This window comes from Microbulbifer maximicatervae (SeqCode) (assembly GCF_052467305.1).
The window spans coordinates 4,862,118-4,919,788 of record NZ_CP174306.1 but is presented as its reverse complement, the minus strand read 5'-3'; the positions used below and the strand labels follow the sequence as shown (position 1 = coordinate 4,919,788).

Here is a 57,671-nt window from a genome sequence, read left to right as displayed (position 1 = left end):
GTGGCCTGCGGCTGTAACGGCGGGCCAGTGCCAGGTTATCTGCCACTGACTGGCCGGCAAACAGGCGGCTGTCCTGAAAGCCCAAAGAAAGCGTCCTTTTGTGGGTAGCCAGGGCGCGGCGTCCGCGCTGCCAAACCGTATTGGCAAAAGTGATATTGCCACGGCAGTGGCGCTGGCCAGCCAAAGCAGCCAGTAATGTGCTCTTGCCGCTGCCGGAGGGACCGGTAAGGCCAAAAACTCCAGAGGCAGGCAGCTCTAATTGCCAGGGAGTCGCAGTGTTAAGCGGAGTCACCAACCCTGTAACACTCAATCCGCTGGAATCAGAAGTGGTAGACGCAGTACCGAAAAGGGGTAAGGCGATTTCCATTAGCCCAGCACCCCCATTACCGGTTTAACGCGCTCGCTGTTTGATCCGCGCGGGGCCAAACTATGTCCCAGCCAACGGGCAGCGAGTAGCAGTACCGTAGTAATTCCCATCAACATCAAAGCCAGCCGGTGCGCCGCACCGTATTCCATCGCCTCCACATGTTGATAAAGAGCGATAGAAACCACCTGGGTCTCACCGGGAATAGAGCCACCTATCATCAGCACTACCCCGAACTCACCCAGGGTATGGGCAAACGTTAAAGCACAGGCACTCACAATAGCGGCGCGACTCGCCGGTAAAAGAACTTTTAATAATGCCGCCCAGGGCGGTATACCCAGTGCTGCGGCAGCCTGGGTCAGGCGCTGACCATTGGCATTAAACGCGGCCAACAGCGGCTGGACCATAAAAGGTAGAGAATAAATCACTGACGCAAACACCAGGCCAGTGAAGGAAAACACCAAGGGGCCATCAAAAAGTTGTGACAGCCACTGCCCGGGGGCGTAGTTAGGGGAAAATAAAAGCAGTAAATAAAAACCCAACACCGTGGGTGGCAGTACCAGCGGCAGGGTAATTAATACCTCGATACCGTGGCGCCAGCGGCTCTGCCATTGACTCAATTTCCAGGCCAGGGGCACCCCGATAATAAACAGGAGCAAGGTAGTTAAGCCGGCCAATTTTAAAGTTAGCCACAGGGCCTGCCAGTCGGCAGCGGCGATACTCATAAGCCACTCCCTCCATCTCTACTTTGATATTGAGTCGGTAAAACACCGTAACCCAAGTGGTATAACTGCGCCTGCACTTCCCCTGAACGCAAATAGTTAGCGAGGGACTGCGCCTCTTTAGGCCGACGGCTCTGGGTGGGAATCAGCAGCTGCTGTTCAATGGGTTTGTACAAACGCTGCGGCAGCAACCAGTAGTTATCGCGGCCGGCTGCTTGCATCTGGCTGGCGGCGACAAAGCCCAGCTGCGCATTGCCGGAATCCAGCATTAAATAGGCTTGGCCAGCATTGTGGGCCCGGGCTAATTGAGTTTGTTTTTTCCTCCACAAGTCCAGGCTTTGCAGCGCCTGCCGGGCGGCACTGCCAAAGGGCGCTACTTTGGGATCGGCTAGTACAATTTTATCGGGCCAGGTTTGCAGTAACTGCTCGATATTCGATTCCGATTTTGGGTGCCATAGAGCCAATAAACCCAGGGCGTAAGTCTTACGACTGTTGCCCAGTGCCCCACCCTGCTTTTCCAACAGTTCGGGGCGCTCGCGATCAGCAGACAGGAATAAATCGAAGGGCGCGCGGTGCGCTATTTGCTGGTAGAGCACCCCGGAGCTGCCGCTACTGATTTGCACCACACAGGCATGGCGACGCTCAAATTCCGGCAGTACCTCTTCCAGTGCCGGGCGGAAGCTGGCCGCTACCGCCACCCGCAAGGTGCAGTTATCCGCATTAACCGGTAGCGCGATGGCCACCAGTAAAGCGGATAGCAGCAGGCTCAGCCGGCGGACCACTTTTCCATCTCCGCAGCATCACTGGCCCGAGCTTCGACCCAGCGCTCTGAAGACTTACCCGACTCATCCGCTACCGCTTCGCGCTTCCAGAAAGGCGCCTCAGTTTTGAGGCGATCCATAATGTATTGGCAGGCGGCAAAGGCAGCCTGGCGGTGGGGGCTGGTAACACCGACAAAAACAATTTCATCGTTGATCTGCATGGGGCCAATCCGGTGGACGATAGTCACACGCCCCAGGGACCAGCGATCGCGGGCATTATTGATAATCCGTTGCAGGCTTTTTTCTGTCATGCCCGGATAGTGTTCCAGGGCCAGGCCGCAGACATCACTGCCCGCATTGAAGTCCCGCACCGAACCCACAAACAAGGCGCAGGCACCATCACCACTGTTGCCTTGCAGCGCAGTATATTCAGCCGCTACGTCAAGGGGCGTTTCACAGACTTCAATACGATCAACGGCTTTCATATTGGCACCACTAACCGCCGGTAACCGGCGGGAAAAATGCAACTTCATCCCCGGCCTTCACCTGGGCTCCGGTTTCTGCCAGCTCCTGGTTCAGGGCCATACGGATATCGTCTCTTTGCAGGTGCGGGCTCCAATCCGGGTGCTGTTCACATAGGGTTTTGCGCAACTCGCTAAGACTGCCAGAAAAGTCCTCCAGGGTAATCTCGCCCATGCCCAATTGCTGGCGCAGACGCGCGAAAAACAGAACCTTTACCATCGCTTTACACCTCTGAAATTTTTACGCCTTGTCCGCAGCATCGCCGCGCCAGTGGCCGCGCTTACCGCCGGTTTTTTGCAGCAGGCGGGTCGGGCCGATTTCCATCGCCGGGTCCACGGCTTTGCACATATCGTAAATGGTCAGCGCCGCTACCGAAGCTGCGGTTAACGCTTCCATCTCTACTCCGGTGCGCCCGGCCAAGCGACAGAAAGCGGTGATATGCACACTGTGCTTTTCCGGCTGTAATTCGAAATCCACCGCTACCTTGGTCAACGCCAGTGGATGGCACAGGGGAATTAAATCCGAGGTTTTCTTGGCGGCCTGGATGCCGGCGATACGAGCTACAGAGAGCACATCACCTTTTTTGTGCGCCCCTTGGCTCAGCAGTGCAAAAGCCTCTGCACTCATACAGATGCTGCTCTCGGCCAGGGCACTGCGGTCAGTGATGTCCTTCTCGGTAACATCCACCATGCTGGCTTCGCCGCGCTGGTTTAAATGGGTTAATTGGCTCACAAATTACCCCCGGCTCTCGCAGGGCGCGCTGGCAAAGCGCACATGAGGGATAAAGTTACAGGGCTTATGGCGGGCATCCAGCTGCTCCAGCAATATGCCTTCCCAAGCCGTGCGGCAGGCTCCGGTGGAACCGGGCATACAACATATCAGTGTGCGATTAGCCAGGCCGGCGAGCGCGCGGGATTGCACGGTGGAGCTGCCGATATCCCCCAGGGAAATATGGCGGAACAGCTCGCCGAAGCCGTCGACGGTTTTATCGAACAGCGGGCTCAGGGCCTCCGGCGTGGAGTCGCGATCGGTAAAACCGGTACCACCGGTCACCAATACCACCTGCACTTTGGGATCGGCAATCCAGGCGGAGACCACCGCGCGCATCTGGTAAACATCGTCCGGGGTAATGCGCTTATCTGCGAGCTGATGGCCGGCAGTTTTGAGGGCTTCCACCAGGTACTGGCCAGAGGTATCAGTCTGCTCGTTGCGGGTATCGGATACGGTAAGTACCGCGATATTGAGCGGTACAAATTCTTTGCTAGCGTGTGCGGACATAATCAGTGGTCTCTCAAAAAACTGTTTTCTGGAGTTTTATCCGGCGTACTCAAGCCGAGATAATCTGCCGGCGTATTGATATTGCGATGCCAATCGCCGGCACTTTTTATGGGTATGGATTTGGCCCCCAGGTGACGCAGCAGCGCGCCGACAGAATTGCGCGCACTGCCTTCGACGGCACGGCGCAAATAATCCAGGCAGTCGCCATTTAAAGGCAGCCACAGGGGAAAAAAGAAGTTTTCAAAATAACAGGGCCGGCCACTTGCCTGCCCCTCTGCCAATAACTCTGCGAGGTGCTTCTGCCCGAGCAGGGGCATATCTACCGGGATCACCAGGGCCGCATCAGCACCGGTTGCCAGGGCTACCGAATAAAGGCCGCCCAGAGGGCCCCGCTCTGGCACCAGGTCTTCAATCGCTCCGGGACGGGCGCCGCTGGTGACGACTTTTTCCAGCGGAAGCTCACTCAGCAATGCCTCAGCATGCTGCAAGAAATTGCCCTGTTGGGGGTGGGCCAGCAGGGCCTTGTCTCGGCCCATCCGGCTGGAGCGGCCGCCGGCCAGCACCACGCCAATTGTCGATTTACTAACAAGAGCCCTGGCCATAACCCTAGCCCCCCAGCATCGCCAGGTTGCGGGTAGCGCCAGTGAAACCTTCGTGCAGCTGGTGGCCTGCAGTCTTATCCACAATCAACTCGCGGATATGAGCTGCCAGTGCCTCACTATCGCCATCGGCGATGATTTCGCGCATATCAAAGCCCTGGTCGGCGAACAGGCACAGATGCAGCTTGCCCTGGGCCGATACCCGCAGGCGGTTGCAGCTTGCACAGAAGTCCTTGCCGTAAGGGGTAATCAGGCCGATACGGCCAGCGTAATCCGGGTGGAAATACTCCCGCGCCGGACCGGCATCGCGGGTGCGGATAACTTGTTCCCAGCCTTCCCGCAGCAGCAGGGTTTCTATATCGCCACCGGAGACATGGTTGCTGGCGAAGAACTCGCAGTTATCGCCGGTGCGCATCAATTCAATAAAACGCAGGGTCACCGGAGTCTCGCGAATCCAGGCGAGGAAGTTATCCAGCTCGGCCAGGTTGTACTGACGCATCAGCACTGCATTGACCTTGGTATCGATACCCAAGGCCAGGGCGCGATCCAGGCCTGCTAAGGCTTTATCCAGGCGGTTGTGGCCGGTGATATGGTGGAATTGAGCCGGGTCGAGGCTGTCGATACTGACATTCACCTGATCCAAGCCCGCGCGGTGCCAGTCGTCTATCTGACTGGGCAGGCGGTAACCGTTGGTGGTGATGGCTAAGCGGCGAATCTTATCGCTAGCGCGCACGGCTTCGAGCAGCGGCACCAGGTCTTTGCGCAGGGAGGGCTCTCCGCCAGTGAGGCGTACCTTTTCCGTACCCAGTGAAGCGAAAGCGCGCACTAATGTGCCCACCTCAGCGACTGAGAGAGGATTTTCCCCTTCCAGGGAACGTCCGCAACCGATGCCCTCGGGCAGGCAGTAGTTGCAGCGGTAATTGCAGATGTCCGTCACGGACAGGCGCAGGTAGTAAAACCTACGGCCAAAATTGTCTTGTAACATTAAACGCCTTTCCAATGTCGGGAGGCCGCGCAGTTTCCCGCTAGACCCTGGTGGCCGGTACGGCCACGGTCCCGGCACCTTGCAACGTCAATAAAAAACGACGCGGTTTAGGTAGCGGGACTCGGTGTTTAAACTGATGTCAGTGTATCAAGCTGGTTAATTTATGCTTGGGGCAAAGGTGGTACTCCCTTGGTGCTCGAACTGATGCTCCTCTGGGAGACATCAAAACGTGGAGCTTCAGTCGATTAAAATTTATAAATTATAAAAACAGGTTCAAGGTGCGGGGAAAACCCCGGCCGAAGCCGGGGGCCTCGCTAAGGAGTTCTTTCAGCCGCTTAGAAATTAGCGGTTACCATGATCCAAAGCTTGTCGGTGTCAGTGCTGTACTCATCAGCACGATAAGTTGCGTACTTAACGAGTGCAGAAATGTCGTCGGTGATTTTGTGCCCGTAGCTCAGGTTCCACTCATCACCGTAACTAACGGAGCCCTCGGCCGCTTCAAAGTTGTGATAAGTCAAGCCCAGCTTGCCACCGGCCACTTTCATAGAACCGCCAACATACAGATCTTCGACACCGTCAGCGGGGGTTCCCAGGAATTTATCAGTGAAACCCTGGAACTTGTGCAAGGTTGCCAGCGGGGTTTTAAAACCAACGTCATTGTCGGAACCCAAAACTTCATAACCGAGTTTTGCCGCAACAGGACCCAGATCAGCGCCAAGTTCTGCCAGGTAATAATTAGCACTATAGTCATACTGGTTGTCACCAATATCTGACTGGTGCGCATAACTCAGGTTGGCTTTTACCGGACCAAATTTACCTTTGTAATCTACCCCATAAGTGCGACTTGCATTATCGGTGAAATCTTCCAGATCCAGATTGTAAACAAAAGCGCTGATTTTATGGTTTTCAGCTACTGGATAAATTGCGTGTAGCAGTTGGATATCGCCGCCCATATCGGAACCAGCACTGTCTTCACCGAAAATACGGTTAACGTTGTAGACGTAGCTATAATCCAACTGGAAGCTATCGGCACTGCCGTACTGATAACGAACACCATCGTAGGTCTGCTCGTTTTGTCTCCAGCCAACACCGCCGACAAATCGCTGCCCGTCCAGGTTAATGCGCTGGCGACCGGCGGTAATTATGGAATTTCCACCGCTGTAGCGAATGTAGGCCTGGTTAATTTCAGTTCCTTCCGGATCAGCCACTACCGGGTATTCGCCTTCACCATTAACGGTGGAGTTGTAGCTGTCATTGCCAACTGCCGTAACATCATCCATTTCCAGGAAGCTGGTAAAGCCACGGTAGCTGCCACTGCGCCAGTTGAGGCGAGTTCTTAAAGTGGATGCAACTGCTTCATCATCAATATCATCCTGATCAACAGTCTCTACGCGGTAACGCAAATTCAATCCGACTTCACCGGATTTCAACGCATCCACCAGAGTGGCATTTTCACTTTCCTGCGCAGCGGCCTGCAATGCAACAGTGCTGCATGCCCCCAACAGTAAGGCACCGAGAATTTTTGGGAATTTGGAAACGGTCATGACGCTTTTCCTTTGCAACAACGGAGTGAACAGTGACAAATTACAATTTTTCAGACTCGACTGAAACCATAGATTTTTTCCTGCTTAATTAATCTTTACTCCCTAGCCTTTACTCAGGCGTAATCCCTTATTGGTAGTGGGCACTACCTATCCGGCAAAGCCTCGGTTTCGCTGGTTTCCTCAAGCAGGAAATTATTTTGCTGTGCGTACTGTAAACGCTGCATATAATTTTCTCTTTGAATCGCCAAATACATAACCAACATACAAATAGCGAGCACACCGTAGAGCAGCATAAAGGCCGCACTGTGGATACCTACTAAGTCCTGAGCGATACCAAAAAGAACAGGCAGGGTAAAACCACCGAGGGCACCAATAGTGGCTACGGTACCGCCAACACTCCCCATATGCGCGGGGAAATTATCGTGCAGCGCTTTGTAAACAGACGCGCGGCCAAATCCCTGGGCGATACCGATAACCAGTAGCAGTAAAGTGAACAGCTCAATACCCACTTCAATATTTAAATGCACATCCCGTTCCACCCCGTGAATAGTCATACTGGTGGGCGGGTAACTGAGGAAGAAAAGACAGACCAGGCAAGTCCAGAAAACACTCCAATTGACGGTGCGCGCACCGTAGCGATCGGCAAACCAGCCCCCCAAAGCGCGCAGTGAACTGGAAAGGGCCACAAACAACAGGGTGAGTGCCATTGCAACCGGTGTACTGACTTGGTACACCGACAGATAGTAATTCGGCAACCACAATAAAAGCGCGAGAAAACTGCCAAAAACAAAGTAATAGTAGAGCCCATAACGCCAAACCCGGATTTGCGTTAGCGGCTTTAAATGGCTGCGCAGATCCGGTTTTCCCCGGCTGCGCATATAGCGGGTTTCCTCTGGTGCAAGAAATTCGAATAAAACCATCATCAGGATAATCCCGGCTCCATAAGCCGGCCCTATCCACTCGCGGCCAAACCAATTTTGAATGGCTGGAGCCAGTGCCAAGGTAATCGCAGCTCCGGCATTTCCTGCACCAAAAATGCCCATCGCAGTACCCTGTCGCCCTCTTTCGAACCACGGGCTGATATAGCGAATCCCCAAAACAAAAGACACCCCGGAAATACCCAGCCACAACCCCGCCAGCAAGTGAGCCCCGTAGCTATCGATAAAGGGCAACAAAAAGAGCACAGGCAGCAACAACAGCATCTGCAATAAAATCAGCTTTTTCGCAGAAAAATATTCCACCAGTAATCCCACCGGAAAACGCAACAGCGCCCCACTCAAAATCGGCGCAGCCAGTAGAACCCCGTATTCAGTTGCAGACAGATCCAGTTGCCCGCGAATCTCTACCCCCAATACCGCATAAAGCGTCCAAACAGAGAAGTTAGCGGCGAACATGGCCGAGGCAAATATCAGCGCGCGCCCGGCGAGTTGCTGTGTATATTGCACGGCAGGCATCTCCAAAATATTGGCTGTCGAAAATTAATTGCCACCCCGGTTATTCACCGCATTGAGCCCCCGCCCCAGAAAAGTGATCACAGAATTACAGCGGGGGCGAGAAATCTACAGAGGCAAGCTATTGGCAAGATGCACAAAAAATCGGCTAGCGACAATTACTCCCAAAAACCCTTTTTAATCATTATCAATTTCCACCAACTACCCCCACAGGGGTAGAAACGCACTAAAAACCGCCCCTACCCACTCCGAGCTACTAACCCCAAGGGGTTACTCCCTTCCATATACAAATCGATTTCCCTTCCACTTACCCCTTTTGCGCGCTTTCCCTCTGGCGCTGCTCAAATACTATCGGTCATGACCCTATCCACCTCTAAAAATTTCTGAGAAGCCGGAGAAAATAGTCATGAGTCAATCCAGCGGCCTCAATTTATTTAATTGGGGCGATCCCAAAATAAAGACGCTGCACGTTACTTGGTTTGCGTTTTTCCTGACTTTCGTGGTGTGGTTCTCCCACGCTCCGCTGATGGTCTTTATCAAGGAAGCGTTCGACCTCACCAGCCAGCAAGTAAAAGCCCTGTTAATCCTCAACGTGGCACTCACCATCCCCGCCCGTATCATTATCGGTATGCTGGTGGATAAATTGGGGCCGCGCCTGGTGTACAGCGGGCTGCTGATGACCTCATCTTTAATCTGTTTGGGCTTCGCCACCGCAGACAGTTATGAATCCCTGGCCCTGTTCCGCTTCCTGCTGGGATTTGTGGGTGCCGGCTTTGTAATTGGTATCCGCATGGTGGGTGAATGGTTCCCAGCCAAACAAGTCGGCCTGGCAGAAGGTGTTTACGGCGGCTGGGGGAATTTCGGTTCTGCTGCCGGTGCCATGACCCTACCCACCATCGCCCTGCTGTTCGGCGGTGAAGACGGCTGGCGCTATGCCCTGGGCCTCACCGGCATCATCGCCGGCCTGTACGGCATCATCTACTATCGCGTTGCCCGCAACACTCCTAAAGGTTCCACTTACTTCAAACCGAAAAAGAGCGGCGGCCTGGAAGTGACCAGTAAGAGGGATTTCTACTTCTACCTGCTGATGAATGTGCCTATGTACCTGGCACTGGCAGCGCTGGCTTACAAACTGTCTCCCAGCGGCGTAGCCCTGCTGAGCCAGAATGCCACCTACGTGATGTGGGGACTGCTGGTAGCACTGTTCGCCTTCCAGACCCGCATGATCTGGAATGTAAACAAAGACCACCTGCGCGAAGGTGTGCCCGAGCTGGAAAAATACAACTTCAAGCAGGTAGCCATCCTCGACCTGGCCTACTTCGTCACCTTCGGCTCAGAGCTGGCCGTGGTTTCTATGCTGCCCCTGTTCTTCCTGGAAACCTTTGAAGGATTGAGCCCGGTGAAGGCCGGCCTGCTCGCCTCTGGCTTCGCCTTTATGAACCTGGTGGCCCGCCCAACCGGTGGATACTTCTCTGACAAACTGGGACGCCGCCGCAGCCTGATGTTCCTGATCGGCGGCCTGGCAGTGGGTTACTTTGTACTGAGCCAGATCAACGGCGGCTGGTGGATTCCCGCTGCGGTAGTGGCCACCATGTGCTGCTCTTTCTTCGTGCAGGCCGGTGAGGGTGCCGTATTCGCCGTCGTACCCCTGGTGAAGCGTCGCATGACCGGGCAGATCGCCGGTATGGCAGGAGCCTACGGCAACGTGGGTGCGGTTACTTTCCTTACCGCCCTGTCTTATGTCAGCTACAGCCAGTTCTTCCTGATTATCTGCGGCGCAGCAGCGGTGATCTTCTTCGCCTGCCTGTTCCTGGAGGAGCCCAAAGGCAATATCGCCGAAGTGCTACCGGATGGCACAGTGCAGCTGATCAGCGTGGAGTGATTGGAAAGCAGTTATCCAGCAACAAACGCAAAGGAGGGCCAATGGCCCTTCTTTGTTTTTCGCCGTTGGTCTGAGGGGACGAAAAGAGATAGGAGAAAGCTGTGAGCGAAACCAATTCCGGGGTGCAAACAGAAACCAAGGCAAACCCCGAAGCCCAGACACCGCGATTGAGCCACGGCCTCTGCACCAGTGCCGGCATCAAACCGCAGAACGAAGACGCGACAATCTATCACTGGCCGGACAACCCGCACTTGCAGGAATACCTGGGCGCAGTCGCCGCACTGGCCGATGGAGTCAGCTCTGCCGAAGCCGGTGCCCAAGCCAGCCAAACCGCCACTGAGCAGTTTGTGCGGGACTATTACAAGGTGCCGGATACCTGGTCTGTGGCCCACGCCGGACAGAAAATTCTCGCCTCCATTAACAGCAAGCTATACCGCAAGAGCCACGACTTTCCCCAACAGGAAAAGGGCTTCCTCTGCACCTTCTCTGCCCTGATTTTTAAATCCCGCACTGCCCATTATTTCCATATCGGTGACAGCCGTATCTATCACCTACGCGGTGACAACCTTAAATGCCTCACCCGGGACCACAACATCACCCTGGCCCACCGCCAACAGATGCTATCCCGCGCGCTGGGAATGGATACCGGCCTGCAAGTGGATTACGGCCAGCTAAGCCTCGCTAAGGACGATGTGCTGCTGATTACCAGCGACGGTGTGCACGACTTTATCAAACAGGATTTGCTGCGCGAGCTGCTGGCAGATACCCAACTGAGCGAACAGGAAACAGCGGAAACCCTGGTGCGTCTCGCCGAGGAAAACGGCAGTGACGATAACCTTTCCGCACTAGTGGTAAAGGTAAAAGCATTGCCACAAACCACCCTGGACGATTACAGCCGCCAGCTTACCCGCCTGCCCTTCCCGCCGGAATTGGAACCGGGCATGGTACTAGACGGTTACCAGGTGGAACGGGAGCTATTCTCCTCCCAGCGCAGCCAGCTGTACCTGGTGCGCGACAGTGCCACCGGGGAAATCCTGGTAATGAAAACTCCCTCGATAAATTACGAGGACGATATCCACTATATCGACCGCTTTATTCAGGAAGAGTGGATAGGCCTGCGTATTCGCAGCCCCCAGGTAGTGCGCCTGCACCGGCAGACCCGCCCGCGCACCGCGCTCTATTACCTGATGGAGTATGTGCAGGGCAGCACCCTGGAGCAGTGGATCACCCACAACCGCTTTCCCAAACCGGCGGAAGCGTTTCGTATTCTTAAGGAGATTGCCACCGGACTACAGGCCTTCCACGATCAGGAAACCATTCACCAGGATTTGCGCCCAGCCAATATCATGATCGACAGCGACAAGCGGGTAAAAATTATCGATTTCGGCTCAGTTTATGTAGCCGGCAGTGCCGAGATTTTCCGTCCCCTGGAGCACCCGGAAGCGCTGGGCACCGCCAGCTACTCCGACCCTCACTATATCCTCGGGCACAACAGCGGTATTCGCGGCGATATCTATGCCCTCGCCACTATTGCCTACGAAATGTTTACCGGCGAACTGCCCTACGGCGAGGAAATTGAAAACTGCCGCTCCCACGCCGACTTCGAACGCCTGCGCTACCGCACCGCCAACCAGTTTAATCCCGTAGTCCCCATCTGGTTCGACCGCGCCCTGGAGCGCGGATGCAGTATCGACCTGGAACAGCGCTATTCCACGCTTACAGAGTTTATGCGCGACCTGGCCAATCCCAACCCGGATTACCTAAGGGAAGATCCTACTGAGAAAGGGGATGCCTCTTTGTTTTGGAAGATTCTTTGTGGGATTTGGGTGGCTACTTTGTTGGCGGTGGCAGCGTTGTTTTCGTCTAGTGGTTAATATCAATAGCATTTGGCACCCATGTACCAATTGAAATTATCTTAATCCGAAGCTATACAAAATTACTCTGCCTAATAAGTAGCTTGGACTAAGCTCGCCCATCATGCATTCTTTATTGTTATTTTGGTTACAATCAAAATTTCACTATTTCTTACGCAGCCATCATTGATGGTTCAAGGAACCCTTCGCATACCAACTAGAGTAATTTCTTATTAGTTCTGACTAGGATGCTGCATTGTATTTTTTTCTGGTTAGAATAGCTTCCCGTTCTTGAGGTAGGTAAAAGGTGATATGATGCGATTTTTTTGAACATGCTGTCGAGGCCAATGTAGCCAAAGCTATTTCGAGAATATCAATAAGATCCATTTTTTGAGCGCAACATGTTTAGGCTCATAAATTGGCTGGCAAATGGAGTACTATTTCCTTTAACGCCGATGCTTGCGGTCTGGTTTTTTAAAGGTTTAGAAACCGGAAGCTATAAGTTTTCAAATTTATCTGCAACTGACTTGGCTTTTGCAACTGCAATGATTTGTGTAGTGAGCATTGTCAGAATCAAAAACCTAGGTAATGATCCATATTTGCAAGAAAGTATGTCTAATATATTTTCTGTAGGCCTTGTGGGATGCTTGATTCTTTTTACTGCTGCTTTGTTATACCAAGTTCAGGCAGAAACGCTACTTGAACAATACTACAATTTGGCATCAGAGAGCATTAAGAATGGGAATGACGTAAAAGCGGCCGTAAATGGCATTGTGCCTACTGAACATGATAAGAAAATTGATACTTTTAGAGTAGTTAATGCAGTCTTTGCCTGCATTACGGTTATTGCTGCTCTCTTTTGCAACTTTAAATATGACTTGGATCGGCCATAACCATGAAGAGAAATAGATTTGAGATTATAGCAATGGCCGGCATGATTGCTGGCGCAGCGAGTATGGTTTACTTACTTGTTGAAAGACTTGACTCCTTTAATGGACATTACTCTATCCTGATCACTGCGACTATAAGCTCTTTAGTTGCTTTCTATGTTTCATTTATAATGAGGTCTTTAAGCAAAAACCCCACTCCCCTAAGGGCTTTTTTAATTGGCCAACCACGAGCAGGAAAAACTGTTTATTTATCAGTTCTCTTTGACGAACTTCAGAGACATTCATCCTCTAGTATAGATTTCCAACAATATGGTACTGAGACTGTAGAAAGGGTTAACTCTAACTTACAAACCTTGAATAAAGGTAGCTGGGTTCCACAAACTAGCTTAAATACAGCATTTTATTATAGAGCAAGGGCAAGTGTAGGTTCAGGGATATTTAGAAGTAAATATACTCTAGAAGTTGGCGACTATGCCGGTGAACATATAGAGGAATTTGATTCATCTTCAGAAATGTGGCTCCATAAAACGGACTACTTTAAATATGCGATTGCAAGTGATTCATTGTTATTTTGCATAGATGGCGAAGATTTGGTCGAAAAAAATATAGAAAAAATTGAAGACTCTCAGACTATGTTATTGGCAGCATTTCAAATGCTTTTGTCTGAAAAAACTTCCCATGCAGGAAAAAAATTAAATATACCGATTTGTTTAATTGTATTAAAAAGCGACCTATTTGAAAGTGATGAACAAATAGATTCACTGCTAGAAGAATATTATTATCGACTAAGAGAGCTAATGAAAAGTAAGGCGCAAGAATTTAAAGAGTTCTACGTATCTTCTGTCGGTAAGACAATTGATGGGAAACCACCATCAAAGATTAAGCCAAAACACGTTGTGGATCCATTTATTTGGTTATTAAAACATTCAAGACTCTAACCTAAGCACGTAAGAATAAAGGTCTGTCGAGTGTGACAGTGAATTTCTTCGCAGACATAAGACAGCAGCCATACCAGACATATTACGTTTTGAGAAGGATTTATAAATGAGAGTCAATCTAGATTATATGGCCGAACTTTTAGTAGTTTTCTTGGAAGCAGACAGTGCACACGTGGATCTCAATAACTTTAAAAAATCAGATGTAGCAATTGAAAGTGGGAGCGGCTTTTCAGAGAATTTCATTTTCCACATACAGATTGCTTTAGATAATCAATTAATTGGAACTCGAAAAGGAGTAGCCAACACCTTGAAAGATATCGGTATATCATTTTCTACTAATGGTACAGCTATATCTTGGATAGTTCCTTTACGATTAACCCAGACTGGACATGATTTTGCAGCTACATTAGCAAATAAAGAAGTACTAGAAAGACTAAAAACAGAATTCAAAGATGCACCATTTAAATCATTATTTGATGGCGGCCAAAAGCTCCTTCAGCATATTCTGAAGAAAAAGCTCGATACAATTATTGGGGAACAAAAATAGATATAAGAATAAAAAATGTAAAATCCCATAATTCCTAAATGAGAGTTATATTGCCATGAAAATCGAAGAAAAAATTGTCTATAGATATTTTAAGTCACAAGGCTTCTTGCATATAGACTATGAACCTGATGGCAATATACCTCCTGATTTTTTATTAAATAACACGATAGCAGTTGAAGTAAGGAGGTTAAATCAACATTATGATAATGGAAAGTCTATCAAACCCTTAGAAGATATAGAATACAAACTAGTACCTCAGCTCAACACTCTACTTAAAACATTCAAGGGCGCTGAACATAAATCTTCAGCATTTATATCTATCTCATACTCGAGGCCCGTCGGAAATATAAAGGATAAAATAAAAGAAATAGAGAGAGTACTGATTTCACATCTGAGAATAATTGATCAAACAAAGGTGTATAAAATATCTGATCAAGTTAGGATACGAATATCCCCTACACCAACTATATTTGATAGTCCATATAACTTAGGGTCAATAAATGACATGGATCAAGGGGGCTTTGTCTTATCTGAAATCAAAAAAACATTCAGTATATATACCAAGAAAAATCGAAAAAAATCGCTCCGTATAAAGATAAATATGATGAATGGTGGCTTGTTTTAGTTGACTACATTAGCTATGGATTGAGTGCCGACGAAGCAAAGCACCTAAACCAGATTGAATCAAATTGGGATAAAGTTATATTAGTATCTCCAGTTATGCATGAGTGTGGAATAGAAATCTAAACAAGAGCAGCGCCACCCTGACAGCTAAGCGCGCTAATGCATAGCTCGAGTTTAGATCTTCAATAGGTCACAACTAGATTCTCAACAGTTCCCATTCCCCAGCACCCGCCCCTTTTGGTCTCGTATATATATTTCCTCACGGTGAACAGGTAGCGATTTCGGAGCACGTATTCCTATCTTTACCTGATTACCCTTAACTTCCAAGACAGTAACTGAAACATTGGCTCCAATTCTTAAGTTTTCACCTGTCCGGCGTTTTAAGATCAACATAATTATTTCCTACTGATACTCAAATCATGGGTAAACCTTCTCTAATGGAAGGCTGAGAAAGTAACGTTGTGAGGAAATACGAGGTGGTGCGCGGGAACGATAGGCATAGAAGAAGAAAAGGCAGGCAATACGCTCCCAGAGCTTGGGGAATCGCTCCAAGCCGCTGAATGTACTCCACTTTATTGAAGACGAGCGGGTTTCTAGCGTATGATCCATATAGCCATTTTGATACTTAGGTTATCAATTTGGTCAGCTGGCCCCTGGTGTTGCTGCACCTTGGGTCAGCGCCTTTTACTGTCTCTTACGTCACGCTACCGTTCTCCTTTGAGAAGATGGTTCTTTAGAAAACTCTTAGATGTCTTGATTCTCTCAAATCCCTTTGGTCTTTGGCCATCTGCCTACAAAAGGCCAACCAATTCCGGCCAAAATACCAATAAATATCTGTCGATTTTACGCAGATTTGACACTGAAACAAACTGAATAAAATCCAATAAGATCATTTTTGTGCCTATATTTTTGTACTTTTACACAAGGAAATGTTAGTGCTCCACAAGAATGACAGATTGAATTATTACCTCTTACTGATTCTCAAATTAGAATTTGATCACAATAGAATATCTGTATGGCTACTAGAAGCGTAGGTATTACCTTCGATTAGCTCTAAAAACCTTAACTTGGTTCGATAGTACGAACTTAGGTATGTAGCCATGGAAAAATTTACATAAACTTATCCATTCCTATCTGATATACGGAAAATTTCCTGGAAATAGAGATAGCTCTGCTCCTTCAGGTAGACTATCTAGACATGGCGTAAATTTTGATTTCATGGCAAGACTTATTGCTTTAACGCTTTTAAATAGATGAGTTAATAGAAGTATTAAGCAAAAAATAGATAAATCAAAAAAAAATGAAAAAATGATATTCAATAGTAGAGTAAAAGCAGGATAAATGTTTTCCATTACGAAAACCATTGCTTACAAAACTGATAAACTAGCTCTAACAAGTGCTTCTAGTTCGGTTCAGGGCTGAAGCAGGCGATAGCACCAAAAGGAGTTATAGGGTGAATATTCACTATGGACTAAGAGAAGCACATGAAAGGTATGAGCAATTACGCTCCATTGCCAGAGAAGTAACTCAAGAGAGCTTACCTGATTTATATCAAGATCATGCAAATATAAGGCTATTAGGAATTGATTCTGAAGCCATTACTGCTTCAGAAGCCTGGTGCGATATGGCATGCTCTAGGCCAAGGGCAGAATGGAGTTGGCAAGAGGCCTCTGCCGAATATCGTAAGCGCTACCCCAAAAGGTTTGAGCTTTCAATATGGTATCAAGGAAATCTCTGCGGCCTATCTTATGGGCGACCTTCCTTCGGAAAGAGCAGAATGCGTATTGAGCTTATTGAAGGTGCACCAAGATCTGGAAACCCATTAGGTCCAAGGCGCGTTGTTCCAATAACGATTATGAATGCTACTGCTTATGCAGGAATTTTAGGCGCTAAAGAGCTACGTATCATGAGGCCAGCTCAACCATTAATTGGCTACTACGAAAGTCTTGATTTTACTTATGTTCCATCCACAGGAGCACAGCATTTTCCTGATTACTTATATAAAGTTATTAGGTAGAAAAATGGATAAAAAAGGAGATAAAAAAATGACCGAAGAAGAAAAGATTATTCGAGAAAAGGCTCGCCAAGCTCTAAAGAAGAATAAAACACCTTCGTATAGCTCTGAAGATGAAGGTGGGATTATGGCAGGACCTGAATCAAATAAAGATTTTAAGAAGGATATTGAAAACGATGAGTAACATTGAAAAAGAAGCAAAAGAGAAGGCAAAAAAAGCCTTAGTTCTAAATAAAGTAAAGGCGAATGCAATTGCTTTGCCTAAAAGCGCTAACAAAGCCACTAAATCAACTCAAAAACTGCATGTGTAATTAATGATATTTAATGAATAATGAGAGGAATTATGCACACAATAATTTATGTGATGCGTCACATTGATATTGGTGGTCATATAGAAATTCCATATAAAAAGGTTGGAATTACTGGCGATGGAAATGCCACATTAAATTCTAGAATTCAGCAAATCAGTAGCACTAAATCTCCGATAAAAGCTCAGTGCGTAGCTGCATGGAAACATCAGGATGCAAAAGCAGTTGAAACAGCATTACACAATTTATTAGAGGATAGTCATATTGAAGGTGAGTGGTTTCTAGACAAAGATGATACTCTCGTTGAAAGGATGCAGCCTCTTATGAAACTCATTGGTGCTAATGAGTTATCTATAGAGGAAAGTAATGACGAGTACACACGTGGTATCCTCAGAAGAGAATGTGAGGAAAGAGAAAAAACAGATCATATTCTTTTAGGGGAAATAGCTAATCTTCTCCGACAGCCACTTAGATCGAGCTCAAGGAAAGCTGGTCCCACTTTCTTTAGCGATATCAAACAATTAACATATTATGTTAATGCTAGAAAATCCGGAAAACATCACCTTTCAATAGGAAGAAGCAGAGATATCTTTGAAGAGATACGGGGTTTCCTTGAGTCAAGAGGTTACGATGTTGAACAAAATAATAAGGGCAATGCGAAGCTGTCAGGTGTATCTAAAAATGTTATTGCGGAGATAATTAATAATATCGAAGCGGAATTTGAACTTGAACCAGCCTAGCCGCGTCTTAGAGAGCGTGGCAGGCTAGCTCAGTATTTTTATACATCCATATACTTTTCTCCCCAATGTGATTCTAGACATCCATGAGATATGGACTGGGAGCCAGAATTGAATACATATCAAATCAAATGGGATGTCAGTTTGATTTGTGGATTAAGTTTGTGGGCTTTATTTTAGATTTATATCAAAACATGGCACAAAGAACCCGTAAGACCAAACTCTTTAAGAGAAGGTGTAATAGTTTATTATGAAAGCCAAGGATTTTCAGCACCTGAGATCTATCACGGGAAAAGAGTTGGAATGAAAAAATTATGAGCGACTACAAGTTTTCACAAAAAGAGAAAGACAGAATCAATGAGATTCGTTCAAAAATGAAGAAACATGCTGAAGAAGTAAAAAAGAAATCAAAAGGCACAACAATAGAAGAACTATCAGGAAAACAAACAAACCCAACTGAAATCGACCGCATGAGAGACCGGAAAAATGACGACTAAAGATAAACAACTAAGCAAAGTAGATATTAGAAATTTTGTTGAAAAAAACAAATCTAAAATACTGAAGGAAGCTAAAGAGATTGAAACGGCTATAAAGTCAAATAAATTGAAGGATCAGCAGAAACTATAACTTTTATATATAGTAGCCCTGAATAACACAAGGTAGTAATCTTGGATATACATAGATTTAGAGCTCAAAAAAACCTATTGTTAATTTATACATAACTACCTAGCAAGTACATAAATCAAAAGATATTAAATGCCATTTAGCTATAAAGATCTTACCTATATTAGAGCTTCTATTCAGGCCTATGAAGGCATTCTAAACCAAACAACTGAAGGAGAGTGTGAAGAAGAGTTCTCAGAAATACAAGATGATATTATATATTTGGGACGCTTGTTGGCTCTAGTAAATCGAGAAATTGAAGAGGCTGAGTCTTCGGGACCATCTCTAAACAAAGTAAGCTCAACGGATTGAGGAAGCTGAAGTTTGGCACGAAAAAAAATGAGCTCCATTTCAGAAAATGCTTGAATTCTTCACTATGAATACAAACTGTAAAACGAAGTCGATAAACAATAGGCACAACCAATAAGGGGAGATCACATACAACCCCGACTTGTACAGATATTAAATACCCATAGATCCTCAAGCCAATAGGATTTATTGGTAATGATGAACCTCAGGTCAATAAAAATTCTACTACTATAATTGCTGATGCCATGAAGAAGATAGTGATCTTATTTTTAATGATGTTAAGTTTGTATACGTTAGGCTTCTTTACTCAAGCCTTAGCTTACTCTCAACTGGGTATTAATCTTAACAAGTATCTATATGCTCCATGGATCAAACATTTAGAAATGGACAACCCTATAAAAGTAACTTATAACAAAAGCGTAGAGTTCTGGTGTTCTCGTGTAGAAGGGTGCAGTTATCAGAACCCTAATCTTTGATTGGCCACAGCAATCGAATCAATTTATTAATTAGATGTTATTAGTAAGTAGGAATATCCCCCAATGAAATGGAGCAAGCTTAAATCTCTAGTTGAAGAAAAATTTTCTCCATCCCTGGATGGCCGTATCTCTATCAATAGTACCAGTTATGGAAACTGTTCGTGTGGACATGCCTGGTTGACTCTTGATAAAGAAGTCATAGCAAATTTCTGTACAAGGGCTTTTTGGAATAGAGCGAGTGGTGATTACTATCGAAAGGATAATCGCTGGGTTACTGATTCCGAAGTGCCTGAGCATGTAAGTGAAAAGCAGAAAATATCCTATGGTGAGATGGAATATGGAGAGTTATCTCGGCAAGATGCCTATCAAGCCTGCTGGGAATTCGTTCATACCCTCAAAATTGATGAAGCTCTAAACTCCGAGAACCCATTGATTCAGTCCCTAGCCACACTGGATAAGCGTTTAGGTAAGCGCAGACTCAAGGAGATTGATACAGCAAGTTTACATCCATTAGCAAAGAAATTATTGAGCATAAGATTGGAGTCTGAAGGTATTAAAGCCCCAGCAATCACAAAACAAACCTCTTCAACGCAACACCCGTAGATTATTTAATTATCTAAGCATCCAGCAAGCCATCAAGATAATATTACAAGGTTTAGATAGCAGGGATGTTTTCTCCAACACTTAACACCAGGCATATCCGGTACGATAGTCCGCCTTACAGAAAGGTAGCTCCAAATATAGATAACGCGCTCTGATTTAACGTAAAAATTTGGGCGAAGATTATCTATCACACCCCATTTTTTATTTCTTATACTCGGTGTAATGCTTTGTTATTTCTTGCTTTAGCAGCATCAAGGTTCAATGGCTAACAAGTGTATACCTACTATTCACCGTACTAACTTTCTGATTCTTAATGATTTATGCCGGTGATTGATAAATATCAAAAATAGAATATGTGAAGTAGCTCCGTTTTTAGAGCGATATTATCAGCCTAAAATACACTATAACAAACTCAGCAGTACAGGATCTCTGTTTTCACTTCCTTGACCCTAATTGGCTATTGTCATCTAATCAAATCGTTCTCGATAAGGGAATTCCACAATAATAACAACTGGGAAGTTAGGTATGACAAAGACATTTTCACAGCACGCTGTAGACAAGATTAATTCTATTATGAATGATCACAGCAATCATGTTGGTAGCCAGCTTAAAATAGGTAACCCCACAAAATATAAAAATCATATTTCTAGCGATTGTATAACATTGGCAATTTGGGTTCTTAAATATAGTTTTGAGAAGCTTGGAAAGCTTAATTCCAGCAAGCGAGTGGGTGGACTTGGAGAAAAAGGTACCGAGTTAGCAAAATACTTGATTAATACTCATAACTGGAAAGGAGTATATTATAATCCTGATATTAACCACCCAAGCGATGGTCTGGGTGAACATATTGCAAGCTACTACAATCAGGTAAAGAAAAACTGTACCTATAGTGTCGGTCGTGTGCCGATCAGCAATACTGTTATAAACTATAAGCCGAGCAAAAATAAAGTGACTACCTATTTGGATTTAACCAAGAAACAAGACGCAGATTACAACACGTTTGCAAATATTCCATTTGGACTGGGAATGTCAAGTGGCGGTAGGCATGTATGGCTTTATTCAAAAGAGTTTGTGTACGAATCACACTGGGAAAAAGAAGCTGGCGATGGATTATATACTAAAACACAATTAAAAATGTTTCCCTGGCTCTCAGGAATTATTGTTGTACCGCCAGACACGCACAACCTTTTAACTATTACTTCTACCAACTGTAAGTAATTATATTTATGCTAAAACCTATAAAAATCCTACTACTATTTTTAATGACATTGTCATCCTTCACCTGTGCTAGCACGGAAACGGATGATGTTAAACTGGACAAGGCTCAAGTTGATGTTGTTTTACGAGAGTGGAACAAAAAAGGATTCGGCGATAAGATTGAAACAACTACATTAACGATAATAACAGCTCCAGATTACAAGGGTGATATCGTTATTTTACGTGAAAATGAGCCAAAACGTGGTTTCACTGCGGAAGTTTACAAACCAAAGCCAAATGCACTGAACCCTGAGCTATGGGAATTTGTATCTGGTGATATTGAAAAATCCATAGTGAAACAACCTAATGGCAAATTCCATTTATCCGAGATGGTTGATAAAGGGGTAAGAATAGAAGTTATCGACCTAAGTGATGAAAATAAATAGCTATGTAATTTAGAGTAGCAACCCAGAGCCACATAGATTTGTCATTTGCATTACTACTTCTATAGAATCTGGATAGCTACTCTATTCATCAGAGCAAGACTATATTTATCCAGCTTAAAATAAGCTCTATTAAAAACCCCAGCATGCTTCTACGGATATAGTGTTAATAATTCCTATAAATATATCAGCCAATCAGCCAATCAGCCAATCAGCCAATCAGCCAATCAGCCAATCAGCCAATCAGCCAATCAGCCAATCAGCCAATCAGCACCTTATTGGCAGGACTATATTGTTACTTCAAAAAATCAGAAATGAACCGCATTAATAAGTAGAGACCATTTCCTATATTCATAGCTTTTCGCTTACCTGTTAGCCGTTTAGATTAACAACACAACTCTTATTATATTTTATAGAATCTATGTATTAACAGTACCAGAACTTAATTCTGAGACTGAATTAAATGGAACTTTGTATAAATATACCTATAGATATTCCGGTAATATCTTAATCGTTATTCATTTATTATACGGCCCTTTTTCCAGTGCATTCTTCTTTTTTGCCTTGTTATGAGTTTCACCTTTAGTCATTTTCTATAACTAATTATGTAGATGCTGACTAACCATTCAGGCACGGTTTTCAACGCTCAGGCTTCAATTGTGCCCAATTCTTGTGCGTTACTTAGAAAAAGTAAAATTTTTAAACTTTTAACCTCTTTTTTATCCCCCCTAATATCATTTTTTTACGTCTTCAATCTAGTTGGGCCCCAAGGAAGGCAGTTTTGGCCTTGAAAAAAAATAATAGTGAGCATAAGAGAGAGAAACTCAGTATGATGATGCGCCTTCGTAAACAAAAAAATTTGATTGCTCAAGCAATCCCCGCCGCAAACCCAAACGACTATTCAACCCCCTGGTACAGTGTGGCAATTGCCTGTTTGGTAATAAATACTGCATCTGTGGCAGCATTTGCCCAGGAGGGGCAAGGGGACAAGCCCAGTAACTATTCTGGTTCGGCTATTGAGGAAGTTACGGTTACAGCACAGAAAATTGAGGAAAGCATTCAGGATGTGCCTATTGCAGTCTCCGCGCTATCTGGGGATAACATGGATGCTTTAAAGATCGAAGGGGGCAATGAACTGTTGCGAGCCGTTCCCAATGTTAACTTCTCCAAAACAAACTTTAGCTCATACAATTTCTCTATTCGAGGAGTGGGAACTCAGTCAATTTCTGCCAGTAGTGATCCTGCCGTTGCGGTAAGCTTTAATAATGCTTCTTTAATCAGGAATCGTCTGTTTGAGCAGGAATTTTTTGATGTACAGCGGGTAGAAGTTCTGCGTGGCCCTCAGGGCACATTATATGGCCGTAACGCCACCGCTGGTGTGGTTAATATGTTACCAATCATGCCGGAAGATGAATTCGCCTCAGAGATTGAGGTTGAAGTGGGCAATTATAATAGTAAGCGTACCAAGGGTATGTTGAATATACCGCTGGGTGAAACCATGGCTTTCCGCTTTTCTGGAGCCATGACTAAGCGGGATGGCTTTGATTACAATACTTATACCAAGAATGATGTTAACGACCGGGATCTCTACTCCACGCGTGCCATTTTTGAATGGACTCCCAGTGATAAGTTTAATGCTAATTTGATTTGGCAACACTTTGATGAAGATGACAAGCGATCCCGCACTGGTAAGCAACTTTGTACTACTGACCCCGGTGATGACATGGTCGGGAACACAGAGACAACAAGTCTATCAAAAGGTATGACAAGTCAGGGCTGTTTGCCTGGTTCACTATACAGCGCAGATGCTTTTGATGCACCCAACGGAACGGGGCTCGCCTATATACTTTCAGCAGCGGGGCTGATTGACCCATACCTTTTTGGAGGTAGTTATACAGACTGGAAAGATCCCTACAGCGGTGTAGAGCAGTCGCGAGATTTACGTGAAATATCTACTAGTTTTGACCCAGTATTTCGTGCAGAAAATGACTTGGTACAGCTGAATTTTGAATGGGCTTTATCTGATACCCTCACCTTTTACTCCCAGTCTACCTATGCTAAGGATGATTACTATTCTTCACAGGATTATAATCGGTTTACCACTGGCGCGGTCTTTAATGACCTAGCAGAAGTGAGTGATCAGTGGTCATTGGGCCCTACCCCTGGCGGCATTTATACTGACCCACAACTTGGTCCTTCTGATGGTATTTTGGGAGTTGATATCAGCCGTTCCGATAATGAACAGTGGAGCCAGGAGTTCCGCTTACAAACGGCTTTTGATGGGCCCTGGAATTTTTCCTTCGGTGCAAATTATCTGAATTTTGAAACCAAGGATGATTATTTTGTCTTTAATAATATGTTCACAATGATTACTGAATATATATATAGTCGGGGAACAGATGAGGATGGCAATAATATTCCGATCAATTGCATTGACCCCACCACAGATTTAGTTGGGTCAGACTGCATATATATCGACCCTAATTCCCTAGAAAATATTGATGAAATGGGACACAACTACTTCCTCAGCCGTAACTTAGTAGATACCCGTTCCTGGGCTGTATTTGGGGAGGCATATTGGCAAATCACGGACGATGTAAAACTCACCACAGGCCTGCGGTATACTGATGACGAAAAAACTACTACCCCTGTATCCAGCCAGTTATTACTTGGTACGTATCATGAAGACGGTATTACTGTTCCAGGCAATAGCTCAGGTGGCTATACGCATATGGGATATCCTGAAGGGGAGAAGTTTTCTCAAAGCTGGAAGGAATATACCGGACGTGCGGTGCTGGACTGGCGAACAGATACCCCCTTTACCGATGATACAATGTTCTATGTTTCTTTTGCTCACGGTTATAAAGGAGGCGGCTCCAACCCACCACGGGCGGAGATTGACCCTGCGCGGGTTCAATATCAGCCATTAGACAACACTTTTGAGCCGGAATTTGTAAATTCCTTAGAATTCGGCACCAAGAATGTTTTGCTGGATGGCCGCCTAAACTTAAACGCAACTGCCTTCTATTACGACTATACCGACTATCAGGTTTCCCAGATTGTTGACCGTATCGCATTAAACGAAAACTTTGATGCAGAAAGTATGGGATTGGAATTGGAACTCGCCTGGCAGATGACGGATAATACCAGGGTCAATATGAATGTGGGTTACCTGAGGACCCGCGTTGCGGAAGGGGAGGAATCCATAGATGTCATGGATCGTACCCAGGGGAATGAAGATTGGACCGTTCTGCGGCCCTCCTTGCAGGTACCTTCCAACTGTATTGCCCCAGTCGAGTATGTTGAAGCTGCTATTGCTTTGGAGCCTATGTTTTTCATGACACCCTTATGGGCATTATGTGCAGGCTCAAAGCAGTGGGGCTCATACTCTGATGCGATTGAAGCTCCCCTAAGATACGATCAAATTTTAGCTCTTTTCGGTTACGATCTGCCCCAATATAACCCCCTAACAGATGCCCCAAATGGCGGGCGTGGTTTTTCTGCTGATCTAAGTGGCAATGAACTACCGAACTCCCCTAATTTAACGTTTAATTTGGCAGTGGAGCACGTTATTCCCCTAGCAGATTGGGAATTAGCTTTACGCGCCGATTACTATCGACAGTCTGAAAGTTATGCACGGATTTATAATACCGAGTATGACCGCTTAAAAGCCTGGGATAACTTCAATGCGTCAGCGACCCTAACCCATCCTACTTCACAATTGCAAATGCAGTTGTATGTGAAGAATATCTTTGATGATGCGCCAATCACAGGCGCCTTTACCAATAGTGATGATTCCGGCCTTACTACCAATGTATTTACCCTGGATCCGCGTATTATAGGCTTTAGTCTAAATAAGCGTTTCTGATTTTTATATTTCCAGTAAGACACTAATAGTTCTATAGTGTCTTACTGGTGTTTCAGACTGGCTATGTTTAAAAATACCTCCACTTCTAATCTTCTTTTCACTCATATAAATCATCGATCAATCGTATAGGGGCGGTTGATGATTGTTTGCTAGGGCTAGCCACACACCTCCCAATTGTACTTTATTTTGGGAATGCCCTAGTTTCCCTATATTGTCTTCTTATTAAGACCTAAAGTAACTTTGAGCCGAAATGCAAGTTTATACAATCTATAGACAAATAGTTTGGTAAAAACTATATATCTGTACATTTGGTAAATTATTAACGTGCCGAGTTAATGAAGCGAACGGGTCAACTAATGGCAGGCATATTAAAAAAAGAGGATGAGAATTTTTTTTGCAGATAATGATTGATATTTAGAAACAGACATCTTGGTTTTTTTATGAATATACAGATGTGGCAAAGTAGAGTAGCCAGTACTTTCTGACTACTCTACTTTAGCTATCAGACTTTTAAAGGCTACTTATGGCACGAAAGATACCTGGGGATTTGTGGAGATAGTTCCGGTTATTTTGCAATCGCGAACAAAACCAACATTTGGGACAACTGCGGCATTAAAAGTAATTTCTCCTGTAGATTGGTTAAAATCACCGGTTAGATCACCAATACAGTGGCCGTCTCCCAACACATAAAAATCTGTATCTTTTAGGGTAACAGTATTATCTGCATTACCTACTATTGTGTAGGGCAAATTATTAAACATAACTAATCCACAAACGGCACTGCCACGAGGTGTAATTGATAAACTTCCCAAGGAAGCATCACCTGTTGCATCAATAATAATGCTACCGGACAGGTTACAAGATAAGGGCAAACTTGCAGTTACGTTAAAAGACCCAATGTTCGCCAGGCCACTTGTGCCCTGAGGTGACCAGATATCAGCACCGGCGCCAGTGCTGGCAACAATCAGAGTGAGTGCAATGATTATTCTTTTCATGTTCATAACTTCCTATTCATTTTTGTTAATTTGAATAAAGGGATAAATACATAAAATGTCTATCGTATACTGACGAAATAATACAACTACATTAATTTTTACTGAGCGAGTAAAGAATTAATGGCCGTAAAGCGATATATCGGTATCATAAAAATGATACCCTCCCCCCAATTGAATGAAATACCGCCCACTAATCAAAAAGGGAGTATATATCTCCATATGTGGCATTTAGTGCCATTTTTATTGGTGGACTTAAACATCGAAGGAGAAAATATTTTATGGAGAGAAGTATTGTTTCAAAGTGTGCTACCTTAAATATTGCCTTTAGCATTGGCTGGGCCCTCTTTAATTAAATACACTAGCTGTGCCAATTGAACATGAGGGGATTAGGCCTTGGCTAATCTGTACTATTTAATAACATTTATCTTGTTATTTTTTCCTGCGTGGAAATGTCTCGCGTAGAGCAGCCGTTCACTTCTGGCTGCTCTACGTAAGATATCAGGCTTTTTAAGACTGCTTAGGGCACAAAAGATGCCTGGGGATTAGTCGATATAGTGCCGCTTATTTCGCAGTTAGCACCAAAACCAACACTCGGAAGTTGGGCTGAATTGAAAGTAAGTTCTCCGGTAGCTTGGTTAAAATCACCGGTAATATCACCAAAACAATTACCAGTAATGGCACTAACGCTTACGTCATGCAAGGTGACTGTATCTCCTACATTACCTACCAATGTATACGGCAAATTGGTAAAAGTAACGTTGCTACAAAGGAAACCACTCAGAGACAGGCTGCCCACCGAGGAATTACCTGCCGCATCTACAGTGGTACTGCCGGATAGACCACAATTAAGGGTTATACCTTTTTTTACAGCTATATTACCGACATTGGCTAGGCCAATGGTACCTTGTGGAGACCAGGTGTCAGCGGCTGCGCCGGTGCTAACAATTGCCAGGGCGAGCGCGGTAAGGATCTTTTTCATGTTCATTATTTCCTATTTTTAGTAATTAGAATAGGTAGAAGCATGAATACGCTGGGTATTCATCCCTTACGGGTAATGCATCTACATTAATCATCGCTGGAGAAGCAAAAAACTGGGCCCACTTAAACTGCAGTAATATTCAACTTCCAAGTCCTCTTATCTCCACTCCTATAAGACGCTTTTCTTCGTCAGTTCGGAGGGATACAAATTTTGATAAACATGGCATTTGATGCCAGTTTTAGTTATATTTTTTTTGCTAGGATAAATATTGGGAGTGCTTATTAATTTTATGCATTTATAAATTACTTAATGATTTTCATTTATTCGCGCATATATTTATTTATAATAAGTAAGCCACAATCTGAGGGCGTAAAATTCTTTATCTTTGTCTGCTTATCCTTAATTTCTTGTTACTAAATTTGAATACTTTTTAAATATTGAGCTTTCAGTATTCGAAGGTTTTAAGATAAATCTATTTAGCTCCTATCGACGTTCGAAAATCAGATAGACCTCAGGCGATAAAGTGGCATAGAAAGTAGCGTTTTTAGGGAAAGCAGAGTGCTACGGGGAGGGGCAAGCGTAGAATAGGAGAAAGAGGGAGTTTAGCGTATAACTCATAGATCCAAATTGATGTTCAAATGATCAATTTGGTTTTGTACTTCTAAAAGTTGTTCAGCTCGTTCTAGGGTTTAGCCTTCTTTTTTTGCCAACGGATTATCTCCTCACCAAAATCTATCTCTAAATCTTATTACGCCAGTATCCAGGGATATTGAGTGCGTTGGCTTTATTTTGCAGCTTGGGTAGTTCTGCTATTTGAGGGCCCTGTCAGTAATAAACCGCTCTTTATTTATCATATTATGGAATATGTCGCTGTGCCTTGCACTCAGTGCAGTATTGGGAGTTAGAAGAAATAAAGATAAGCATGGGTCGAACATGTGATTGAGGATAACGGTATTTATGGTTACCCTCTTTGCAGTTTGGAAAGAGAAGGCGGTATCGCTCCGCCCTACCTGATGCTGATAGCCGTCGGCTTTAGCAGAAGCGAAGCGGAATCAAACGCTGCATTTCTAAAAATATTTAAACGCAACTGCACTATTTAAACTTATGGTCTAGAACGGGATAAAGCAGTTATAAACTCACCCCTCCTCCTGCACTTCACCATAAACATGATAAATCTCTGGCACCTGGCCGCGGTCGTCCATCCGCATTCCCAGATCTCTAATTAGGCCGTCGCGAATATCGTAGATCCAGCCGTGCAGGCTGAGGCGTTGGCCTCGGTCCCAGGCATGCTGGACTATTTTGGTCATGGCCAGGTTTTGTACCTGCGCCATCACATTTAATTCACAAAGGCGCGCTGAGCGGGATTCTTTATCGAGGGATTCCAGCTCTTGCCGGTGGCGGGCGTAGACATCCTTGATATGGCGCAACCAGTTATCCACCAGGCCACATTCGCTGTGGCCCATGGCGGCCTGTACACCGCCACAACCGTAATGGCCACACACCACCACGTGTTCCACCTTGAGTACTTCTACGGCGTATTGCAGCACCGAGAGGCAATTAAAGTCTGTGTGTACCACCACGTTGGCGATATTGCGGTGAACGAACAGCTCCCCCGGTGCCATGCCCACAATCTCGTTGGCGGGCACGCGGGAATCGGAGCAGCCGATCCATAAATACTTGGGTACTTGCAGGCGGCTCAGGCGTTGGAAAAACTCCGGGTCCTGTGCCGTCCTATCCTCTGCCCAGGCGCGATTGCGCGCGAACAATTGGCGAATCTCTGCCACCTCAGTGGGCCTCCCCCGATAAGTCCAGACCGGATATTTGCGCGGCCTGCACCATTTTTTGCAGGTAGTCGCTGGTCATTTGGCGGCGGCGTTTTTCGGTCAGGTATTCCTCGATACGCTCTGAGACATATTCGTATTCCAGTGGGCGGCCCGGCTCGCATTGCTCCACATAAATCAGGTGCACACCGTAGGGAGTCTCCACGGGTTCCGCTACCAAACCGGTGCCTTGCTCGAACACTGCACGCTCGAAGGAGGCGACGGTATCACCGCGCCCCACTTGGCCGAGGCTGCCACCGGCTTCGGAGGAGGAGCAGGCTGAGTGGGATTGGGCCAAACGAGCGAAAGATTGAAGCGGATTGGAGTCGGCGCGAATCTGTTCCAGCATATTCTCGGCAGCGGTGCGAGCCTTGGCGCAGGCCTCGGAGTCATCCGGTGCAGCCGGGATCAGGATATGGCGTACTTCTGCGAGGGGATCGGAGCGGAACTTATACGGGTGGGCTTCGAAGTACGCGCGGCACTCGGCGTCGGTTGCCGGGTTCACCTGTAGCTCGCCTTTTAATAGATCTGAGACTGCGCGATCGAAAGCCTCACTGTGCAAGTCTTCGTCGGCAGCGCAGAGACCCTGCCCTGCGGCTCGATCCCGTAACAGCCAGCCGATAACCAGAGCGCGTGCGGCGCAGTAGATCGCCTGACGCGGAGAATCGGCAGGCTGGTACTGCATCTCTTGGTAGATCAGGTCGGCGGGGATTTCAGTTCCGTTAACGGCCACTACCTCGGCCATCTCAAATTCGCCGCCGGCAGCATCAGTGGCCAGTAATGTATTCATGACTCAACTCCACACTGGGCCCGCTCATGGCGGGCCATTTAATAGTTGCAGGGATTAGCGCGCAGCTTTGGCGCGGACTACCTGGTAATTGCGGCGGAAGTACTGCACCGGAACACTCCATACGTGTACCAGGCGGCTGAAGGGGAACAGCAGGAACAGGGTCATGCCGAGGAAAATATGCAGCTTGTAAATGATGTTCACTCCGCTTATTGCAGCAGCTGCACCGGCACCATCTAGCGTGACAATGGACTGAGCCCAAGCCATCAGTTTGAGCATTTCAGCACCGTCCATATGGCCAGCAGATACCACAATACTGATCAGGCCGAGGATCAATTGCGCGTAGAGCATCAGCAGTATGGCCAAGTCCATTTTGGAGGTGGTGGCGCGTACGCGCTTATTGGTGAGGCGGCGTTTAACCAGAATGGTAAGACCGATAAAGCAGATCACCCCGAAGAAACCACCGATCCCCATTGCCATCATCTGCTTGGTGGAAGCTTCAATGCCGAGGAAGTGCCACACCGCTTTGGGTGTGAGTAGGCCGACAAAGTGGCCCGCGAGAATGGCTATCACGCCGATATGGAACAGGTAGCTGCCGATGCGCAATTGCTTGCGCTCCAACAACTGACTGGAGCCGGTGCGCCAAGTGTACTGATCCCGGTCGTAGCGGATCAGGCTACCCACCAGAAATACCGTGAGGGCGACAAAGGGGTAGATGGCGAAGAGCAGCGTATTCAGATAGTTCATCTTGTTACTCCTGTGGTGCGGGCTGGGCAGAATTCTGCGCGGCGTTGGCCCAGTTAAGGGGCTGGCCGTCGCGCAGCTGCGCATTGCTGGGCCGCGTTATTGACTGGTCGCAATTGTTGGCGCCGCTAAAGCTCACGGCCTCTTCCTCCCAGATCTTGTCCAGCGCCTCGGGGGTATCGTCACGTTCTTCGTTGGCGACTTCTTCCTTGAGTGCTGTCAGATCGACATATACCCCGGCCATCTGCAAGAGCGCATCCATCAGCAGGTGGTAGGGACTCTCACGCTTGGACAGACGCGCGCTCAACAGGGCTATCACATGGGTAATATCGTGAACCCAGCCGTAGGCTGCTTCCCCCTGGGTGGCACAGAACTCCAAGTAGGTGGGCAGGTAATCCGGCAGTTCGCGCTCATTCAGCTCAAGGCCGGCGCTGCGATAGCGCGCGGTCAGGTCTACCATGGCTTGGCCACGATCACGGGATTCGCCGTGGATATGCTCGAAGATATGCAGGGATACAGCGCGACCGCGCTCGAACAAACCGTCGTATTCGCTCTGCCAATCGAGCGCATCCATACGCTCGTAATGGGAGATAAATGCCAGCAGCTTGTCGCGCAACGGAGCATCCAGATCCTCGGATTCAGCCAACCAGCTGGTCAGCTCATCCAGGTGCGCCACCAGCTCATCGGACGGGTAATCCAGCAGGCGGGCGATCAGGTTTAGTACTTTCATCGGTATTCTCCGCTCGACCTTAGTCGACTACTTTGGCGGGTATTACTTCGCGCACCGCTTGTTGCTTGCCACCGAAAATATTGGTGCTGTCGTTGCCGGTGCTACAGCCGTTGCCGAAGCTGAAACCACAAGAGGACTTCATGTCGTAGGCGTTTTCGGCGTAGGCCTTATGGCTTGAGGGCACCACGAAGCGATCCTCGTAATTGGCCAGTGCCATGTAGCGATACATCTCTTCTACCTGGGCTACGGTCAGGCCAGCCTCTTCCAGCAATTCGCGCTCCTGAATGCCGTCCACATGGATGCCACGCATATAGGCGCGCATCACAATCATGCGTTCCAGGGCTCGGGCCACTGGCTTCTCGTCGCCGGCGGTGAGCAGGTTGGCCAGGTATTGCAGCGGGATACGCAGGGTGGAGAGATCGGGGATCTCGGCGCCGCGACCCACGGTAACGGTTTCCACTTGGCCAGCCTGTACTGCGTTCTGGATCGGAGACAGGGGTGGCACGTACCAAACCATGGGCAAGGTGCGGTATTCCGGGTGCAGCGGCAGGGCGATCTGCCAATCGATAGCCATCTTGTACACCGGGGAGTTTTGCGCAGCTTCGAGCCAGGCTTCGGGGATACCTTCGGCGCGGGCAGCTTCCTGGACCTTGGGATCGCTGGGGTCGAGGAAGATATCGCACTGGGCCTGGTAGAGCGCTTTTTCGTCTTCTACAGAAGCGGCTTCCTCGATGCGGTCTGCGTCATAGAGCAGTACGCCCAGGTAGCGGATACGGCCCACACAGGTCTCGGAGCAGATGGTTGGCTGACCCGCCTCGATACGTGGGTAACAGAAGATACACTTCTCAGATTTACCGGTTTTCCAGTTGTAGTAGATCTTCTTGTATGGGCAGGCGGATACGCACATGCGCCAGCCGCGACATTTGTCCTGATCGATCAGAACAATGCCGTCCTCTTCGCGCTTGTAGATGGCACCGCTGGGGCACGCAGAAACACAGGCCGGGTTGAGGCAGTGTTCGCACAGGCGCGGCAGGTACATCATGAAGGTGTTTTCAAATTCACCGTAAATGTCAGCCTGCACCTGCTCGAAGTTTTTGTCCTTTTTACGCTTCTCGAATTCGGTGCCGAGAATCTCTTCCCAGTTGGGGCCCCATTCGATTTTTTCCATGCGCTCGCCAGTAATCAGCGAGCGCGGACGGGCTACCGGTTGGTGTTTCTGCTCCGGTGCCTTGTGCAGGTTCTGATAGTCGAAGTCGAACGGCTCGTAGTAGTCGTCGATCTCCGGCATATCCGGGTTGCCGAACAGGTTGGCCAGTACGCGGTGCTTGCCACCGATCTTCGGCTGCAATTTACCGTTCTTCTTGCGGGTCCAGCCGCCGTTCCATTTGTCCTGGTTCTCCCACTCTTTGGGGTAGCCAACACCGGGTTTGGTTTCGACGTTATTGAACCAGGCGTATTCAACCCCCTCGCGGGAGGTCCACACATTTTTACAGGTCACCGAGCAGGTGTGACAGCCGATACATTTATCGAGGTTCAGCACCATGCCTATCTGGGCTCTAACTTTCATTGCTACACCTCCTCTCGCGTCGGCTCTTTGACGTCTTCGCCATCCAGCCAATCGACCTTGTTCATTTTCCTGACCACCACAAATTCATCCCGGTTACAGCCCACAGTACCGTAGTAGTTGAAGCCGTAGGACTGCTGGGCGTAGCCACCGATCATATGGGTGGGTTTCATCACCGCGCGGGTTACGGAGTTGTGGATACCGCCCCGGGTGCCGGTAGTTTCCGCTCCCGGTGTATTCACGATGCGCTCCTGGGCGTGATACATCATGGCCATACCGTCGGGCACTCGTTGAGATACCACTGCACGGGCAGCAATGGCGCCGTTGACGTTGAAGATTTCGATCCAGTCGTTGTCTTCAATACCCGCCAACTTGGCGTCGTACTCACTCATCCACACGATGGGTCCACCACGGGACAGGGTGAGCATCAGCAGGTTGTCGGAGTAGGTGCTGTGGATGCCCCACTTTTGGTGCGGGGTGATCCAGTTCAGCAGGATCTCCTTGTTACCGTTGGGCTTCTGGTTCAACACCGGTTGCACGGTTTTCAGGTTGATCGGCGGCTTGTACACACACATGTTCTCGCCGAAGTCACGCATCCACTCGTGATCCTGGTAGAACTGCTGGCGGCCGGTGATGGTGCGCCAGGGGATCAACTCGTGCACATTGGTGTAGCCGGCGTTGTAGCTCACATGCTCATCTTCCAGGCCAGACCAGGTGGGCGAGGAGATAATCTTGCGAGGCTGCGCCACGATATCGGCGAAGCGAATTTTTTCGTCTTCCTTGGGCTTGGCCAAATGGGTGTGATCGCGACCGGTAATCTCACCGAGGGCTTCCCAGGCCTTCACGGCTACCTGGCCGTTGGTTTCAGGGGCCAGTGACAGAATCATCTCCGCAGCATCTACCGCGCTGTCGATACGGGCGCGGCCATCGCGAGCAGTCTCATCTTTCCAAGTGCGATTGAGCTTTTTGAGGAAGTCCACCTCATCGTCAGTATCCCAGCTGATGCCCTTACCGCCGTTGCCGAGTTTTTCCAGCAATGGGCCTATAGAGGTAAAGCGGTTGTAGGTGTTGGGGTAGTCGCGTTCCACCTCAATCATGCTCGGCGCAGTAACGCCGGGGATCAGGTCGCACTCGCCTTTCCACCAAGCCTGTACACCGAACGGCTGGGCGATTTCTCCGGGGGTATCGTGGTGGATCGGCAGAGTCACCAGATCCTTTTCCACCCCCAGGTGGCCATCGGTCAGGTTGGAGAATTCCTTCGCTATGCCTTTGAAAATTTCCCAGTCACTTCGCGCTTCCCAGGCTGGGTCCACCGCCTTGGTGAGCGGGTGAATAAAGGGGTGCATGTCTGAGGTATTGAGGTCGTCTTTCTCATACCAGGTGGCCGTCGGCAATACGATGTCGGAGTAGAGACAGGTGGTGGACATACGGAAGTCCAGTGTCACCAGCAGATCCACTTTGCCCTCGCTGGGGGCGTCATGCCAGGCCACGTCTTCTGGTTTTTTGCCGCCTTCTTCACCCAGGTCTTTGCCCATCAAACCGTGCTTGGTACCGAGCAGGTGGCGCAGCATGTACTCGTGGCCCTTACCTGAGGAGCCGAGCAGGTTGGAGCGCCAGATAAACATATTGCGCGGGAAGTTCTGCGGGTTATCCGGGTCCTGGTTGGCGAATTTGAGCGCACCGCGCTTGAGCTGCTGCACCGTGTAGTCTTTGGCAGACATACCGGCGGCGGCGGCATCTTTAGTCAGTTGCAGAGGGTTGATCCCCAGCTGCGGCGCGGAGGGCAACCAGCCCATGCGCTCGGCGCGGCTGTTGTAGTCGATGATGGAAGCCTGCCACTTGCTCTTGTCGGCCAGCGGCGAAACCACTTCATCCATCTCCAGCTTCTCATAGCGCCATTGGCTGGCGTGGTTATAGAAGAAGGAGGTACCGTTCATATGGCGCGGTGGACGCTGCCAGTCGAGACCGAACGCGAGAGGGGTCCAGCCGGTCTGCGGACGTAGTTTTTCCTGCCCCACATAGTGGGCCCAACCACCGCCGCTCTGGCCAATACAACCGCACATCATCAGCATATTGATGATCCCGCGGTAGTTCATATCCATGTGGTACCAGTGATTGAGACCCGCTCCCAGAATTACCATGGAGCGTCCACGGGTCTTGTCGGCGGTGTTGGCAAACTCACGGGCTACCTGGATGACATTCTCACGACGACAACCGGTCACCTTTTCCTGCCAGGCGGGGGTGTAGGGCTTGTCTTCGTCGTAGTTCTGAGCACAGTTGGGGTCGTCGAGGCCGTGCTCGACACCGTAGTTCGCCAGGGTCAGGTCGTAGACGCTGGCTACTTTTAGAATCTCGCCATCTTTGTTTTGAACAAGCTTTACCGGCACCTTGTAGTCGATCACTTCATCGTGTTCGGTGTGCTGGAAGTAGTTGTGCTCGTGGGTCTGGCCGCCGAAATAGGGGAAGGCGACCTGTGCTATTTCATCGGCGCAGTCTTTAAGGCTGAGCTTCAGCTCCAGCTCTTCGCCACTGCGACCATCGCGCTGTTCAATATTCCACTTGCCACGGCCTTCTTTCGCTGAGGGCTCTCCCCAGCGATAACCCATGGAGCCCTGAGGGGAAACCAGCTGGCCATCGTGATTAACACCGATGGTTTTCCATTCCGGGTTGTTATCCTGGCCGAGGTTGTCCGCCAGGTCAGAGGCGCGCAGGAATCGGCCCTGTACCAGCTTGCCGTCGCGCTCTTCCAGGGTCACCAACATCGGCATATCGGTGGTGGTGCGCACATACTCGGTGAAGTAGGCGCTGGGCTTGTCGACGTGGAATTCTTTCAGGATCACATGGCCGAAGGCCATCGCCAGAGCCGCATCGGTACCCTGGCGCGGTGCCAGCCAGGTGTCGCCAAACTTGGAGCACTCTGAGTAGTCAGGGGTGACCACACAGGTTTTGGCGCCCTTGTAACGTACTTCACTGAGGAAATGCGCATCCGGGGTACGGGTTTGAGGCACATTGGAGCCCCATACGATCAGGTAGTTGGAGTTGTACCAGTCGGCGGACTCGGGTACGTCGGTTTGCTCACCCCAGACCTGCGGTGAGGCGGGCGGCAGGTCACAGTACCAGTCGTAGAAACTCAGGCAGTTGCCGCCGATCAGAGACAGATAACGGGCACCAGCGGCGTAAGACACCATGGACATAGCGGGAATCGGCGAGAAGCCGGTCACCCGGTCGGGACCGTATTTCTTGGTGGTGTAGACGTTGGAAGCGGCAATCAGCTCGTTAACTTCATCCCACTTGATCCTCACAAAGCCGCCCATACCGCGGCGCTCTTTGTAGGACTGCGCCTTGGCCGGGTCTTCGACAATACTGGCCCAGGCCTCCACCGGATCGCTGTGTCTCAACTTGGCTTCGCGCCAGAGTTTTACCAGACGTTTGCGGATCTTCGGGTACTTGAGGCGATTGGCCGAGTACATATACCAGGAGTAGCTGGCACCACGGGGGCAACCACGAGGCTCGTGGTTGGGCAGGTCCGGGCGGGTGCGCGGGTAGTCGGTCTGCTGGGTTTCCCATGTGACCAGGCCGTCTTTGACGTAGATCTTCCAGCTGCAAGAGCCGGTACAGTTCACCCCGTGGGTGGAGCGCACAATCTTGTCGAACTGCCAGCGACGACGGTAGCCATCTTCCCAGCTGCGGTCGTCATTCGTCTTTTCCCCGTGTCCTCCGGAAAAGGGCTCTTTTTGTTTCTTCAGATATTTCAGTCGGTCCAGGAAATGGCTCATGCGGTACTCCCAGGGCATCGGCATGCGGTTAAAGCATCGGTTTACCGGGAATATAAAAGGGAGGGACGGCGGGATCACCTGACCAAAAAGGGGTAGAAAAGCGACGAACTACCCCCGAATAGGTAGGGAAACGACGCCAGGGGGCCGCTATGGTGGAGCCCTACCCCAGCAATAACAGGGCCTCTGTGCAAAAAACAGGCGTCAGGTTAAATTATGTGCAAAACTGGCGATCTTTAGTGGTACCCACAACTTTGTGCGCCAATGGACGGCACAATAGAGATCAGCCATCCACAACCGCCCCAGGGCGAAGTGAATCCGATATGCTGAACCGAATTCGACAGTCCATCGTCTACCGCATCGGCACCCTGATGCTACTCACTGTGCTGGTAGCACTGAGCTCTATGGTGGCGTCCTATATTATCTCCGATGCCGCCGAAAACGATGCCGCCGCCGTTAACCTGGCCGGCTCATTGCGGGCTATGAGCTACCGACTTGCAGCCACTGCACCCTCTGGGGATGTCGAAGCCACAGCTGAGTTGGCAGACGAGGTGACCGCACGCCTGACCCGGGTACTCAGCATCTCCGACTTCACTGCCAGCGATAACCTGCCCGCAGCCCGCAATTACCGCAAGGTAATCGAAAGCTGGGAGGGAGAAATCCGCCCACTGCTGGAGTCCATTGCCGCCGGGCGCACTTCTATGGACTCCTTACAGTTAGCCAACCGCCTGGAGCCCTTTATCGGTGATGTGGATACACTGGTGTTCGATTATCAGACCATCGCCGAGGAAAAAATAAGCCTGCTGCGTTTGGTGCAGGTGGGTTCATTGTTTGCCATTGTGACCCTGGTGTATCTCTCCCTGTGCATACTGCACCGCTCTGTGGAGCAGCCTCTAAAGCAGCTGACCAATCGCTCCCTGAGCATCGCCCAGGGAGACTTCAACCAAAACCGCCTGGAGATTAACAGCGAGGACGAGCTGGGGGTTTTAGCGCGCACCATCAATTATATGAGCGATGAAATTCATGCGACCCACCGGGATCTTGCCCACCGCGTGGAGTTGAAAACCTCCCAGTTACAGAAGAGCCATGAAGCGCTGGACTTCCAATACCGCTTGGCTCGACGGATCAGCGAGGGTCCCCTCTCGGGAGCGGAATTGGGCCAGTGGCTGGGAGAGTTCGCCAATGTCGCCAGCCTGGACAACCTGGATCTGTGCCTGATGACCCCGGAGGGCGAGGCCCCCTACGAGCATCTGGTACAGGGGCTAGGCAACACCCAGTGCACTGGTAGTGAATGCCATATCTGCGTAAACACCTGCGGTCCCTCTGATGAAGACCAACAGCGCGTGTACCGATTCCCGCTGGAAGTGGACAAACGCAATTACGGTGTACTCACCTGCACTCTGCCCCGAGGCGAGAGCCTTGATGAAGAACAGCAGCAGCGCCTGGCTACCTTTGCCGACAGTGTCACTGCAGCCATCGCCATCAACGAGCGGGAGGCACAGGAGCGCCGTGTTGCCCTACTGGACGAGCGCGCGATCATCGCCCGGGAGCTACACGATTCCCTGGCCCAATCCCTGTCCTATCTGAAAATTCAGGTTACCCGACTCAACCGCGCCAATCGCAGTGAGCAGGTGGACAAGTCCAAGGTAGAGGAGATTATTACCGAGCTGAAAGAGGGTCTGGATTCCTCTTACCGACAGCTGCGCGAACTGCTCACCACCTTCCGCCTGCAAATAGGACCTGGCGGCCTGCGCAGTATCCTGGAGCAATCTATCCTCGCTTACCGCGAGCAGCACCCGCAGATTAACGTTCTGCTGGATTACCATCTGGACGAGGTGCCCCTCACTCCCCACGAGGAAATTCACCTGTTACAACTGGTGCGCGAGGCCTCGCAAAACGCTGTGTACCACTCCCAGGGCGATATGGTGCAGATCAGCCTGACCCAGGCCGACAACCACTCCCTCAATGTACGCATCTGCGACAACGGAATCGGCATCAGCAATGCACCAGAGAAACGCAATCACTTCGGTATGTCGATCATGCAGGAGCGCGCCAGCAACCTGAATGGCAAGCTGAATATCCGCCGCCGCGACGAAGGGGGCACCGAAGTGCAATTCAATTTTATTCCCCTCTACGCCCGCGAGCGGGAGTTGGTGTGGAAAGACGTGGGGTGATAACTCTCTACCTTTATGAAAGGTCACTTGGGGCTAGCAAATAATTGCCGCCCCTATCTTTCGAAATCCGCCAGTATCTTTATTGCTAAAAAGGGAGAAGGAGAGAATACACCGCGCTCGGGACCCTATGAGGCATGGATGCCGATTAGGAGCTTACAGGGATGTATTCACTGCGTGTCTCGAGTGCGGTGTATTCTTTCCTTCCACCCCAGTAGTAACTATCTTCAACGACCTTATTACCTATCCAAACGCTCTTCCATCCTGAAGCTCCTCCAACACCCAAGTAGCTATCGTCAAAAATACTGACTCTTAAATTGACCCCCAAGGGCCAACCGCGAGCCCATATGCTACAAGTACTTATCGCTAGCCTATCCCGTGATTCACACCAATCACATTGGTGAATATCAGCCTCCTCGATGGCCTGGCATCCAACCATTCCATCAAGCAATGACTATATCTATTTAATAGAGAGGAGAGGTTTATGAAACTGAGTTCATTGCCCAGAGCCACTTTCTTAATGTTGGCAGTATTTCTGCTGGCCTATTCAGCATTCACGGTTTCCGATAGCCATAACAAAAAAGAGAAAGATCCATCAGCTGCCAAGCATGGGGCTGGTGGTGAGAAAGCCTGGTCCAAAGCGGGCAATGACAAGATGTTCACCATCTTTAAATCTGATTTAACCACTGCTAATGAGAATATGCTCGGCAAGAAGGTGAATCCGCAAACCCCCAAAGATGCCGATGGCTTCTTTATTGGCGCCTACGACAAACAGTCACATATGCTGCACTTTATGGTGGGCTACAGCGATCTATCAAAGGGCGGGGTGGCAATGTCGCACTTCCATATGCAATGTGCAGGCGATGGCAAAGAGCCCCCTATTTGCAAACCGGGTAAACCCAGTGGCCCAATTATTCAAACTATCTGCGGAATGCCCAATCACCCGGGTATGGTTCCCGACTGGCCAGAGACTAAAACTGACAAGGGCAAGCACGGCCTGGCAAAAAAATGTGCTGAAGGCACCAGTGGATATATCATGGGCAAGTGGATGGTGGAGGAGCCCTATCGCAAGGCGCTAATGGATGGGAAGGTCTTTGTTAACTTGCATACCCAGCTGGACCCCAAAGGTGAGGTTTCCGGCCTGCTAACAATGGATAAGTAGATTGCAAATTTACTGACGCATCTATAAGCCAGAGTTTACTGCTGAGACAAGAAAAGCTGGGCTTCGTTATGTACAAGCCCAGCTTTTTTATATCTACCTAAAGATTGTTAATTAACAAAAATCAGAATTTTGCTGTAAGCATCAACCAGAGCTTATCGGTATCCTCACTGTATTCATCTGCATCGTAAGCGGCATACTTTACCAACGCTGAGAAATATTCATTAAACTCGTGACCGTAACTGATATTCCACTCAGTCCCGTAATCTGCTGAACCTTCATTGGCCTCAAAACTGTGGTAAGTAATTCCCAAATCTCCCCCGACAAGCGCCAGGCTGGCACCGATATATAAATCTTCAACACCATCTGCTGGAGTTTCAATGAACTTATCTGTGTAGCCTTGGAATTTGTGTAGTGTCGCCAGTGGTGTGCTAAAACCCACACCGTCGTCAGAACCCAGAACTTCATAACCCAACTTGCCTTTTACCGGCCCCAATGGTGCGGCAACTTCAGCAAGATAATAATCGGCTGCAAAATTACTGGGATTATTGCCGATATCCTCCTGGCGGGCATAACTCAGCTGAGTTTCGAACAGGCCAAAATCTCCCCGGTAAGCGGCACCGAAAGTACGGGATGAGAAGTTCTCAGCATTATCCAGGTCCAGGTTGTAGAAGAAGGCAGTTAACTTATGCGCTTCTACCAGTGGATAGCTGGCATGAAATAGTTGAATATCCCCATCCAGGTCCGATAAGTCACTGTCTTCACCATAAATACGGTTTACGTTGTAGATATAGCTGTAATCCAGCTGTAACTCCCCTTCCCCGCCAAATTGGTAACGTAGGCCGTCATACGTCTGTTCATTCTGGCGCCAACCCACGCCACCGATAAAGCGCTGATCATCCAGGTTAATTCGCTGTCGACCAGCAATCACCATAGAGTTAAAACTACTGTACTTTAAGTAAGCTTGATTAACCTCTGTGCCCTGGGGGTCGGCAACCACGGGGTGCTCGGTATTGCCATTTACGGTGGAATTGTAATTGTCGTTGCCAATTTCACTAATGTTATCCACTTCAAAAAACGCATCAAAACCACGGTAACTGCCACTGGTCCAATTCAGTCGGGTTCTCAAGGTTGAGGCGATAGCAACATCGTCCATATTGTCCTGATCAACATTTTCTATCCGGTAACGAAGATTTACCCCCGCCTGCCCTGAAGTCAGTGCATCAGTGAGTGTGGCGCTTTCATTCTCTGCTGCAATTCCCTGAGAGCCGGAAATGCCAAGGATGATGGCCGCGATTACGGTGGACAATTTCTGTTGTTTCATTCGCCGTTCCTTTGCAAAAATATTTTGGGTGGAAGGCAACTGCACAAATATGATCGAAACTATTACCGATCACAGCAGTTATCCCAGTGCGAGTGAATTATGCAGGCGCAGTACCTAGCGATTTATTGATGTATATCAGATTGATGCCTCGCTTTTAGAAAGATTTACCGGAGGTTTATGAATAAAAATTTCTTACGGGAAAAAATATTGATTAAGCGCAGTTGAAAATACAAAGCTAGCGGCTACTAACAAAAAACGAAATAGCTTTCATATTTACCAGAAAAATTAATGGGCTTAAAAACTTGTGAAAGTAATGCCAGCTGCTAAAAGTTATATTCAAATTCGCTCCAGCAATGAAAACAAAAGGGAAAGACAATCATGCCTGACTACACCACCTCTTTCTTAAGCCCTGTCACTCAGGAAGAAGCTTACCGGGCAGTTGCTGAAAAGATGTCCCAATGGTGGACGCCAACTAGCGGCCCTTTCCTGGCAGTGGGTGATACCGCCAAGACCGGATTTGGTGGCGAGTCCTACTGGGTGTTTCGCGCCAAAGCTTTGGTGCCGCAGAAGTTAATCGAACTTGAGTGTGTAGAGTCTTATATGGTTTCTGAGCAGGTTGATGATCCCCAAGAGTGGCAAGGCAGTACTCTTCGCTTTGAATTTGCTAGCGAACCCGGTGGTACCCGCCTCACCTTTACCCATATCGGTCTCTCGCCAGAGATGAAATGCTGGAAGATGTGCAAAAGCGGATGGGATTACTATTTGCCAGGAAGTCTTCAGGATTACCTCAAAGATGGGACTGGCAAACCAAATAGCTATTAGTGAGGTAAACGTGCCCCGCAAATGCGGGGAACAAAAGGTGTGAAAGCAGGGCTTTTAATCGCCTTCCGGTTTACCGCTGCATCTACAGAGAACACTAAAACTCTAACCTATTGTTTTTAAACAATTTTTCGACGGCTTTGGCAATATCTCAGGGCTGGGGCAACCCAGCCCCTTGTACCTAACATCGGGCTTTCTTTTCTCTTAGCAGTTCTCAACCACTACTCGCCACTGATCCTCTCCCACTTGGTTCAAATCGATGGTCACTCCTGTTATCTGACGCACAACTTCGATATTGGTCAAGAGGTGGAGGCTCGGCTTCAGGCTAGTGAAGCTTCCACCGGCCCCCAGCACCAATGGGAGTATTAGCTGGTCGGCCAGATGTTCGCCCACTGGCACGCCGGCGTGCATATAGCGCTGCATCTGCCGAATCGCGCGATCGGCAACGCGCTCAGCGCTAACACCCTGCTCCCCCATAGCCTCAAACACCTCAGTCACTTGCTGGGATTGCAGACGCAGGGAAAGTACATTGCCAGGCCCTTGGGACTTCACCTGCCTTTGATGCAGACGCTCCGATCGCCATTCGCACTTCTTACGTACCTGTGCCAACTCCCGCTGGGCCACATGAGCAGGAATATGGGCCGAGGTCGCCACAGCTTCAGCATCCAGAAGTTCACCCCGTTCTGTCAGCTCCAGTTTTGACCACTGCGATAGCGGCTGGATACGTGTGCGCCATGAACCACCCCCGGCAGGATAGAAACCGTAATCATCCAGAGCCACTTCCACACCAGCGCCCATGCGAGCCAACAGAGGTAAATATGCCTGGGCTATAAAATCAAAGCTGGGAGCCTTTTTATTATGAGTGCCGCCTTCAAGACACAGCTCACTGACACCATCGGACAATAACAGCGGTAGCAAGACGGTTTGAAACACCAAACTGGTACTACCGGCCGAGCCAATAGGGAAGTGGTATTTACCGGGACGTACTTTTCCCGGTGCAAAAGTTATTTCCGAAGCACCCAATTGTTCGCCGCTAACTTCGGCATGGCTAATCGCTTTAGCTGCTCGCAAGCAGGCTAGGTGCTGACGCAACAAACCGGGTTTTTTACGACCCGCTCGAATATTCTTAATTCGAACCGGTACCCCTAAACAAACAGACAAGGTGAGGGAAGTCCGCAAAATCTGTCCGCCGCCCTCCCCCTGGGCGCCGTCTATCTCAATCACTGTTTAATTCCTTAAAATTTACATCTTTTTTTGGTTAATGGCGCCTTTAAGCCGTAGGACGTAACTTCACCAACTCATTCATCACCCCATCGAGACCGCCATATACGGAAATTTTATCGATGCGGGTACTGACCCGTTCCAAAGCTTCCAGTTCTTTCAAGCGCAACAGTACCGGGTTGTTATCCATCAGCTTGGCGGTATTGTGCAGAGATCTCATTGCTTGGGTTTCTTCTCTGCGCTTAATCAGATTTGCCTCAGATTCCTTCTGCGCTTCTACAACCTGATTAAGGATCATCTTCATATCACCGGGCAAAATAATATCCTTGACTCCCACACTGGTAAGCTCGATACCATATTTCGCCAGCTTGTCGCGGATGCCGGTCGCAATCACAATATTCAACCTGTCCTTATCAGCCAGAAGGCTATCCAGGGTTTGAGTACCCACGGCCTCGCGCAAGTGCAGCTGCAATTCGCGATAAATAAAACCTGTACTATCGCTGAGCTTTAGCGCTACTTTTTTTGCATCGGCAATTTTGTAAGCGCCAGTCAAGTTGATACGCAGGCTGACCCGATCCTTGGTCAGAATTTCCTGGCCGCTAACTTCGATGGTTTTCAATCGCAAGTCCAGTACCTTGACCTCGATAGAGCGGTTGTATTTCCAGTAGCCATAACAGCCGGGCTGTAACACCTTTTCTAACTTACCGTTGACCATTAACAGGCCCACGTGCTCATCGGGAATCTCGTTGTAGTTTACCGCCTGAAGGGCGGTGCGCATTTGTCCAGCACGTACACCTCGCCCCAGTAAACCCAGGACTTTTTTATCGATGGCGTATTCCTCAGAGATATCCACGATTTCCACCCGCACGGATTCACCGCCCTTCCACACAGCGCGAAAAGTACCCGGTGGCAAAATATCGACCAAGTGATTATCCCGGTAAAACAATCCCACCTGATGGTCTGCTAATTCATAGGATTGCAGGTATTCACCAAGGATCTCACCATAGGTGTTTAACAAAAATTTGGCTTTGATTTCACCGAATACCACATCGGTAATATCGTAAGTTTCTGCCCGTACATCACCGGACAATAGGGATATACGATGGCTGCCAGGTGGCAGCACCCCTTCAAAACGGTTGCGGCGAAATAGCAACACTCGCTCGCTATCCGCAACATCCACGTTCTTCCATATTTTGAACAGAGATATCATGGTTCTTATCTTTTATTCCATTTCCATACTGCGCTACCCCATTGGGCCGCAAGGGTGGGGCCCGTCCAGCGACAGGTGGTAAACCGTTTGTGCCGAGCGGGGCCCAGCGGCAGAGGAATTACGATTTTCCCCACTTGGCTCCCCCTGAGCCTGCAGCCAAAATCCTTGGCCTGGAGACACAATCATAAATCTTGCCGCTGGATCGCACAGGGCAGACCCACGATTAACGACACAGTTGCCAGAATGCCCCCGCAGTAAATCGCTAAATCCTATTTACCGTATCGAGAGGCTATCGGACCCCAGGTCGATTTTTAATGGGGAGTCGAACCCCAGGCTCTCGCCTCTTTCCAGGTCGTTTGGATAACGACGAGACTTTGGCAGGAATCGAACCTGCTACCAATCGATAAGTTATCGACTGCTCTACCAAATGAGCTACAAAGTAGGCGTTTGAACTTCTATCCCGTGGGTACACCTGCCGCCATAGGCGGTGGTGCCGGGCCGGGATTCAGAACCGGCTCCGCTGACGGGCTAAAGGCCTCAAACTCGGTTGCGGCAACCCGGCAAATTCGCCCGGCAACCTGCATGCTTTAGCAATTGCTTTAGTTCGGCCGATCCCTGGCCTAAAACACGTCAGCCTTTGACGCAAACCACTTGCTTGAGGGTGTAGACGATTTCCACCAGGTCTTTCTGTGCTGCCATAACCTTTTCAATAGGTTTGTAGGCCGATGGGGTTTCATCGATCACGCCCTCGTCTTTTCGGCATTCCACATCGGCGGTGGCCGCGCGATGCTCTTCCAGGGAGACCAGCTTTTTGGCCTTAGTACGGGACATCACTCGTCCGGCCCCATGGCTACAGCTACAGAAGCTTTCTTCATTACCCAGCCCCCGCACAATAAATGACTTGGCCCCCATACTACCGGGAATAATACCCATTTCGCCGGCACGCGCTCTTACAGCGCCTTTCCGGGTCACCAACACATCTTTGCCGTAATGATGCTCGCGGGAAACGTAATTGTGGTGACAATTCACCGCTTCCATCCGTGCCTCAAAATCCATCCCCAGGGCCTGCTTCACCGCGCTAATAGTTCGCACCATCATTACTTCGCGATTGATACGGGCAAACTCCTGCGCCCACTCCACCGCCTGCACATAGTCGTCAAAGTGCTCTGTACCTTCCGGGAAATAGGCCAAGTCACTGTCCGGTAAGTGGATATGCCAGCGCTCCATATCCCGCTTGGCTTTCTCAATAAAGTAAGTACCTATTCGATTTCCCACTCCCCGAGAACCACTATGCAGCATCAACCACACGCTTTCCTGTTCATCCAGGCACATCTCGATAAAGTGATTGCCTGTACCAAGTGTTCCCAAGTGATTGATATTATTAGTATTTTTTAATACCGGATGCCTCTCTTTGAGTAGTTCAAACTGGGCGGCTAGAGGCGCCCAACCGGCAAGTGCATCGTCCGGTGGATTCTCCCAGGCCCCCTTGTCCCGCCCTCTCCCCCGGTGCCGGCCAGTGCGGCCGTGGGGCACGGCGCGTTCGATGGCGCTGCGCACTCCAGCCAGGTTGTCCGGCAGTTGCCCCCCCGTCAGACTGGTGCGAACCGCCATCATGCCGCAACCAATATCCACCCCTACGGCAGCGGGAATTACTGCCCCCAGAGTTGGGACCACACTGCCAATGGTGGCGCCCTTGCCCAGATGTACATCAGGCATCGCCGCGACCCATTTATGGACGAATGGCATCTGCGAGATATTTTTGAGCTGCGCTTTGGCTTCATCTTCAAAAGGCACACCCAGGGTCCAAGACTTAATCGGTACCCCACCTGCCTGCATTACTTCATATGGCATTAGTTTCATCTTCCACTCCTTTTGAAACCGCGCTTGGTATTCATGTGTTTCATTTAGTTATTGATATAGCGAATTGGGTGCCAACTTTTGCAGACAACTGAAAAATACTTGTAACCTATTGTTTTTTAACGATTTATTTTTTATCTCAAGATTTTTTAGTAGATTTCTTGAGACAGGGGATTCATAAATATCTATCTTTTTTGATAGTTAAATCATATTTTAGATAGCATGAAGACAATCGCTATCAGTATTCTCGGTACCAGTAAGGACCGGCGCGGCAAAGGCGACAAGCGCTGGGATAAGTGGCGCCCAAACATTTCCATGTGCCAGCACGATGACCTATTGATTGATCGACTGGAGCTCCTTTTCGACAACCACTCGAGAAGCCTGGCTAACCAGGTCACAGAAGATATTGCGCGGGTCTCTCCAGAGACCGAAGTGGTCCACCACCGGGTGAACTTCAATGACCCTTGGGATTTCGAGAGCGTGTATAGCAATCTGCTGGATTTCGCCCGCGCCTATAGCTTCAAGCCGGATGACGAGCAGTACCTGGTGCATATCACCACCGGTACCCATGTAGCTCAGATCTGCTTGTACCTGTTAACAGAGGCGGGGTATTTCCCCGGGCGTCTGCTGCAAACTTCCCCGGCGCGAAAGAACAGTAGCTTGCCGGGCGAATACCAAATCATCGATTTGGACCTGTCCAAATACGACCAGATTGCCTCGCGCTTCCAGAGGGAACACCAGGAGGGCACCACCTATCTGAAGGGGGGAATCGAGACCAACAATCTCGCTTTTAACCAGATGATCGAGCAGCTGGAGCAGGTATCGATTCGCTCCGACGCCCCCATACTAATTACCGGTCCCACAGGGGCAGGTAAATCCCAGCTGGCCCAGCGTGTCTATGAATTGCGCAAGCAGCGGGGCAAGCTGGAGGGTGGCCTGGTAGCCGTTAACTGCGCTACCCTGCGCGGCGAAAATGCCATGTCCGCCCTGTTCGGCCATCGTAAAGGCGCCTATACCGGTGCCACCACCCACCGACCAGGCTTGCTAATGGAAGCAGATAAGGGCCTGCTGTTTCTCGATGAAATCGGTGAGTTGGGATTGGACGAGCAGGCCATGTTATTGCGTGCGATTGAGCACAAACGCTTTATGCCTTTCGGCTCTGATAAGGAAGTAAGCAGTCACTTCCAGCTGATCGCCGGTACCAACCGGGATCTGGTACAGCTCTGCCAAGAAGGTAAATTTCGCGCGGACCTGCTCGCCCGTATCGATCTGTGGACCTACCGACTGCCCTCTCTACGAGAGCGTATTGAAGACCTGGAACCCAATATAGATTTTGAGCTGGAGGCTTTCTCCAGGAAATCCGGGCATCTTGTCAGCTTTAATAGAGCAGCACGGGAAAAGTACCTGAGTTTTGGGCACTCCCGCGAGGCCAGCTGGTCTGCGAACTTTCGCGACCTTAACGCCAGTATCCTGCGTATGGGTACCCTCGCCGATGGTGGGCGTATCACGACTCAAGTAGTAGAAGAGGAAATCCATAGGTTGCGGATTAAATGGCAAAATCCAGTAACAGATTCATCACTATCCCTTGCCCGTATCGAAGCACTGTTGGGCCGTGACCACATCGAGCAGATGGATTACTACGAGCAAATCAAACTAGCTGGGCTAATTCAGGTTTGTGCAGAGTCCAATTCGATGGCAGAGGCCGGACGCAAGTTATTTCAAGTGAGCCGCACCTCAAAAAAATCCAACAACGACTCACACCGGGTACGCCAACTTTTAGATAAATACGGTCTTAAATTCGACCAGTTGAATAAAACATAGAGGCCCTCTGGCATCTTTTTTTGTTAGTCTGATTCCAAAAGCCGGACGCTGGATCATGGAATGAGATACACCTATTTAACCCCGTTTATTTTCTTACTCAGCGCCTGTGAGCCAACCCAGTTCGCAGGTGGTACCGCCTTGCCAGATGGCTCTGTTTACAAAGGCGAGATGCTTAACGGTCTGTTTCATGGGCAGGGCCAGCTCGAATGGCCCAATGGCAGCCATTATCGTGGCGACTTTCGAGAAGGTCGCATGACAGGTGAAGGTGTATTAACTGGAAGTGATGGCTGTAGCTATGAAGGGGAATTCCTCAATGGAGAGCCCCACGGCAAAGGTCGCTATAGTTGCGATGAAACTGAGTGGGCGGGAGAGTTCCATGAAGGGGAGTTGCAAAGCGGTACTTTAAATTGGGATGAAGGTGGTAGTTATCATGGTGAGTTTTTAAACTTTGATCCCCACGGCGAAGGCAAACTCTCTGCAGAAGATGGCAGCTTTTATCAGGGCAGCTTTGAAAACGGTTTTTTAATACAAGGTAGCTACTCGGATAGCGATGGTCATCGTTATACCGGCAATTTCGAATACGGCTCCTATTCCGGCGAAGGTGAACTCACACAGCCCGACGGTACGATTATCCGTGCTACTTTCCGCTATGGAGAAGCAGAAGGTGAAGGCGTACGAATAAGTACGGATGCTGAAGGAAACACTGTCGAGGAATCTGCCTATTTCTCCGGGGGTACCTATTACCCCAGCGAAGACGCCTGGCGCGCACAGACGGATATTCCCGGTGCCCAAGCAGAAGCCAGGCTCTACAGTGAGAGTGAGCGCTTACAAAGTGCCATAGCCGCCCTCCCCTCACAGCGGCCCGGCGTACGCGATATTTACACCCTACTGATAGGTGGTGACGGTACCTCTCCAGTATTTGCCAGGGAGCTGGACTGGGTGGCAGAGCGCCTCGATGAAGCCTTTAGCATTGACCAACGTATGCTGCGCCTCAGTAACGGCGGCGGATACGGTTTCCCCCTGGCTACCCGCACCAGTATCCAGGAAAGCCTCAATGCTATTGATCAATTAATGGACCCCAAAGAAGATTTACTTCTCATACACCTGGTCAGCCATGGTGCTCGAAATGGAGATTTCAAAATTGCCGAAGGGGAGATTCCCCTAAATGATTTCTCACTGAAAGATGGGCAACGATTGCTGGACAATATTAACGCCCAGTACCAATGGATCGTTGTTTCAGCCTGCTTTTCCGGTCAATGGGTAGAAGCCCTACATAGCCCCAATCGGGTCATCTTTACTTCGGCCGCTGCGGATCGCAGCTCCTTTGGATGTAGCGATGATTCCGAGCGCACCTGGTTTAGTTCCGCGCTTTACGGTGAAGCCCTCAATCAGGGAGTGAATAATCCTGAGGCATGGTTTGAAGCCGCCAAGTTAAAAGTAACCGAGATGGAACAGGAACAGGGGATTAAAAGAAGCCGCCACTCCCTGCCCCAATATTCAGTGGGAGAGAATTTTCTAATGTGGTGGCATGGAAAAAAATCGATTTATTAATTTTGGAATTCCGGTGCAAACCGACTAAAAAATTATTTTTGGTACTAATCACTATCTACCATAATACCAAGCGAAAGGAGATACCTTCTTGGAGTTCGCTAGCCTCTCTGTAGAGTTATTGTTTATATTGTTTTTCGTCGCCGTTATTGCGGGCCTACTTGATACACTAGCAGGTGGGGGCGGCCTGATAACTGTACCGGCCCTTATTCTTAGTGGCGTCCCGCCACTAGCTGCCTTGGGCACCAATAAATTACAAGGCAGTATTGGTACTGCAACTGCCACCTACATGATGCTTAAAAATAACAAGATCAGTTGGGATGGGATTAAAAATCTAATGCTATTTGCCTTTATCGGCGCAGCCATGGGCACAATAGCAGTACAGTTCATTAATACTGATGTTTTGTCATTTATTATCCCTGCTGTTCTTTTATTCATCGCTATTTATTTTATAGTTTCTCCATCCCTTACTCATAGTAGTACTAAGCCCAAGGTCTCAAGAAAGAAATACCAATATGGCGTAATCCCATTTATTGGTTACTATGATGGTATGTTTGGCCCCGGAACTGGATCATTTTTTGCCTTATCAGGCGTTGCCTGTAGAGGACAGGATTTACTAACCTCCACGGCCAATGCAAAACCTCTCAATTTTTCCACTAATATCGCATCTTTAATCGTATTCTTATTTGCCGGTCAAATTTTATGGGTTGCGGGAATCTTAATGATGATTGGACAAGTTATAGGTGCCTGGCTGGGATCTCATTTTCTATTTAAAATTAATCCTGGTTATTTACGGGGAATGGTAGTTCTTATGTGTGGTGGAATGTTAATAAAATATATCCACTCTATGGGATGGATAGATTATATCTTCTGAAGGATATGGAGGTGGCTGGAACTCAGAAAAATCAGATTAAACATTAAGACTTTGGATTGTTTTATGGAGCATCTAAAAAGATCTTTAATGAACTTCTTTTTTAAGCTCCATCAACTCCTTCTTGATCTCGGTGATTTGATTCGATAGCTTGTTCTCAAAATCCTCATTGATTATCGACATATACTGCTCAAACCGGCTCTGTTTTATTAGATATTCTAATCTCTCTAGTAATTCATCATTGGAAACTCTTCTCCTGGCTCGTTTCCTGGTAAATTTTATCAGTGGCTTTACCCAGTCAGGCAGTCGATAATAAGTATTTTGAAAACCTCTGCTCATGGAGTATCTAAAACCATTTTGCCGTATATAGCTAGATAGCTTTGATGGTAGCAACCTATAAAATAGATTTAAATATTTACCTATCTTATTGCAGTCAGAATACCACTCTTTCACCAAACTCTGCTTATCTCTGTCCAACTTCAGATTGCCCAAAGCTTCATTAAATTCTCTTTCTGTATATTTTTCGACTAATTTTGATTTGGTTAATAGAGAAATTACTTTTTTATCACCATAAAGCGGTCGTAATTCTATCAAATACAGCAACCAACATCCCAGAAGATCATTCTTATAATCCGTATCACTAGCATTTTTTGTTAAGTAGTCAAATACAAAATGGTATTGATTCACCAATCGCTGAACCACTAGATCACTTTTCTTTTCATCCATGTTGACTAAACTATACGACCCAATTTCTGGCAAAACTAATATTGATTTAGCCTTGACGGTTGTTATCCAATGTAGAGAGTGACCATTAACGCAGGAACCCAAAATAAATTCGGATATTTTATTTCCACAAACAAAGTCCCTGCGATAAAACCTCCTGACATTTATAGAATTTATTTTTAAAACAAACCTGGATTTATCACCAATGGATTCTGAGAATTTTTGTAGGGGTATATTATGGCTAAAAAATACTACATCTGGATTCTCACTATTGACTATATCATGTAATTTAGGGATCAATGTAGGGTACCAACAATCTCCCTCATCGATAAATCCAACATACTCCCCAAAAGTATTTTTTACTCCAAATTCAAAAATTAGCTGGTCATCAATCTGTGAAGTACTCGGAATATGAATACTTCGAATTCTGGGCATTGAACCTGTAAAGTTATTATTCCGGCTTCGCTCATCATTTTCGCAAAAATGAAGAACAAGTATCTCTATGTCCTTGTACTGCTGTCGAATAATACTCTGCAGACAGGTATTGAGATAGACACCGCTAGACTTTGAAATAACGACAATCGAAATCATGCGCATACCACTGAAGTTCGGTAATCTAATACAGAATTAGCAGTATCTGGATCTTTGTCAAAGAGCATTCTCAAATCCGCATTGCTCAATGATAGAAAAGATCTTGTAAACTGAGATTGAAAGATCCCCCTATACTCTTCGTCAAGATTACGCCAGCACCAGTTAAACAATGCTAACTTGCTTTTGACATACAAGTGGTAAAATCTATCTCTAAGATTAATATTCTTATTAAAGAAGTCTTCAACCTCATCAAAAACCTGTAATACAGATGTACGCCGTGCATCTGAAATATTTGACAGCCTATTTCCTGTGGAATCTACATTATGAATACAAAAAGGGGATTCAAATAATGCAATATATTTAGCATTTGTGAGCAAATTCCAATGTGCTAACACATCATTATGTACAGGCGTTTGTGAAAATCTAAGGGAAACCCTTTTTGCATAACTGGTTTTAATCAATCTATTCCAAGGAAAAGGTGTTAAACATAGAATGCTATCATGATCAAAAGTGGAAAAAGTCCTGTTACCAAAGATTCTAATCGCTCTGTAGAAAATTAAATTGTCATCACCTGCCATACCGAGATTAATAGTGCTTCCCGGAAATCTACACTGATAGGCCATCAACAAAACATCACTGTTAACTTTTGTAGCAATTGAAACAGATCGGTCCAACATATTTGGGAGGATTAGATCATCGGCATCAAAAAATAAAGTCAGCGGTTCAGCTATTTGATCGAGAGCACTATTCCTACAATAGCCTGCCCCATTATTACCATCGTTTAAAATAATTTTATATGGAATTCTATTTTTCTGAAGAAAATTAGCGGCCAACCCAACCGTGGTATCTGAGGAATTATCGTCAGATAAGTAAATTTTTACATCAGTCGAATTATTATGAACAATAGAGTTCAACGCATTAACAATATTATTTTTTTCATTATATGTTGGTATCACCACCCCAACTTTACTGTTAGGCATACAAATTCTCTTTATAATTCTCTCAATTATCCCAAAGCAGCAGAGTTAAATGTAAACGCAATAAGTAAATTAATTTGAATATAATCAAGGCTGATAAAGGCTGTACCACTTAAAGTAGACAGCTATACACCTTTTTTCAAATTTATTGATTGATGATTTGCTTAAGCTAGATGATTTCGGGAAGGCTAAGTTATACAGCAAAAGAATTAGACGCCTACTCAAGGCGCCTAGATTTACCAGAACCAATTCTTAGAGTTTTGATTAGGTGCTATATGGCAAGAATAATGTCTTCAATCGACTTATCAAATTTTATTAAACCTTTATTTTTCTCATCCTTATAAAGCTTGATATAAGCTTTAAACATAGCTGAAGGTGATTCCTGCAAAAGTGAAATCAGATAATCCCTACCCTTTAACTCTTCGATTCTATTGCCGATATAGAAACCTACAAAATACAACGGACTATCCCATACTGCAGAAAAACCCAAATGATAGATTTTGTCGAAGTCTAAACTTGAGTCACGGCATGCACGAAAAAGCATTGTTTCAAATAATACAAAGTTACTATCTATTCGTTGTAAATTTCTTTTAAATTTTTTCTTAAACCATTCTGTGTACTCTTTTCCCTCTGTAACACTTAATGGAGAACCCACAATAGAGACTATCCCCTCCAGGCGGGTTTGATTTAAGATTTTCTTACAATTAGAGTCTGAATTTTTTCCCTTTCCATAAAAATTGGACTGAGCAACATGATATAACTCATGTGTTGAGAGCGTCAGTAAACCTTCATAATCTCCTTTAAAATACTGCAGCGCAATGTAAAAGTTATCACTATGGGCCCAACCGTCAGAAGTTCCCCCGACTACCATAAAAATATTGGTATCAAAGGAAATATCTTTAGGAGAATAATCACCAATTCCCCTCTTTACACTATTTAAATATTGCTGAGGATTGCGCTTTATTATCTTGAGAATATCTTCAACTTCGGACAATCGTTCATTTAACTGTTGAAATCTAAAGGGATCATTTTTAACTGAATTACCTTCAACAACATCGATCAAACTAGACCGAAATGACTCAGCATTGGCTTTATTGTCAAATCTTGAGGTTTGATGGATCGTTGCTTGTATACCCTGCAAGCTCATCAGCTTATCTAATTGATTATCAGATACTTTGTCTCCAGATAAAATATCAACTAACCTATCAGCACTCTCAAAATCAATTGTTATTTTATCTGTTACTTTCGCTGAGGAAAAAGCCGTAAGGCTTATCAATGACAAGCCTAAAAAAATCACGCTCTTAAAGATATTCATTTTACCTATCGTAAAAATGTAAAAGAGAAGAATAATCAGGTATTTAATCTAAAAAGAATGCTTATTGTGTGATTATTAGACCTTTTTTGCCAACACAACCTCCACTCCAAATATGAGACAAAAATATTGCAGTTTGTGCCACTAAAGGAGCTTGTGTTTTCAGCTATCTAAAAGAAAGTTTTGCTTACAACAGAGGACATCTTGAAAAGATTGAATCCCACCCACAGGTTGTGAATGGGATTCAGGGTAGGCTTAGGCAGACTTCTGTTCTTCAATAAACCGCTGCATCTGCTCTTCCAGCATCGAAAGAGGCAAAGCACCATTACTTAGCAGTGCATCGTGAAACGATCGCAAATCAAACTTATCGCCAAGCTCTTTTTCCGCAAGAGCTCGCAGCTGTCGAATTTTAATTTCCCCCATCTTGTAAGATAGCGCCTGACCCGGCCAGGATATATAGCGATCTACTTCTGCACGTACATTAGCCGGAGAGAGGGATGTATTATTGGAAAGAAAGTTTAATGCCTGCTGTCGTGACCACCCCTGAGAATGAATTCCAGTATCAATCACAAGGCGCGCGGCACGCCACATTTCATAGCTGAGTCGCCCAAAGTGCTCATAGGGAGTGGTGTACAGTCCCATCTCTTTACCCAGTCGCTCTGAATAAAGGGCCCAGCCTTCTCCATAAGCACTCAGGTAAAGGTTGCGACGAAAGTCCGGTACATTCTCAAGCTCTTGCGAGAGAGCATTTTGTAAATGATGGCCCGGTACCGCTTCATGCAAGGTAAGAGCAGGTAGCTCATACAAGGGACGCTGGTCCAGCCCGTGAGTATTCAACCAGTAGGCACCACCGCGAGTACCGCCAATGGCGGCTGGATTATAGGAGGCCGTAGTGTAGTTAGGTGCTATTTCACTGGGAACTGGTACCACACCATAGGGAGTACGCGGCAGTAAGTTAAAGAACTCCGGCAATACATAGTCAATACGCTTGGATATATAGGCCGTTTCCTTGAGCAGCTGTTCCGGCGTTTTAGCGTAAAACTGTGGGTCTGTGCGCAGGAATTGGGTGAATTCTGTAAAGCTGCCCTTAAAGCCTGACTCCTTGATCAGGGCTTTCATTTCCGCACGGATTCTCTTCACTTCTGCAAGGCCCGTGCGATGAATCTCCGCAGGGTCCAGATCCAGGGACACGTAGTAGCGGATGTTGTGGCGATAGTAGTCACTACCACCAGGCATCTGTTCAGCACCCAAAGTCTTTGTGGCCGCCTTCAGGTAATCGCCCTCAAGGAAATCCGCTACTCGTCCAAATGCGGGAATAGCTACTTGCTTAATCACAGCTAAACCCTGCTCTCGCAGACGCTTCTGCTCATCGGGCGCGATGGTTTGCGGCATCTCAGCAAAAGGCTTATACAAGCTGCTTTTACTGGGATCTTTATATACTTGAGCGCGTACCGTTGGCGCTATACCTTCTACAACGATTTTGGGCAACACAAAGCCAGAGCGAATACCTTCGCGCATATTGGCAATGTTCTCATCGAAGTAGCGACCAAATTCACCGATACGGGCAATATAGTCCTCGTAATCGGCGATATCCCTCATCGCCAAACCACTATTTGCCTCAAGCGCACTTGCGTAAAAACTTGAGAAGGTGTTTAGGGGAATTCGGTCGAGAAACAGTTCCTCTTCCTCAACTGAGCTGGCAAGAACCCAAGAGAGAAGCTCACTATTGACGCGGTCTGAAGCACTTAACTTACTTTGATCGATAGCCTCAAGGCGCCGGATAAAGGCCTGCTCAGCCTCTATACGACGTTGACGATCCTCTGCAGTTACCCCGGGCAGTTCTCGATTGTAATCGGAAACGCCAACTCGCCCGGCAGTAATCGGGTCTTCTCTCAGCGTGTATTGCCAGTGATCCTTAAGAACACTTTGAAGCTCTTCTGTAGCAGTTGCTGCCCAGGCTGAGGGCATCAATAGGCTAGTGGCAATAAGCGGTCCTGTTAGGGACTTGAGGTAGTAGGTAAGTGATTTCTTGAATTTCACCCTTGGCTCCGTAGTGCTGTTGGCATCTAAAAAGAACAACAGAGCTTGCTCTTTTAGTTACCCTACAGAGTAGGCGTGGCAAGCTTGTACCAGCACTATACACGAAGGATGGATAATAGTGACTCAGCGGAATAGACATACCGCCACAAGCAGGGTGGAGGAGTATAATTTCCTCCACCAAGCGGTCAATCAGTTGGCTGGCAACTTAGGTGGCATGCGCATAACAGCGCACGTCATAGCTCCCACTCAGACCAATGGCATACATAGATGTATTCCAGAAAGAGTTTACAAACCAGTTGCGGAATGCGTTCTTGGTTGGGAACCAGAATTCTCCAAAATTTGGGTCGAAAAACAACACATCTTCCGCAACCCAGGCTGCCATGGCGTGGGCACCCACCTTACCTGAAATACCGATTTTCTTGTAAGAGCCAGCGCTTCTCGTCGGCTCCCTAATAATTTCATCGGCAAGCGCTGCAGAGTTGCGCATAGTAGTTTGCCCACGATCTAAACGAGGGCCTGTGACCACGTGAATTTGGCGCTGACCATTTGGCCCAGCGATACCCACACCGCCATTATTCTGAAGAGGCAGAATATTGTGAGATTGCAGCCACGTCTCTGAGACCTGATCCTGGTTTGGTGCATTTCCACCAATCTGGTGCAAGGTCATCACATGGAAAAGATGCTGCTCACTCAATGTATTATTGGGGAAGAGCCAATTCCAAAGGCTTCCATCCTCTGCGTGAAATTTGATCCAGTGGGCACTCAGGGATTCACAGACTCCGCCAGCAGTATCCTGGTGTATGGTGATCTGTGCCTTCACCGGATCCAAACATTGACTGAAATTATATTGAAGTGTGCCACCGTGCTGGGCCACAGATCTCTGAACAGGACCAACCCTTGTCCCGGTAAGTGCAAGTACTGTTTTATCAAACCAAATCGGCATGTCCATCTCCCCTGTATTCACAATGTAGAAACACTTATTCAGCGATTAGTTAACTACTTCTGAGAAGTGCTTTCCGGTATATGCATTAGATTGAAACAGAAAAATTACAGGGCA

53 protein-coding genes, 1 tRNA gene and 1 riboswitch (1 of these 55 only partly in view) are annotated in these 57,671 nt (G+C 47.8%); of the genes, 24 read left to right on the top strand and 30 right to left on the bottom strand.

Annotated features, from left to right (window positions below; genetic code table 11):
* From ACJJI4_RS21520 to ACJJI4_RS21470, 11 genes are all read right to left on the bottom strand, one after another.
* On the bottom strand, positions 1–367 hold the beginning of the coding sequence (locus ACJJI4_RS21520) for an ATP-binding cassette domain-containing protein (RefSeq protein WP_444926421.1). The gene continues 752 nt to the left of window position 1, outside the view; 367 of the gene's 1,119 nt are visible here — the first part of the coding sequence; it begins with the start codon at positions 365–367; the stop codon falls past the left edge of the window.
* On the bottom strand, positions 367–1,089 hold the full coding sequence (gene modB, locus ACJJI4_RS21515; RefSeq protein WP_444926420.1) for a molybdate ABC transporter permease subunit: 723 nt from the start codon (positions 1,087–1,089) through the stop codon (positions 367–369). The genes ACJJI4_RS21520 and modB overlap by 1 nt, the downstream gene beginning before the upstream one ends.
* Positions 1,086–1,868, bottom strand: coding sequence for a molybdate ABC transporter substrate-binding protein (modA, locus tag ACJJI4_RS21510; RefSeq protein ID WP_444926419.1), 783 nt, complete (start codon positions 1,866–1,868; stop codon positions 1,086–1,088). Before modA ends, modB begins: the two co-directional genes overlap by 4 nt.
* Entirely contained in the window at positions 1,853–2,380 is a 528-nt protein-coding gene (gene moaE / locus ACJJI4_RS21505) for a molybdopterin synthase catalytic subunit MoaE (RefSeq protein WP_444926418.1), read from the bottom strand. Before moaE ends, modA begins: the two co-directional genes overlap by 16 nt.
* Positions 2,343–2,588, bottom strand: coding sequence for a molybdopterin converting factor subunit 1 (gene moaD / locus ACJJI4_RS21500; protein WP_020413721.1), 246 nt, complete (start codon positions 2,586–2,588; stop codon positions 2,343–2,345). Before moaD ends, moaE begins: the two co-directional genes overlap by 38 nt.
* Positions 2,589–2,609: 21 nt before the next feature.
* Positions 2,610–3,101, bottom strand: a complete 492-nt coding sequence (gene moaC, locus ACJJI4_RS21495) for a cyclic pyranopterin monophosphate synthase MoaC (protein ID WP_282951931.1) — start codon at positions 3,099–3,101, stop codon at positions 2,610–2,612.
* 3 nt (positions 3,102–3,104) lie between these two features.
* Positions 3,105–3,647, bottom strand: coding sequence for a molybdenum cofactor biosynthesis protein B (gene moaB, locus ACJJI4_RS21490; protein ID WP_108731355.1), 543 nt, complete (start codon positions 3,645–3,647; stop codon positions 3,105–3,107).
* 2 nt (positions 3,648–3,649) lie between these two features.
* Positions 3,650–4,249 (bottom strand): molybdenum cofactor guanylyltransferase, encoded by a 600-nt coding sequence (gene mobA / locus ACJJI4_RS21485; RefSeq protein ID WP_444926417.1) that lies wholly within the window; start codon positions 4,247–4,249, stop codon positions 3,650–3,652.
* 4 nt (positions 4,250–4,253) lie between these two features.
* Positions 4,254–5,231: a GTP 3',8-cyclase MoaA gene (gene moaA / locus ACJJI4_RS21480; RefSeq protein WP_444926416.1), complete on the bottom strand. Its 978-nt coding sequence runs from the start codon at positions 5,229–5,231 to the stop codon at positions 4,254–4,256.
* Positions 5,220–5,370, bottom strand: a riboswitch (molybdenum cofactor riboswitch). (Overlaps the previous gene by 12 nt.)
* 196 nt (positions 5,371–5,566) lie before the next feature.
* Positions 5,567–6,775, bottom strand: a complete 1,209-nt coding sequence (locus tag ACJJI4_RS21475; RefSeq protein WP_444926415.1) for an alginate export family protein — start codon at positions 6,773–6,775, stop codon at positions 5,567–5,569.
* Between the two features lie 143 nt (positions 6,776–6,918).
* Positions 6,919–8,229, bottom strand: coding sequence for an MFS transporter (locus tag ACJJI4_RS21470; protein ID WP_444926414.1), 1,311 nt, complete (start codon positions 8,227–8,229; stop codon positions 6,919–6,921).
* A 403-nt stretch (positions 8,230–8,632) separates the two neighbouring features.
* Between ACJJI4_RS21470 and ACJJI4_RS21465 the strand changes: the two genes are divergently transcribed.
* From ACJJI4_RS21465 to ACJJI4_RS21440, 6 genes are all read left to right on the top strand, one after another.
* The gene (locus ACJJI4_RS21465) at positions 8,633–10,108 is read left to right on the top strand and encodes a NarK family nitrate/nitrite MFS transporter (protein WP_444926413.1); all 1,476 of its coding nucleotides are present in this window, start codon (positions 8,633–8,635) and stop codon (positions 10,106–10,108) included.
* A gap of 101 nt (positions 10,109–10,209) precedes the next feature.
* A complete protein-coding gene (locus ACJJI4_RS21460; RefSeq protein WP_444926412.1) occupies positions 10,210–11,982 on the top strand; it encodes a bifunctional protein-serine/threonine kinase/phosphatase in 1,773 nt (590 codons plus the stop codon).
* 380 nt (positions 11,983–12,362) lie between these two features.
* Entirely contained in the window at positions 12,363–12,854 is a 492-nt protein-coding gene (locus ACJJI4_RS21455; protein ID WP_444926411.1) for a hypothetical protein, read from the top strand.
* A gap of 2 nt (positions 12,855–12,856) precedes the next feature.
* A complete protein-coding gene (locus ACJJI4_RS21450; RefSeq protein ID WP_444926410.1) occupies positions 12,857–13,789 on the top strand; it encodes a TRAFAC clade GTPase domain-containing protein in 933 nt (310 codons plus the stop codon).
* A gap of 106 nt (positions 13,790–13,895) precedes the next feature.
* Complete coding sequence (locus ACJJI4_RS21445; protein WP_444926409.1) at positions 13,896–14,336, top strand: DUF2513 domain-containing protein; 441 nt, start codon at positions 13,896–13,898, stop codon at positions 14,334–14,336.
* 55 nt (positions 14,337–14,391) lie between these two features.
* Positions 14,392–14,961, top strand: coding sequence for a hypothetical protein (locus tag ACJJI4_RS21440; RefSeq protein ID WP_444926408.1), 570 nt, complete (start codon positions 14,392–14,394; stop codon positions 14,959–14,961).
* 203 nt (positions 14,962–15,164) lie between these two features.
* Here ACJJI4_RS21440 and csrA read toward each other — a convergent pair whose 3' ends face one another.
* The gene (gene csrA / locus ACJJI4_RS21435; protein WP_444926407.1) at positions 15,165–15,353 is read right to left on the bottom strand and encodes a carbon storage regulator CsrA; all 189 of its coding nucleotides are present in this window, start codon (positions 15,351–15,353) and stop codon (positions 15,165–15,167) included.
* Positions 15,354–16,413: 1,060 nt separating this feature from the next.
* Here csrA and ACJJI4_RS21430 point away from each other — a divergent pair.
* The 11 genes from ACJJI4_RS21430 to ACJJI4_RS21380 all read left to right on the top strand — a co-directional run bounded on the left by ACJJI4_RS21430 (position 16,414) and on the right by ACJJI4_RS21380 (position 25,578).
* Positions 16,414–16,977: a hypothetical protein gene (locus tag ACJJI4_RS21430; protein ID WP_444926406.1), complete on the top strand. Its 564-nt coding sequence runs from the start codon at positions 16,414–16,416 to the stop codon at positions 16,975–16,977.
* Between the two features lie 4 nt (positions 16,978–16,981).
* Positions 16,982–17,158, top strand: a complete 177-nt coding sequence (locus ACJJI4_RS21425; RefSeq protein WP_444926405.1) for a hypothetical protein — start codon at positions 16,982–16,984, stop codon at positions 17,156–17,158.
* Positions 17,151–17,285, top strand: coding sequence for a hypothetical protein (locus ACJJI4_RS21420; protein ID WP_444926404.1), 135 nt, complete (start codon positions 17,151–17,153; stop codon positions 17,283–17,285). The genes ACJJI4_RS21425 and ACJJI4_RS21420 overlap by 8 nt, the downstream gene beginning before the upstream one ends.
* A 32-nt stretch (positions 17,286–17,317) precedes the next feature.
* Positions 17,318–18,022, top strand: a complete 705-nt coding sequence (locus ACJJI4_RS21415) for a GIY-YIG nuclease family protein (RefSeq protein WP_444926403.1) — start codon at positions 17,318–17,320, stop codon at positions 18,020–18,022.
* A gap of 311 nt (positions 18,023–18,333) precedes the next feature.
* On the top strand, positions 18,334–18,516 hold the full coding sequence (locus ACJJI4_RS21410) for a hypothetical protein (RefSeq protein ID WP_444926402.1): 183 nt from the start codon (positions 18,334–18,336) through the stop codon (positions 18,514–18,516).
* Positions 18,506–18,646, top strand: coding sequence for a hypothetical protein (locus ACJJI4_RS21405; protein ID WP_444926401.1), 141 nt, complete (start codon positions 18,506–18,508; stop codon positions 18,644–18,646). Before ACJJI4_RS21410 ends, ACJJI4_RS21405 begins: the two co-directional genes overlap by 11 nt.
* A 129-nt stretch (positions 18,647–18,775) precedes the next feature.
* Positions 18,776–18,994 carry a hypothetical protein gene (locus tag ACJJI4_RS21400; RefSeq protein WP_413664006.1) on the top strand — a complete coding sequence of 73 codons (219 nt, stop codon included), beginning with the start codon at positions 18,776–18,778 and terminating at the stop codon, positions 18,992–18,994.
* A 536-nt stretch (positions 18,995–19,530) separates the two neighbouring features.
* Entirely contained in the window at positions 19,531–20,070 is a 540-nt protein-coding gene (locus tag ACJJI4_RS21395; protein WP_444926400.1) for an SF0329 family protein, read from the top strand.
* Positions 20,071–20,595: 525 nt separating this feature from the next.
* Complete coding sequence (locus ACJJI4_RS21390; protein ID WP_444926399.1) at positions 20,596–21,288, top strand: hypothetical protein; 693 nt, start codon at positions 20,596–20,598, stop codon at positions 21,286–21,288.
* Positions 21,289–21,296: 8 nt separating this feature from the next.
* Positions 21,297–21,713: a hypothetical protein gene (locus ACJJI4_RS21385; RefSeq protein WP_444926398.1), complete on the top strand. Its 417-nt coding sequence runs from the start codon at positions 21,297–21,299 to the stop codon at positions 21,711–21,713.
* Between the two features lie 778 nt (positions 21,714–22,491).
* Positions 22,492–25,578 (top strand): TonB-dependent receptor, encoded by a 3,087-nt coding sequence (locus ACJJI4_RS21380; protein WP_444926397.1) that lies wholly within the window; start codon positions 22,492–22,494, stop codon positions 25,576–25,578.
* Between the two features lie 521 nt (positions 25,579–26,099).
* Here the strand turns inward: ACJJI4_RS21380 and ACJJI4_RS21375 are convergent.
* Both ACJJI4_RS21375 and ACJJI4_RS21370 read right to left on the bottom strand, forming a co-directional pair.
* The gene (locus tag ACJJI4_RS21375) at positions 26,100–26,573 is read right to left on the bottom strand and encodes a PraA/PraB family alkane oxidation protein activator (RefSeq protein WP_444926396.1); all 474 of its coding nucleotides are present in this window, start codon (positions 26,571–26,573) and stop codon (positions 26,100–26,102) included.
* A 517-nt stretch (positions 26,574–27,090) separates the two neighbouring features.
* The gene (locus ACJJI4_RS21370; protein WP_444926395.1) at positions 27,091–27,552 is read right to left on the bottom strand and encodes a PraA/PraB family alkane oxidation protein activator; all 462 of its coding nucleotides are present in this window, start codon (positions 27,550–27,552) and stop codon (positions 27,091–27,093) included.
* Between the two features lie 935 nt (positions 27,553–28,487).
* On the opposite strand from ACJJI4_RS21370, the gene ACJJI4_RS21365 reads away from it, so the two are divergent.
* Positions 28,488–28,652 (top strand): hypothetical protein, encoded by a 165-nt coding sequence (locus ACJJI4_RS21365; protein ID WP_444926394.1) that lies wholly within the window; start codon positions 28,488–28,490, stop codon positions 28,650–28,652.
* A 36-nt stretch (positions 28,653–28,688) separates the two neighbouring features.
* On the opposite strand, the gene can is transcribed toward ACJJI4_RS21365, so the two are convergent.
* The 6 genes from can to ACJJI4_RS21335 are packed head-to-tail and all read right to left on the bottom strand — an operon-like array spanning position 28,689 to position 36,973.
* Entirely contained in the window at positions 28,689–29,336 is a 648-nt protein-coding gene (gene can / locus ACJJI4_RS21360; protein ID WP_282930420.1) for a carbonate dehydratase, read from the bottom strand.
* 1 nt (position 29,337) lies between these two features.
* Positions 29,338–30,162 (bottom strand): peptidylprolyl isomerase, encoded by an 825-nt coding sequence (locus ACJJI4_RS21355; protein WP_282930421.1) that lies wholly within the window; start codon positions 30,160–30,162, stop codon positions 29,338–29,340.
* A 54-nt stretch (positions 30,163–30,216) separates the two neighbouring features.
* The gene (gene narI, locus ACJJI4_RS21350) at positions 30,217–30,906 is read right to left on the bottom strand and encodes a respiratory nitrate reductase subunit gamma (RefSeq protein WP_282930422.1); all 690 of its coding nucleotides are present in this window, start codon (positions 30,904–30,906) and stop codon (positions 30,217–30,219) included.
* 4 nt (positions 30,907–30,910) lie between these two features.
* On the bottom strand, positions 30,911–31,633 hold the full coding sequence (gene narJ, locus ACJJI4_RS21345; protein WP_282930423.1) for a nitrate reductase molybdenum cofactor assembly chaperone: 723 nt from the start codon (positions 31,631–31,633) through the stop codon (positions 30,911–30,913).
* 19 nt (positions 31,634–31,652) lie between these two features.
* Complete coding sequence (gene narH / locus ACJJI4_RS21340) at positions 31,653–33,200, bottom strand: nitrate reductase subunit beta (protein ID WP_444926393.1); 1,548 nt, start codon at positions 33,198–33,200, stop codon at positions 31,653–31,655.
* A gap of 2 nt (positions 33,201–33,202) precedes the next feature.
* Positions 33,203–36,973 (bottom strand): nitrate reductase subunit alpha, encoded by a 3,771-nt coding sequence (locus ACJJI4_RS21335; RefSeq protein WP_444926392.1) that lies wholly within the window; start codon positions 36,971–36,973, stop codon positions 33,203–33,205.
* A 320-nt stretch (positions 36,974–37,293) separates the two neighbouring features.
* Between ACJJI4_RS21335 and ACJJI4_RS21330 the strand changes: the two genes are divergently transcribed.
* Entirely contained in the window at positions 37,294–39,144 is a 1,851-nt protein-coding gene (locus ACJJI4_RS21330) for a histidine kinase (protein WP_444926391.1), read from the top strand.
* Between the two features lie 481 nt (positions 39,145–39,625).
* A complete protein-coding gene (locus ACJJI4_RS21325) occupies positions 39,626–40,303 on the top strand; it encodes a CHRD domain-containing protein (RefSeq protein ID WP_444892519.1) in 678 nt (225 codons plus the stop codon).
* A gap of 121 nt (positions 40,304–40,424) precedes the next feature.
* On the opposite strand, the gene ACJJI4_RS21320 is transcribed toward ACJJI4_RS21325, so the two are convergent.
* Positions 40,425–41,624, bottom strand: coding sequence for an alginate export family protein (locus ACJJI4_RS21320; RefSeq protein ID WP_444926390.1), 1,200 nt, complete (start codon positions 41,622–41,624; stop codon positions 40,425–40,427).
* 378 nt (positions 41,625–42,002) lie between these two features.
* Here ACJJI4_RS21320 and ACJJI4_RS21315 point away from each other — a divergent pair, with 378 nt between their 5' ends.
* On the top strand, positions 42,003–42,446 hold the full coding sequence (locus ACJJI4_RS21315; protein WP_444892517.1) for an SRPBCC family protein: 444 nt from the start codon (positions 42,003–42,005) through the stop codon (positions 42,444–42,446).
* A 201-nt stretch (positions 42,447–42,647) separates the two neighbouring features.
* Here ACJJI4_RS21315 and rtcA read toward each other — a convergent pair whose 3' ends face one another.
* The 4 genes from rtcA to ACJJI4_RS21295 all read right to left on the bottom strand — a co-directional run bounded on the left by rtcA (position 42,648) and on the right by ACJJI4_RS21295 (position 46,734).
* Positions 42,648–43,667 (bottom strand): RNA 3'-terminal phosphate cyclase, encoded by a 1,020-nt coding sequence (gene rtcA, locus ACJJI4_RS21310; protein ID WP_444926389.1) that lies wholly within the window; start codon positions 43,665–43,667, stop codon positions 42,648–42,650.
* A 46-nt stretch (positions 43,668–43,713) separates the two neighbouring features.
* Complete coding sequence (locus tag ACJJI4_RS21305; RefSeq protein WP_444926388.1) at positions 43,714–44,874, bottom strand: slipin family protein; 1,161 nt, start codon at positions 44,872–44,874, stop codon at positions 43,714–43,716.
* A 369-nt stretch (positions 44,875–45,243) separates the two neighbouring features.
* Positions 45,244–45,315, bottom strand: a tRNA-Ser gene (locus ACJJI4_RS21300).
* Between the two features lie 189 nt (positions 45,316–45,504).
* Complete coding sequence (locus ACJJI4_RS21295; protein WP_444926387.1) at positions 45,505–46,734, bottom strand: RtcB family protein; 1,230 nt, start codon at positions 46,732–46,734, stop codon at positions 45,505–45,507.
* Positions 46,735–46,953: 219 nt separating this feature from the next.
* Here ACJJI4_RS21295 and rtcR point away from each other — a divergent pair, with 219 nt between their 5' ends.
* From rtcR to ACJJI4_RS21280, 3 genes are all read left to right on the top strand, one after another.
* Entirely contained in the window at positions 46,954–48,552 is a 1,599-nt protein-coding gene (gene rtcR, locus ACJJI4_RS21290; RefSeq protein WP_444926386.1) for an RNA repair transcriptional activator RtcR, read from the top strand.
* 60 nt (positions 48,553–48,612) lie between these two features.
* On the top strand, positions 48,613–50,103 hold the full coding sequence (locus ACJJI4_RS21285) for a C13 family peptidase (protein ID WP_444926385.1): 1,491 nt from the start codon (positions 48,613–48,615) through the stop codon (positions 50,101–50,103).
* 88 nt (positions 50,104–50,191) lie between these two features.
* Positions 50,192–50,974, top strand: a complete 783-nt coding sequence (locus ACJJI4_RS21280) for a TSUP family transporter (protein WP_444906707.1) — start codon at positions 50,192–50,194, stop codon at positions 50,972–50,974.
* Between the two features lie 84 nt (positions 50,975–51,058).
* On the opposite strand, the gene ACJJI4_RS21275 is transcribed toward ACJJI4_RS21280, so the two are convergent.
* From ACJJI4_RS21275 to ACJJI4_RS21255, 5 genes are all read right to left on the bottom strand, one after another.
* The gene (locus tag ACJJI4_RS21275) at positions 51,059–52,285 is read right to left on the bottom strand and encodes a glycosyltransferase family 2 protein (RefSeq protein ID WP_444926384.1); all 1,227 of its coding nucleotides are present in this window, start codon (positions 52,283–52,285) and stop codon (positions 51,059–51,061) included.
* Positions 52,282–53,265 carry a glycosyltransferase family A protein gene (locus ACJJI4_RS21270; protein WP_444926383.1) on the bottom strand — a complete coding sequence of 328 codons (984 nt, stop codon included), beginning with the start codon at positions 53,263–53,265 and terminating at the stop codon, positions 52,282–52,284. The genes ACJJI4_RS21275 and ACJJI4_RS21270 overlap by 4 nt, the downstream gene beginning before the upstream one ends.
* A 268-nt stretch (positions 53,266–53,533) precedes the next feature.
* Positions 53,534–54,577, bottom strand: a complete 1,044-nt coding sequence (locus ACJJI4_RS21265; protein WP_444926382.1) for a DUF5700 domain-containing putative Zn-dependent protease — start codon at positions 54,575–54,577, stop codon at positions 53,534–53,536.
* Positions 54,578–54,829: 252 nt separating this feature from the next.
* A complete protein-coding gene (locus tag ACJJI4_RS21260; RefSeq protein ID WP_444926381.1) occupies positions 54,830–56,614 on the bottom strand; it encodes a DUF885 domain-containing protein in 1,785 nt (594 codons plus the stop codon).
* Positions 56,615–56,819: 205 nt separating this feature from the next.
* Positions 56,820–57,557, bottom strand: a complete 738-nt coding sequence (locus ACJJI4_RS21255) for a YopT-type cysteine protease domain-containing protein (protein ID WP_413663975.1) — start codon at positions 57,555–57,557, stop codon at positions 56,820–56,822.
* Between the last annotated feature and the right edge of the window lie 114 nt (positions 57,558–57,671).

What these genes read in the sequence shown, in the direction of transcription:
- modB (WP_444926420.1), bottom strand. Translation starts at nt 1,089, where the DNA reads ATGAGTATCGCCGCTGCCGACTGGCAGGCCCTGTGGCTAACTTTAAAA.
- moaE (WP_444926418.1), bottom strand. Translation starts at nt 2,380, where the DNA reads ATGAAGTTGCATTTTTCCCGCCGGTTACCGGCGGTTAGTGGTGCCAAT.
- moaD (WP_020413721.1), bottom strand. Translation starts at nt 2,588, where the DNA reads ATGGTAAAGGTTCTGTTTTTCGCGCGTCTGCGCCAGCAATTGGGCATG.
- moaB (WP_108731355.1), bottom strand. Translation starts at nt 3,647, where the DNA reads ATGTCCGCACACGCTAGCAAAGAATTTGTACCGCTCAATATCGCGGTA.
- mobA (WP_444926417.1), bottom strand. Translation starts at nt 4,249, where the DNA reads ATGGCCAGGGCTCTTGTTAGTAAATCGACAATTGGCGTGGTGCTGGCC.
- moaA (WP_444926416.1), bottom strand. Translation starts at nt 5,231, where the DNA reads ATGTTACAAGACAATTTTGGCCGTAGGTTTTACTACCTGCGCCTGTCC.
- ACJJI4_RS21475 (WP_444926415.1), bottom strand. Translation starts at nt 6,775, where the DNA reads ATGACCGTTTCCAAATTCCCAAAAATTCTCGGTGCCTTACTGTTGGGG.
- ACJJI4_RS21470 (WP_444926414.1), bottom strand. Translation starts at nt 8,229, where the DNA reads ATGCCTGCCGTGCAATATACACAGCAACTCGCCGGGCGCGCGCTGATA.
- ACJJI4_RS21465 (WP_444926413.1), top strand. Translation starts at nt 8,633, where the DNA reads ATGAGTCAATCCAGCGGCCTCAATTTATTTAATTGGGGCGATCCCAAA.
- ACJJI4_RS21455 (WP_444926411.1), top strand. Translation starts at nt 12,363, where the DNA reads ATGTTTAGGCTCATAAATTGGCTGGCAAATGGAGTACTATTTCCTTTA.
- ACJJI4_RS21450 (WP_444926410.1), top strand. Translation starts at nt 12,857, where the DNA reads ATGAAGAGAAATAGATTTGAGATTATAGCAATGGCCGGCATGATTGCT.
- ACJJI4_RS21445 (WP_444926409.1), top strand. Translation starts at nt 13,896, where the DNA reads ATGAGAGTCAATCTAGATTATATGGCCGAACTTTTAGTAGTTTTCTTG.
- ACJJI4_RS21440 (WP_444926408.1), top strand. Translation starts at nt 14,392, where the DNA reads ATGAAAATCGAAGAAAAAATTGTCTATAGATATTTTAAGTCACAAGGC.
- csrA (WP_444926407.1), bottom strand. Translation starts at nt 15,353, where the DNA reads ATGTTGATCTTAAAACGCCGGACAGGTGAAAACTTAAGAATTGGAGCC.
- ACJJI4_RS21425 (WP_444926405.1), top strand. Translation starts at nt 16,982, where the DNA reads ATGGATAAAAAAGGAGATAAAAAAATGACCGAAGAAGAAAAGATTATT.
- ACJJI4_RS21420 (WP_444926404.1), top strand. Translation starts at nt 17,151, where the DNA reads ATGAGTAACATTGAAAAAGAAGCAAAAGAGAAGGCAAAAAAAGCCTTA.
- ACJJI4_RS21415 (WP_444926403.1), top strand. Translation starts at nt 17,318, where the DNA reads ATGCACACAATAATTTATGTGATGCGTCACATTGATATTGGTGGTCAT.
- ACJJI4_RS21410 (WP_444926402.1), top strand. Translation starts at nt 18,334, where the DNA reads ATGAGCGACTACAAGTTTTCACAAAAAGAGAAAGACAGAATCAATGAG.
- ACJJI4_RS21405 (WP_444926401.1), top strand. Translation starts at nt 18,506, where the DNA reads ATGACGACTAAAGATAAACAACTAAGCAAAGTAGATATTAGAAATTTT.
- ACJJI4_RS21400 (WP_413664006.1), top strand. Translation starts at nt 18,776, where the DNA reads ATGCCATTTAGCTATAAAGATCTTACCTATATTAGAGCTTCTATTCAG.
- ACJJI4_RS21395 (WP_444926400.1), top strand. Translation starts at nt 19,531, where the DNA reads ATGAAATGGAGCAAGCTTAAATCTCTAGTTGAAGAAAAATTTTCTCCA.
- ACJJI4_RS21390 (WP_444926399.1), top strand. Translation starts at nt 20,596, where the DNA reads ATGACAAAGACATTTTCACAGCACGCTGTAGACAAGATTAATTCTATT.
- ACJJI4_RS21385 (WP_444926398.1), top strand. Translation starts at nt 21,297, where the DNA reads ATGCTAAAACCTATAAAAATCCTACTACTATTTTTAATGACATTGTCA.
- ACJJI4_RS21375 (WP_444926396.1), bottom strand. Translation starts at nt 26,573, where the DNA reads ATGAAAAGAATAATCATTGCACTCACTCTGATTGTTGCCAGCACTGGC.
- ACJJI4_RS21370 (WP_444926395.1), bottom strand. Translation starts at nt 27,552, where the DNA reads ATGAAAAAGATCCTTACCGCGCTCGCCCTGGCAATTGTTAGCACCGGC.
- ACJJI4_RS21355 (WP_282930421.1), bottom strand. Translation starts at nt 30,162, where the DNA reads ATGAATACATTACTGGCCACTGATGCTGCCGGCGGCGAATTTGAGATG.
- narI (WP_282930422.1), bottom strand. Translation starts at nt 30,906, where the DNA reads ATGAACTATCTGAATACGCTGCTCTTCGCCATCTACCCCTTTGTCGCC.
- narJ (WP_282930423.1), bottom strand. Translation starts at nt 31,633, where the DNA reads ATGAAAGTACTAAACCTGATCGCCCGCCTGCTGGATTACCCGTCCGAT.
- narH (WP_444926393.1), bottom strand. Translation starts at nt 33,200, where the DNA reads ATGAAAGTTAGAGCCCAGATAGGCATGGTGCTGAACCTCGATAAATGT.
- ACJJI4_RS21335 (WP_444926392.1), bottom strand. Translation starts at nt 36,973, where the DNA reads ATGAGCCATTTCCTGGACCGACTGAAATATCTGAAGAAACAAAAAGAG.
- ACJJI4_RS21330 (WP_444926391.1), top strand. Translation starts at nt 37,294, where the DNA reads ATGCTGAACCGAATTCGACAGTCCATCGTCTACCGCATCGGCACCCTG.
- ACJJI4_RS21325 (WP_444892519.1), top strand. Translation starts at nt 39,626, where the DNA reads ATGAAACTGAGTTCATTGCCCAGAGCCACTTTCTTAATGTTGGCAGTA.
- ACJJI4_RS21320 (WP_444926390.1), bottom strand. Translation starts at nt 41,624, where the DNA reads ATGAAACAACAGAAATTGTCCACCGTAATCGCGGCCATCATCCTTGGC.
- ACJJI4_RS21315 (WP_444892517.1), top strand. Translation starts at nt 42,003, where the DNA reads ATGCCTGACTACACCACCTCTTTCTTAAGCCCTGTCACTCAGGAAGAA.
- ACJJI4_RS21305 (WP_444926388.1), bottom strand. Translation starts at nt 44,874, where the DNA reads ATGATATCTCTGTTCAAAATATGGAAGAACGTGGATGTTGCGGATAGC.
- ACJJI4_RS21295 (WP_444926387.1), bottom strand. Translation starts at nt 46,734, where the DNA reads ATGAAACTAATGCCATATGAAGTAATGCAGGCAGGTGGGGTACCGATT.
- rtcR (WP_444926386.1), top strand. Translation starts at nt 46,954, where the DNA reads ATGAAGACAATCGCTATCAGTATTCTCGGTACCAGTAAGGACCGGCGC.
- ACJJI4_RS21285 (WP_444926385.1), top strand. Translation starts at nt 48,613, where the DNA reads ATGAGATACACCTATTTAACCCCGTTTATTTTCTTACTCAGCGCCTGT.
- ACJJI4_RS21275 (WP_444926384.1), bottom strand. Translation starts at nt 52,285, where the DNA reads ATGATTTCGATTGTCGTTATTTCAAAGTCTAGCGGTGTCTATCTCAAT.
- ACJJI4_RS21270 (WP_444926383.1), bottom strand. Translation starts at nt 53,265, where the DNA reads ATGCCTAACAGTAAAGTTGGGGTGGTGATACCAACATATAATGAAAAA.
- ACJJI4_RS21265 (WP_444926382.1), bottom strand. Translation starts at nt 54,577, where the DNA reads ATGAATATCTTTAAGAGCGTGATTTTTTTAGGCTTGTCATTGATAAGC.
- ACJJI4_RS21255 (WP_413663975.1), bottom strand. Translation starts at nt 57,557, where the DNA reads ATGCCGATTTGGTTTGATAAAACAGTACTTGCACTTACCGGGACAAGG.